Origin of the sequence: Roseateles toxinivorans (genome assembly GCF_004362525.1) — a bacterium.
Classification (GTDB): Bacteria; Pseudomonadota; Gammaproteobacteria; order Burkholderiales; family Burkholderiaceae_C; genus Paucibacter; species Paucibacter toxinivorans.
Window position 1 is genome coordinate 57,672 of sequence record NZ_SNXS01000009.1, and the last position, 57,131, is coordinate 114,802.

The 57,131-nt window shown below is 65.7% G+C and carries 52 protein-coding genes and 4 pseudogenes (2 of these 56 cut by a window edge); 34 read left to right on the plus strand and 22 right to left on the minus strand.

Going from position 1 to position 57,131, the window contains the following annotated elements; translation table 11 throughout:
- From DES47_RS23765 to DES47_RS23785, 5 genes are all read right to left on the minus strand, one after another.
- On the minus strand, positions 1-91 hold the 5' end (the start) of the coding sequence (locus tag DES47_RS23765; RefSeq protein WP_133703260.1) for a TolB family protein. 863 nt of this gene lie to the left of the window's left edge; only the first 91 of its 954 coding nucleotides appear in the window; the start codon lies at positions 89-91; its stop codon lies off the left edge, out of view.
- 446 nt (positions 92-537) lie between these two features.
- Positions 538-849, minus strand: coding sequence for a sigma factor-like helix-turn-helix DNA-binding protein (locus DES47_RS23770; RefSeq protein ID WP_133703261.1), 312 nt, complete (start codon positions 847-849; stop codon positions 538-540).
- A complete protein-coding gene (locus DES47_RS23775; RefSeq protein WP_133703262.1) occupies positions 800-1,192 on the minus strand; it encodes a hypothetical protein in 393 nt (130 codons plus the stop codon). The genes DES47_RS23770 and DES47_RS23775 overlap by 50 nt, the downstream gene beginning before the upstream one ends.
- Complete coding sequence (locus tag DES47_RS23780) at positions 1,189-1,614, minus strand: hypothetical protein (protein ID WP_133703263.1); 426 nt, start codon at positions 1,612-1,614, stop codon at positions 1,189-1,191. The genes DES47_RS23775 and DES47_RS23780 overlap by 4 nt, the downstream gene beginning before the upstream one ends.
- A gap of 119 nt (positions 1,615-1,733) precedes the next feature.
- On the minus strand, positions 1,734-4,439 hold the full coding sequence (locus DES47_RS23785; RefSeq protein WP_133703264.1) for a cation-transporting P-type ATPase: 2,706 nt from the start codon (positions 4,437-4,439) through the stop codon (positions 1,734-1,736).
- Between the two features lie 260 nt (positions 4,440-4,699).
- Between DES47_RS23785 and DES47_RS23790 the strand changes: the two genes are divergently transcribed.
- Complete coding sequence (locus tag DES47_RS23790) at positions 4,700-5,143, plus strand: universal stress protein (protein WP_133703265.1); 444 nt, start codon at positions 4,700-4,702, stop codon at positions 5,141-5,143.
- Positions 5,144-5,463: 320 nt separating this feature from the next.
- Here DES47_RS23790 and DES47_RS23795 read toward each other — a convergent pair whose 3' ends face one another.
- The 6 genes and pseudogenes from DES47_RS23795 to hpf all read right to left on the minus strand — a co-directional run bounded on the left by DES47_RS23795 (position 5,464) and on the right by hpf (position 9,903).
- On the minus strand, positions 5,464-6,357 hold the full coding sequence (locus tag DES47_RS23795) for a universal stress protein (protein ID WP_166652137.1): 894 nt from the start codon (positions 6,355-6,357) through the stop codon (positions 5,464-5,466).
- A 121-nt stretch (positions 6,358-6,478) separates the two neighbouring features.
- Positions 6,479-7,344, minus strand: a pseudogene (locus DES47_RS23800) (sodium-dependent bicarbonate transport family permease).
- A pseudogene (locus DES47_RS23805) lies at positions 7,341-7,799 on the minus strand (TerC family protein); the annotation flags it as partial. The pseudogenes DES47_RS23800 and DES47_RS23805, both read right to left, overlap by 4 nt.
- A gap of 254 nt (positions 7,800-8,053) precedes the next feature.
- A complete protein-coding gene (locus DES47_RS23810; protein WP_133703267.1) occupies positions 8,054-8,557 on the minus strand; it encodes a TerB family tellurite resistance protein in 504 nt (167 codons plus the stop codon).
- A 338-nt stretch (positions 8,558-8,895) separates the two neighbouring features.
- A complete protein-coding gene (locus tag DES47_RS23815) occupies positions 8,896-9,402 on the minus strand; it encodes a universal stress protein (RefSeq protein ID WP_133703268.1) in 507 nt (168 codons plus the stop codon).
- A 108-nt stretch (positions 9,403-9,510) separates the two neighbouring features.
- The gene (gene hpf, locus DES47_RS23820) at positions 9,511-9,903 is read right to left on the minus strand and encodes a ribosome hibernation-promoting factor, HPF/YfiA family (protein WP_133703269.1); all 393 of its coding nucleotides are present in this window, start codon (positions 9,901-9,903) and stop codon (positions 9,511-9,513) included.
- Positions 9,904-10,048: 145 nt separating this feature from the next.
- Here hpf and nhaR point away from each other — a divergent pair, with 145 nt between their 5' ends.
- Positions 10,049-10,975 carry a transcriptional activator NhaR gene (gene nhaR, locus DES47_RS23825; protein ID WP_133703270.1) on the plus strand — a complete coding sequence of 309 codons (927 nt, stop codon included), beginning with the start codon at positions 10,049-10,051 and terminating at the stop codon, positions 10,973-10,975.
- Between the two features lie 62 nt (positions 10,976-11,037).
- On the opposite strand, the gene DES47_RS23830 is transcribed toward nhaR, so the two are convergent.
- A complete protein-coding gene (locus tag DES47_RS23830; RefSeq protein WP_133703271.1) occupies positions 11,038-12,048 on the minus strand; it encodes a TerC family protein in 1,011 nt (336 codons plus the stop codon).
- 292 nt (positions 12,049-12,340) lie between these two features.
- Positions 12,341-12,682 carry an HPF/RaiA family ribosome-associated protein gene (locus tag DES47_RS23835; RefSeq protein WP_133703272.1) on the minus strand — a complete coding sequence of 114 codons (342 nt, stop codon included), beginning with the start codon at positions 12,680-12,682 and terminating at the stop codon, positions 12,341-12,343.
- Positions 12,683-12,867: 185 nt separating this feature from the next.
- Between DES47_RS23835 and DES47_RS23840 the strand changes: the two genes are divergently transcribed.
- From DES47_RS23840 to DES47_RS23850, 3 genes are all read left to right on the plus strand, one after another.
- Positions 12,868-13,215, plus strand: coding sequence for a DUF3616 domain-containing protein (locus DES47_RS23840; RefSeq protein WP_208115103.1), 348 nt, complete (start codon positions 12,868-12,870; stop codon positions 13,213-13,215).
- A gap of 213 nt (positions 13,216-13,428) precedes the next feature.
- Positions 13,429-13,611 (plus strand): hypothetical protein, encoded by a 183-nt coding sequence (locus DES47_RS23845; protein WP_133703273.1) that lies wholly within the window; start codon positions 13,429-13,431, stop codon positions 13,609-13,611.
- Positions 13,612-13,665: 54 nt separating this feature from the next.
- A complete protein-coding gene (locus DES47_RS23850) occupies positions 13,666-14,100 on the plus strand; it encodes a tellurite resistance TerB family protein (protein WP_133703274.1) in 435 nt (144 codons plus the stop codon).
- 21 nt (positions 14,101-14,121) lie between these two features.
- On the opposite strand, the gene DES47_RS23855 is transcribed toward DES47_RS23850, so the two are convergent.
- Positions 14,122-15,003, minus strand: coding sequence for a LysR family transcriptional regulator (locus DES47_RS23855; protein ID WP_133703275.1), 882 nt, complete (start codon positions 15,001-15,003; stop codon positions 14,122-14,124).
- A gap of 115 nt (positions 15,004-15,118) precedes the next feature.
- Between DES47_RS23855 and DES47_RS23860 the strand changes: the two genes are divergently transcribed.
- Entirely contained in the window at positions 15,119-15,538 is a 420-nt protein-coding gene (locus tag DES47_RS23860; protein WP_133703276.1) for a hypothetical protein, read from the plus strand.
- A 359-nt stretch (positions 15,539-15,897) separates the two neighbouring features.
- Here the strand turns inward: DES47_RS23860 and DES47_RS23865 are convergent.
- The 3 genes and pseudogenes from DES47_RS23865 to DES47_RS23875 form a co-directional block, all read right to left on the minus strand.
- A pseudogene (locus DES47_RS23865) lies at positions 15,898-16,221 on the minus strand (FAD-dependent oxidoreductase); the annotation flags it as partial.
- A 30-nt stretch (positions 16,222-16,251) separates the two neighbouring features.
- Positions 16,252-17,223, minus strand: coding sequence for a FecR family protein (locus DES47_RS23870; protein ID WP_166652138.1), 972 nt, complete (start codon positions 17,221-17,223; stop codon positions 16,252-16,254).
- Between the two features lie 8 nt (positions 17,224-17,231).
- Positions 17,232-17,810 (minus strand): RNA polymerase sigma factor, encoded by a 579-nt coding sequence (locus DES47_RS23875; RefSeq protein WP_243748440.1) that lies wholly within the window; start codon positions 17,808-17,810, stop codon positions 17,232-17,234.
- 171 nt (positions 17,811-17,981) lie between these two features.
- Between DES47_RS23875 and DES47_RS23880 the strand changes: the two genes are divergently transcribed.
- The 5 genes from DES47_RS23880 (at position 17,982) to DES47_RS23900 (ending at position 27,322) form a co-directional block, all read left to right on the plus strand.
- Positions 17,982-20,435 carry a TonB-dependent receptor gene (locus DES47_RS23880; RefSeq protein ID WP_243748441.1) on the plus strand — a complete coding sequence of 818 codons (2,454 nt, stop codon included), beginning with the start codon at positions 17,982-17,984 and terminating at the stop codon, positions 20,433-20,435.
- 83 nt (positions 20,436-20,518) lie between these two features.
- Complete coding sequence (locus DES47_RS23885) at positions 20,519-21,871, plus strand: MFS transporter (protein ID WP_166652139.1); 1,353 nt, start codon at positions 20,519-20,521, stop codon at positions 21,869-21,871.
- Positions 21,872-21,898: 27 nt separating this feature from the next.
- Positions 21,899-23,599 (plus strand): serine hydrolase domain-containing protein, encoded by a 1,701-nt coding sequence (locus DES47_RS23890; protein ID WP_133703279.1) that lies wholly within the window; start codon positions 21,899-21,901, stop codon positions 23,597-23,599.
- Positions 23,600-23,612: 13 nt separating this feature from the next.
- Positions 23,613-25,085, plus strand: a complete 1,473-nt coding sequence (locus DES47_RS23895) for a M81 family metallopeptidase (RefSeq protein WP_133703280.1) — start codon at positions 23,613-23,615, stop codon at positions 25,083-25,085.
- A gap of 146 nt (positions 25,086-25,231) precedes the next feature.
- Entirely contained in the window at positions 25,232-27,322 is a 2,091-nt protein-coding gene (locus tag DES47_RS23900) for a prolyl oligopeptidase family serine peptidase (protein ID WP_133703281.1), read from the plus strand.
- Between the two features lie 139 nt (positions 27,323-27,461).
- On the opposite strand, the gene DES47_RS23905 is transcribed toward DES47_RS23900, so the two are convergent.
- Positions 27,462-27,704: a hypothetical protein gene (locus tag DES47_RS23905; RefSeq protein WP_133703282.1), complete on the minus strand. Its 243-nt coding sequence runs from the start codon at positions 27,702-27,704 to the stop codon at positions 27,462-27,464.
- A gap of 45 nt (positions 27,705-27,749) precedes the next feature.
- On the opposite strand from DES47_RS23905, the gene DES47_RS23910 reads away from it, so the two are divergent.
- The 11 genes and pseudogenes from DES47_RS23910 to DES47_RS23960 all read left to right on the plus strand — a co-directional run.
- Positions 27,750-27,929: a hypothetical protein gene (locus DES47_RS23910; RefSeq protein WP_133703283.1), complete on the plus strand. Its 180-nt coding sequence runs from the start codon at positions 27,750-27,752 to the stop codon at positions 27,927-27,929.
- A 102-nt stretch (positions 27,930-28,031) separates the two neighbouring features.
- Positions 28,032-28,667, plus strand: a complete 636-nt coding sequence (locus DES47_RS23915; RefSeq protein ID WP_133703284.1) for an enolase C-terminal domain-like protein — start codon at positions 28,032-28,034, stop codon at positions 28,665-28,667.
- Between the two features lie 339 nt (positions 28,668-29,006).
- Positions 29,007-31,115 carry an oxidoreductase gene (locus tag DES47_RS23920; protein ID WP_133703285.1) on the plus strand — a complete coding sequence of 703 codons (2,109 nt, stop codon included), beginning with the start codon at positions 29,007-29,009 and terminating at the stop codon, positions 31,113-31,115.
- 17 nt (positions 31,116-31,132) lie between these two features.
- Positions 31,133-32,653 carry an L-piperidine-6-carboxylate dehydrogenase gene (gene amaB / locus DES47_RS23925; protein ID WP_133703328.1) on the plus strand — a complete coding sequence of 507 codons (1,521 nt, stop codon included), beginning with the start codon at positions 31,133-31,135 and terminating at the stop codon, positions 32,651-32,653.
- A 42-nt stretch (positions 32,654-32,695) separates the two neighbouring features.
- Positions 32,696-33,283, plus strand: a complete 588-nt coding sequence (locus tag DES47_RS23930) for a M17 family metallopeptidase (protein WP_208115104.1) — start codon at positions 32,696-32,698, stop codon at positions 33,281-33,283.
- 32 nt (positions 33,284-33,315) lie between these two features.
- Positions 33,316-34,266 carry a PDR/VanB family oxidoreductase gene (locus DES47_RS23935; protein WP_133703287.1) on the plus strand — a complete coding sequence of 317 codons (951 nt, stop codon included), beginning with the start codon at positions 33,316-33,318 and terminating at the stop codon, positions 34,264-34,266.
- Between the two features lie 95 nt (positions 34,267-34,361).
- Positions 34,362-36,635 (plus strand): TonB-dependent receptor, encoded by a 2,274-nt coding sequence (locus DES47_RS23940; protein WP_133703288.1) that lies wholly within the window; start codon positions 34,362-34,364, stop codon positions 36,633-36,635.
- A gap of 7 nt (positions 36,636-36,642) precedes the next feature.
- Complete coding sequence (locus DES47_RS23945; RefSeq protein ID WP_133703289.1) at positions 36,643-38,049, plus strand: MFS transporter; 1,407 nt, start codon at positions 36,643-36,645, stop codon at positions 38,047-38,049.
- Positions 38,050-38,117: 68 nt separating this feature from the next.
- Complete coding sequence (locus DES47_RS23950) at positions 38,118-38,699, plus strand: TetR/AcrR family transcriptional regulator (RefSeq protein ID WP_166652141.1); 582 nt, start codon at positions 38,118-38,120, stop codon at positions 38,697-38,699.
- Positions 38,700-38,786: 87 nt separating this feature from the next.
- On the plus strand, positions 38,787-40,100 hold the full coding sequence (locus tag DES47_RS23955) for a M14 family metallopeptidase (protein ID WP_133703291.1): 1,314 nt from the start codon (positions 38,787-38,789) through the stop codon (positions 40,098-40,100).
- Between the two features lie 82 nt (positions 40,101-40,182).
- Positions 40,183-40,623, plus strand: a pseudogene (locus DES47_RS23960) (2-oxoadipate dioxygenase/decarboxylase family protein); the annotation flags it as partial.
- A 28-nt stretch (positions 40,624-40,651) separates the two neighbouring features.
- On the opposite strand, the gene DES47_RS23965 reads toward DES47_RS23960, so the two are convergent.
- On the minus strand, positions 40,652-41,845 hold the full coding sequence (locus DES47_RS23965; RefSeq protein ID WP_243748442.1) for a tyrosine-type recombinase/integrase: 1,194 nt from the start codon (positions 41,843-41,845) through the stop codon (positions 40,652-40,654).
- A gap of 203 nt (positions 41,846-42,048) precedes the next feature.
- The gene (locus DES47_RS23970; RefSeq protein ID WP_133703293.1) at positions 42,049-42,960 is read right to left on the minus strand and encodes a YicC/YloC family endoribonuclease; all 912 of its coding nucleotides are present in this window, start codon (positions 42,958-42,960) and stop codon (positions 42,049-42,051) included.
- A gap of 28 nt (positions 42,961-42,988) precedes the next feature.
- On the opposite strand from DES47_RS23970, the gene DES47_RS23975 reads away from it, so the two are divergent.
- The 6 genes from DES47_RS23975 to DES47_RS24000 all read left to right on the plus strand — a co-directional run bounded on the left by DES47_RS23975 (position 42,989) and on the right by DES47_RS24000 (position 48,731).
- Positions 42,989-43,957: a serine/threonine protein kinase gene (locus DES47_RS23975; RefSeq protein WP_133703294.1), complete on the plus strand. Its 969-nt coding sequence runs from the start codon at positions 42,989-42,991 to the stop codon at positions 43,955-43,957.
- On the plus strand, positions 43,954-44,868 hold the full coding sequence (locus DES47_RS23980; RefSeq protein WP_133703295.1) for a PP2C family protein-serine/threonine phosphatase: 915 nt from the start codon (positions 43,954-43,956) through the stop codon (positions 44,866-44,868). The genes DES47_RS23975 and DES47_RS23980 overlap by 4 nt, the downstream gene beginning before the upstream one ends.
- A 12-nt stretch (positions 44,869-44,880) precedes the next feature.
- Positions 44,881-45,606: a ribonuclease PH gene (rph, locus tag DES47_RS23985; RefSeq protein WP_133703296.1), complete on the plus strand. Its 726-nt coding sequence runs from the start codon at positions 44,881-44,883 to the stop codon at positions 45,604-45,606.
- 3 nt (positions 45,607-45,609) lie between these two features.
- The gene (gene rdgB / locus DES47_RS23990; RefSeq protein WP_133703297.1) at positions 45,610-46,215 is read left to right on the plus strand and encodes an RdgB/HAM1 family non-canonical purine NTP pyrophosphatase; all 606 of its coding nucleotides are present in this window, start codon (positions 45,610-45,612) and stop codon (positions 46,213-46,215) included.
- Positions 46,216-46,282: 67 nt separating this feature from the next.
- Positions 46,283-47,455, plus strand: coding sequence for a radical SAM family heme chaperone HemW (hemW, locus tag DES47_RS23995; protein WP_133703330.1), 1,173 nt, complete (start codon positions 46,283-46,285; stop codon positions 47,453-47,455).
- A gap of 58 nt (positions 47,456-47,513) precedes the next feature.
- Entirely contained in the window at positions 47,514-48,731 is a 1,218-nt protein-coding gene (locus DES47_RS24000; protein WP_133703298.1) for an erythromycin esterase family protein, read from the plus strand.
- A 17-nt stretch (positions 48,732-48,748) separates the two neighbouring features.
- Here the strand turns inward: DES47_RS24000 and DES47_RS24005 are convergent, their stop codons facing one another.
- Complete coding sequence (locus DES47_RS24005) at positions 48,749-49,858, minus strand: aromatic ring-hydroxylating oxygenase subunit alpha (RefSeq protein WP_133703299.1); 1,110 nt, start codon at positions 49,856-49,858, stop codon at positions 48,749-48,751.
- A 479-nt stretch (positions 49,859-50,337) separates the two neighbouring features.
- On the opposite strand from DES47_RS24005, the gene DES47_RS24010 reads away from it, so the two are divergent.
- The 6 genes from DES47_RS24010 to ahpF all read left to right on the plus strand — a co-directional run bounded on the left by DES47_RS24010 (position 50,338) and on the right by ahpF (position 56,878).
- The gene (locus DES47_RS24010; RefSeq protein WP_133703300.1) at positions 50,338-50,580 is read left to right on the plus strand and encodes an exodeoxyribonuclease VII small subunit; all 243 of its coding nucleotides are present in this window, start codon (positions 50,338-50,340) and stop codon (positions 50,578-50,580) included.
- Between the two features lie 2 nt (positions 50,581-50,582).
- A complete protein-coding gene (locus tag DES47_RS24015; RefSeq protein WP_133703331.1) occupies positions 50,583-51,473 on the plus strand; it encodes a polyprenyl synthetase family protein in 891 nt (296 codons plus the stop codon).
- Between the two features lie 6 nt (positions 51,474-51,479).
- A complete protein-coding gene (gene dxs, locus DES47_RS24020; protein ID WP_133703301.1) occupies positions 51,480-53,402 on the plus strand; it encodes a 1-deoxy-D-xylulose-5-phosphate synthase in 1,923 nt (640 codons plus the stop codon).
- Positions 53,403-53,538: 136 nt separating this feature from the next.
- Positions 53,539-54,333, plus strand: a complete 795-nt coding sequence (folE2, locus tag DES47_RS24025; RefSeq protein WP_133703302.1) for a GTP cyclohydrolase FolE2 — start codon at positions 53,539-53,541, stop codon at positions 54,331-54,333.
- A gap of 174 nt (positions 54,334-54,507) precedes the next feature.
- Positions 54,508-55,071 (plus strand): alkyl hydroperoxide reductase subunit C, encoded by a 564-nt coding sequence (gene ahpC, locus DES47_RS24030; protein WP_133703303.1) that lies wholly within the window; start codon positions 54,508-54,510, stop codon positions 55,069-55,071.
- Positions 55,072-55,324: 253 nt separating this feature from the next.
- The gene (gene ahpF, locus DES47_RS24035; RefSeq protein ID WP_133703304.1) at positions 55,325-56,878 is read left to right on the plus strand and encodes an alkyl hydroperoxide reductase subunit F; all 1,554 of its coding nucleotides are present in this window, start codon (positions 55,325-55,327) and stop codon (positions 56,876-56,878) included.
- Here the strand turns inward: ahpF and rarD are convergent, their stop codons facing one another.
- Positions 56,879-57,131 carry the 3' end of an EamA family transporter RarD gene (gene rarD, locus DES47_RS24040; protein ID WP_133703305.1) on the minus strand. Its footprint extends 644 nt past the window's final position, so the window shows 253 of its 897 coding nt (coding positions 645-897); its start codon lies beyond the right edge, outside the window; the stop codon is at positions 56,879-56,881.

Sequence of the window (57,131 nt, forward strand, 5' to 3'; positions counted from 1 at the left end):
GCGGCGGCGGCGGCGATACGCTGCCATCCCCGCCGCCACCGCAGGCAGCCAAGCCCATCCCAAGGGCGCCGGCCATGAAGAACTTACGCATGGCGATGTTCCTGAAGTCATCGAATTGAAAGCGCGCAGGTTAGCGGTCAGAACCGCCATGAATCCTGGGTTTGCGACGAACTCCGCAAAACAGGGGGCCAACGCCGGTCAGCCTGGTCTGTCAATTTAGGTCCGAACCAGCGCTAGGACCGTTTCGGCTTCCGCGACCGCCTGTGGCGTTCGACGGTGAACACGCCAGTCGCCTAGGGCCAGTCAACACGAATTGTGATGCGATTTTTTTCCTGCGAAAGTGAGCGCATGGAGATCACAGCAGGCCTTCTGCTGCGGCTTGAGCACCAGGCAGGTCGAGCAACCGAAAAGATCGGCTCTTCGATAACCCCAGTTTGCTCAATAACATTCCACGTGTGATCGTGCGAAATACTTGTCGCTTGGGGGGGCACGCTGCCGATTCTCCTGACTGCCGTTCTGAATGGCGTCCGAGAAGTCCTACCCGGGCTTGAGCAATCCCTGCGCTGCGGCCCGTTTCGCCGAGGCTTTCCGAATCTGGCATTTCAGACGCGAATTGATCCGCTGGAACCTCGAATCCACGGAGGCTGCGGTCATGCCGGTGCGCTGGGAGATTTCCTTGGTGCTGAGACCCTGCCATTCCATGGTGAGCAGGTCGAGATCGCGCTGGTGGAGGTCTGCACCAATAGCCTGGTGGCTGGCGATGTCGTCGAAGACACCCGCATCCCGCATCGAGGCAGCATCAAGGACGATGTGATCGAAGGCGCCTTCCGCGTGCCGTGCGCGCCTCAATGAACTTCGCCATCTGGAGCAGCACCGTCTGCAGCGCTTTTTCAAACAGGTCATGGGCCACGGTGCGCATGTCATCCGTCAGCGAGCTGTGGAGCTTGCGTCCGACTTCGTCGGCGCGCGTCACGATCTGTTCGACGGTCTTGACCATGGCCTGGTTGCCAATCACCTTCAGGTGTTTCTCCACGTCCTCGGCCCGCGATTCGAACTTCACGCTGGCGCGCTCCAGGCCCTGGCTGGTCAGGTCCAGCGCCGAGATCAAGCCTTCCACCCGGTCGAACAGCTTCGCCGCATCGCCGGGCGCTTCGACCAGCAGCAGCTCGCGTGCACGGCCTGGCACCATCATGCCGAGCCCTTGCGCGGGGCGGCCCGGCCTGCCGGCGGGTCCGCCGTGGCCTTCCCTGCGAGCTTCAGCGCAGCGAAGCAGGCATCGAGCTCCTCCGTGACATGCTCGGCCAGCCGCTGGGTGGACAGCCGGTGGCCCAGGAGGAGTTTCTCGTGCGTGTCGATCGCCGCAGCGATGAGCGGCTCGTAGTTCGTCTGATCGGCCGCCAGGGCGGCGATCGTCGGCGGCGGGTCCATCTGGCGCAAGCGGCCATAGATGTCGTTGACGCGCAGGCTGCAGGCCGGCTCGATGGGACAGATCGGGTGTTGCTCCAGGAACGGGCACACCAGGTCGAAGGTGTCCTTGATCGAGGCGCCGAACTCGGCCATGTTGAAGCGCAGCTTGAGCCGGGCAGGGGGCACGCCCAGCTGCGACAGGTCCACCAGTGCGCCTTGTCATGCACCATCGCTGGGGGGCGCATCAGTTCGATGGCCAGCGAGCGGTCTACCTTAAGGGATACGGATACCAGGGGCAAGGTCATTCCTGGTCGGCCGCCTCCTGTTTACGGCTGAAGTCGTCGCATCAGCCACTTCTCGACTTCCAGCACGACCAGTACCGAGAACCCAACGGCGACGATCTCGATCACGGTGCTCACATCGTGTGCCCGCGTGTGAAACAAGGCCTGCATTGGCGGCGCATAGGTGAACGCGACCTGCAGCAGCACCATCGCAGCCACTGACACCAGCACGAGCGGGGTGCCCTTGACGCCTTGCCAAGTGAACGAACGCGCTTTCAGGTAGCGAACGCTGAACAGGTAGAAGATTTCCATCGCTACCAGCGTGTTGACGGCCACGGTGCGCGCCTCCTCCAGCGAAGCACCGCGCACGAGAGCGAGCTCGAACATGCCGAAGATGCCGGCCATGAACAGTAGCGAGACGAGGCCGATACGCCAGGCCACGAAGCTCGACAGGATCCGCTCGTTGGGCCGGCGCGGTGGGCGCCGCATGGTGTCGACCTCTGTGGGCTCGAACGCTAGCACCATGGCCAGCGCAATCGAACTGACCATGTTCACCCACAGGATCTGCGCCGGCAGGATTGGCAGTGCTACGCCCGCGAGCACGGCGACCAGCAACGACAGCGACTCTCCACCGTTGACTGGCAGGATAAAGGCCACCACCTTGCGCAGGTTGGTGTAGATGGTGCGTCCTTCTTCCACTGCACAGGCAATGGAGGCGAAGTTGTCGTCGGCCAGCACGATCGCGCCGGCCTGCTTCGCCGCCTCGGTGCCCTTGCGACCCATGGCCACACCCACATCCGCCTGCTTGAGCGCGGGTGCGTCATTGACTCCATCGCCGGTCATCGCGACGACATGCCCCTCGGCCTGCAGCGCTCGCACCAGGCGCAGCTTGTGTTCGGGGCTGGCGCGTGCGAAGACCGTTGCGCGCACCGCAAGCTCTCGCAGACGGGCGTCGTCACAGGCCTCGATCTCTGCTCCGGTGACGGCTGCCGTGCCGCCATCGGCGAGGCCCAGCTGGCCTGCGATCGCCGCGGCCGTCACCGCATGGTCCCCGGTGATCATCTTGACACCTATGCCGGCCTCGCGGCACTGTGCCACGGCCCGAACTGCCTCGTCGCGCGGCGGATCGATGATTCCCACCAGGCCCAACAGTGTCAGGCCGTGCTGCACGTCACAAGGAGCCAGTTGGGCATGTGCTAACGGCAGGTCCACCTGGGCGAGTGCCAGCACGCGGCGCCCGGCGCGCGCCTGCGCGTCAATCTGCGACTGCCAGTAGCCGGTGTCCAGCGCCTGCAGGTCGCCTTGCAAGTCGAGCTGCGCCGCGCACATCTGCAACAAACGCTCGGGCGCACCTTTGACATAGGCCACGTGGGCAGCGTCGTCGGCTGCGCGGTGCAAGGTGGCCATGTAGCGGGTTTCAGACTCGAAGGGCACGACATCCAGCCGCGGTCGCGACGCCCGCAAAGCCGCGGAGTCGACGCCGGCCTTCATCGCCAATGTGAGCAGCGCCCCTTCGGTCGGGTCGCCCGCCAACGTCCATTGCCCCTCGTGCTTCTGCAGGGCGGCGTCGTTACACAAGGCACCGGCCTGTGCGAGCTGGCGCGCGGCTGGGGACAGCAGCTCGCCGGCGGTCACCCCGCGCCAGGCGCCCTGCGGTGCGTAGCCGGCACCGTCGACCGTGAAGGTGTTGCCGGCCACGACGACCGCCTGTACGGTCATCTCGTTGCGTGTAAGCGTGCCGGTCTTGTCCGAGCAGATTACCGTAACCGAGCCCAGCGTCTCCACCGCCGGCAAACGGCGGACGACTGCATGGCGTGCCGCCATACGCTGCACGCCGATGGCCAGCGTGATGGTCATGATCGCCGGCAAGCCCTCGGGGATGGCTGCCACAGCCAGTCCCACCGCCGCCATGAACATGTCGGCCGCTGCATAGCCGCGCACCCAGGTCCCGAATGCGAACAGCGCGGCGGCCATTGCGAGGATGACCAGGGTCAGTACGCGGCCGAACGTGGCCATCTTGCGCAGCAAAGGGGTCGGGCCGGTCTCCACCGTTTCAAGGAGGTGGCCAATGCGGCCGATCTCGGTTCGCCCCCCGGTGGAGACGACGACGGCCCGGGCCTGACCCTGCGTTACCAGAGTGCCGGCGTAGGCCATGCCCAGACGGTCGCCGATCGCGACTTCGACGGCCACCGCCTCGACGCTCTTTTCCACCGGCACCGACTCGCCGGTCAGCGCGGCCTCGTCCACGCGCAGGTTGCGTGTGTCAAGCAATCGCACATCGGCCGGCAGGCGGTCGCCGGAGGCCAGCAGCACCACGTCGCCAGGCACGAGATCGGCGGCATCCACGTCGTGTTGGCGGCCATCTCGCAGCACCCGGGCACGCGGTGCGAGCAGGTGCCGGATGGCCAGCAGCGAGCGCTCTGCCTTGCCCTCCTGGATGAATCCGATCACGGCGTTCAGCAGCACCACGGCGACGATGACGCCGGCGTCGACCCACTGCGCCAGCAGCGCGGTGATGCCTGCGGCAGCGAGCAGCACGTAGATCAGCAGGTGGTGGAACTGGCGCGCGAAGCGCAGCAGTTTATGCGGCGGCTGTACCTCGGCGAGGCGATTCGGGCCATGTTGTGCGAGGCGGCCGCGCGCATCTTCCTCCGACAAGCCGCGCTGCGGGTCGGTCGCGACTTGTGCGACCACAGCCGCGGCGTCCAGTGCATGCCAGGTAGGTGTCGCAGAAACGTTCACTTCAGTCATCGAAAGGGCTCCGAACAAATCACAAGGGCTCACGACGACTCCCTCCGGGATGGGTACGGCGCCGCACAAGAGCATCCACAAATGCGACCGGGACTTTCGGGCTCAATATCTCCAACTACATCGTCCCGGGGGTGCCTCAGGTGGCTGTTGACCGGTGTCAAGTCTTGGTGCATATCGCGCCACACCGACGATGAGCGGGGCATGATGAGCGCGTTGCCCATTGCGACTCCCGCGAGGCACTTGCTCGGAGTACATCGACGATGAAGATCCTGCTTGCCATCGACGGCTCGCCGGCCGCACTGGAGGCGGCGAGGCACGGACTGCAGTTGGCGCGAGACGGCTTGCGCACCGGGTTCGTGCTCGCAACGGTGCAGGATCCTACCTACCTATACGAGATGGTGCTCGCTCCCAACGCCGAGGTGCTGGAACGCGTCAGCGGCGCGGTCGGCGCCCGCGCCCTTGCGGGAGCGGAGGAACTGTTCACGGCGGCCGGCGTGGCCTACGAGCGTGAAATAGGCTCCGGTGATCCGGCTACCACGCTGGTCGAAATCGCGCAGCGCTACGGTTGCACCGCCATCCTGATGGGCGCTCGCGGCATGGGCGCCCTGCGCGGGGTCCTACTGGGGTCGGTTTCGCAGGGAGTGCTGCAGAGAGCCGCAGTGCCGGTCATCATCGTCAAGCACGAACCCGAGACCGAGCAGTAAATGGTCGGCGTCTTCGGCAACGAGCGGGCACCGGTGTCGTGACACGCCGTAGGCAGTATCGTCGCCGGACGTCGCAAAGTCTGCCCATCCAGATGGTCAGACTACGCAGTGCACCACCGGCTATCGGTGACCGCTGAGCCAGATTTTGGATGCCATCAGCAATGACCGCCTCAGGATCGCTTGTTGGATCCAGTCTGCTCGCCAGCGACATAGGCCAGTTCGTGTTCGGCACAGGGCGGATCTCGGGCCGCCTGCTTCAGGCCACAGGGCCGCGCAGGCTTGCCGAAGCGATGCTGCGCACCACGCGGTGGCTGCAGCCGCTACTTCTCCCGCACGAGCAGCAGGGCTGTGCGGCAACGCGAAGCCACACGGGTGGCGACCGAGCCCATGACGGTGTGCCGGGAGGCACCGAAACCGATCGAACCCATCGCCAGCAGGTCCAGCCTGCTCTTCGTGGCCTGTGCGGCGATCGCATCGCTAGGCGCCTGCCCGACCAGGCGCATTTCGGTGGCCGTGATGCCGGCTCGGGCGAGCAGGTCGTGGGCCGGCTTGAACACGTTCTCGAATGCGGCTTTCTGCATGGCCTCGACCTGCTCCGGCTTGATGCCGGTTGGCACTTCGCGTTCGATCCAGCCTGGCACCGTGATCTTCGTCAGATCGGGAACGACGTGGATCAGCGTTACCAAGGGCGATGCGCCGAACAGGTCGCGGTGTTCGGCCACGAAGCGCGCGGCGGCGATACCGTAGGGGCTGCCGTCTAGCGCAATGCCGATCTTCAGCGAATCCCGCTTCGGAATCGCGGCCCCGCGCAAGATGAGTAACGGCTTGGTGCAAGCGACGGCCACTGTGCTCGCCACCGAGCCGAGCAGCAGTTTCTTCAATCCCGTGTCTCCGTGCGAGCCCATCACGATCAGGTCGGCCCTGTCGTTAGCGACGATCGACGCCAGGTCGTCCGCCACGGTACCGACGACGTACCGTGTCGTGGCATTCGCGCCTGCGCGCTTGAGCGCCGCTGCGGCAGCGTTCAACGCCTTCGCCGCTTCGGCCGCGTGGTAGGACTGGACCACATCCTTTCCTAACGCACGTGCCGCGCGCGCCGGCACCTTGCATTGGAGGTTGATCAGCGCAACCTCGGTCGGGTTCTTGAGCAGGGTGGTGCGCGACGCGACGAAGGCGACGGCCGCCTTGCTGTACTCACTGACATCGACGGGCATTAGGATACGCATAGGAACTCCTCGGGTCTGTTGAACGGAATGGAAAGGTCAGAATTTTTCGGGTCGCAACACCTCGACGTCGGCCAGAAACAGGACCATCGAATAGTTGTCGTAATGGCGCTCAATTCACCGCTTGCTGCGCGAGCCGGTGGTACAGCTGGACGCCCACCAGCAGGTTGAACGGGAGCGTGATGCCCAGTGCCGCACCGAGGGACAAGGCCGGATTGGCCTGAGGCACGGCCAACCGCATCGCCGCAGGCGCGGCAATGTAGGACGCGCTGGCGTACAGCGTGGCCAGCAGCGTCACGCCCCCGACGGAAAGGTCCAGCAGCATGCCCGTGGCCAAGCCCAGGCCGGCTGAGAACAGCGGCATGACGACGGCGAATGCGGCAGGAAGGGCCCGGCACGGCGCAATTCGTCGAAGCGACTCGCCATCACCAGGCCCATCTCGAGCAGGAAGAACGCGAGCACGCCCTTGAATAGGTCAAAGAACAGGCGGTCCAGCGGCGCGATGCCGCCGGGGCTGGCAAACCAGCCGATCGCCAGTCCGCCCAGCAGCAGCACGATGCTCTTGCCGGCGAACACGTCATGAAGCACCTTGCCCCAAGGTGTGCCAGTCTCGCCGCGGCGTGCCAGCAGCACGCCGATCACCAGAGCCGGGAACTCCAGCAGCACGAGCAGCACCGTCATGTAGCCTTCGGCCTCATGTCCGAGGCGGGCCAGGTAGGTCGTGCCGACCGCGAACGTGACCACACTCACCGACCCGTAGTGGCCGGCGATGGACCCGGCATCGGCGCGCGACACCCGAGCCGCCATCGATGCGGCGCGCAAAGACCCTTCCGAGCCGTCTACGGCGACAAGCCAGCGGCTTGGGCGACCAACGTGGTGGTCCGAATTCGTTCCCCAACTGGCGGCCACCAGCCGACCGTGTTCGTCACGTGCCGCTCGATCAGGAGCCGGGATCGAGGAAGGCGTTGTGATGGTCATGTTGCAGGGCTGTCCAGTTTGCGGGTGGAGAACTTGAGGTTGAGCAGGATGGAGACCAGGATCACCGAGCCGACGATGGCCAGAGACCACTGCACCGGCATATGGAACCAAGGCGCTATCAGCATCTTGCCGCCAATGAACACCAGGACCAATGCCAGGCCGTACTTGAGCAAGTCGAAGCGCTCGGCCATGTCAGAGAGCAGGAAGTACAGCGCCCTCAGCCCCATGATCGCGAAGATGTTGGACGTGAACACGATGAACGGGTCGGTGGTCACCGCGAAGATGGCCGGAATGCAGTCGACAGCGAACACCAGGTCGCTCGCCTCGATCAGCATCAGTACGAGGAACATTGGGGTGGCCCATCGCACGCCATCGACGCGCACGAAGAACTTCTCACCGTGAAAGGTCGACGCAATACGCATGTGGGCGCGCAGCCAGCGCATGAGCGGGCCGCGGCCTGCAGCGCATCAGCCGGTGTTCCCTCATGGAACAGGGTGGCCCGCGCAGGCAGACGGCGGACCTGCAGGCAGATTGCATGCTCCCGCGTTGAGGCGGTGCCGGGGGCACCCAGCAGGCCCAGCAGGTCGTGTGCAGTGCCGTGTTGGCCACATACCGGCGGTTGCGCCGGAACTGGCGCGGCGGGAACCCGCGTCAGCTCGGGCCGCAGATCGAGGATCGGCGTCATGGCGGGTTCTCGGATGAAGTGATCTCAGCGAAGGCGCAGCTTTTGCCCAGCTTCGGTGGCGGTGCCGCGCTGCCGTACCTGGAAGTCCGCGCCGCAGAGCATGGGTTCGAGGAGCGCTTGGTCGTCGGGATGCAGTCCCCACCGCTCGATCGCGGCCAGCAGAAGGATGGATTCGCCATCGTCGATCTGCCGGTCGGCCTGCACGACGGCCGAGCTCAGCCGCAGCACGAGACGACGCGTGGTGTCGTCGTCGACTTCGTCCAACATGCGATTCAGCAGCTCGCTGGGGATGCAGCCCTCATCGCCGCATCGGGCGGGACCCAGCAAGTCGGCGCACAGGTCGTGGATCACACCGTGCCACTGCTGGCGGGTGAGGCCGAGCCTTTCATGGGCCTGGAGCGCGTCGAGAGCTGCAGATTCCACTGCATCGATGCGGCCGTTGGCGATCAGCGCAAGCGCGACGATACGTGCCGCAGCCTCGGCACTGTTGCAGGGGTAGGAGCGGAGTTGCGGGTCGGGGGCGTTCATGGGAGGGCTCCGGTCAAAGGGGGCGCCAAGGAACGGCCAGCAGGCAGACGGAGGTCGCCAGCAGCAGCCATCCCCATACGAAGTGGCGGGTATCGAAACGCGCGCTTGATCAGGAATGGGTTCTCATGTGCGGTCTCCTGCAGAAAGGTTGCGCAAGAAGAGATCGAGTATTGATGGCCGGTGGCGCGGTATGCGGTGTGCCGGCGATAGCGGCGGGGCGTCAAATGGCCCCCCGCCTGTAGCACAGGCATTCACCGTGCCCGGTGAAGCAGCGCCACTTGAGCGTCGCGGTGACGGGAGGGGCGATGCCGGTCGCGAAGGGGCGTTGCAAGGTTCGTTCACGATCCGGCGACCCACAGAAGCGCCATGCCAGCACCCACGCCAGCCGGAATGCCGACGCGCTCCAGAGCGGCGGCCGGGGCGCTGCCGATCACCTCGACTGGCACCGAGCAGTGTTCGAGCAACTGAGCGGTGAGCGAGTTCTCAACCGCGCGCACGAGGGCGCTCTTGCGCGCCGTGCCGATGACGACTCGGTCGCAGTGCAGGCGGCGTGCCGCGACGGCGATACAGCGAGCCCTATCGCCCACTTCGGTGTGAATATGGTGGGGTACGCCGGCGGCTTCGAGCTGCTGCCGCGCCTCGCCAATCGCTTCTTCGGCACGCTCAAGGTGGAGGTCGGTGCGCAACTCCCGGCTGACGTGCCGTGCCACGTAGGCCGAGAAGGGCGGCTGTACATTGATCACGTGAACCATCAGCACGTCGCCACGGCGGAACGCGTCGATCGCGTGCCGGACCGCAAGGAGCGCGTTGGACGTCCCGTCGCAGGGCAGTAGAAGCGTGGCCATGGGGAGTTCTCCCGAGGGGATGGACAAAGGGCTGTCAGTCCTTGCTGCTGCCAAAGCCGAACGGCGCGAGCAGACTGATACACAGGTTGCAGATGGAGGTGTCTGTTCTCATGTGAAGTCTCCTTGGTGGTGGCCGGGTATCACGGGCTCGTGTCGGTTACGCGCCGGCCGTACAAAATGGCGCATCGCGCCGCGCACCGGATGGGCGCGGTCGAGGTGCTTGACGACCACCCGGCCAACGCGCTCGGCGGCGCGGTCGATGGCGGCGTACATGTCGACGCCGACGTCCTCGACCATTGCGACGCGTGCGTCGCGGAGGTGGACCTGAACGCGGCAGTACTTGTCCACCCCGCCGCGCGGCCCGTTCTCGTCGCCGACACGGACGGCCACCCGCTGGATGCGGTCACTGTGGCGAGTCAGTACGAAGCGCAGTCGGCGCCGAACGTGCTCGGCCAGCGCTGCCGTCACCGTGAATTCTTGACCGTGGATATCGACAATCACTTTGCACCTCTCGCTTCGCCGTGTGTGGCAATACGCTCAATTTAGGGCTTGGCGCTTCCCGTGAAAATCAGATTGTTTTGTTGAATTCGTCCGAATAAACCGGACAATTGTGGTTGCAATCATCGGACCTGAACGAACAGCGCATATGAACTACAAGCACCTTCACTACTTTCTGCAGGTGGCCAAAAGCGGTGGCGTACTGCGCGCCAGTGAACAGCTGCACCTGTCACCGCAGACCATCAGTGGGCAGATCCAACTCCTCGAAGAGGCGTTCGGGACCCCGCTTTTCGCCAAGAGCGGGCGCGGCCTGGTGCTGACCGAGGCCGGACGCATGGTTCTGGGCTACGCCGAGGACATTTTTTCGATCGGCGCCGAGCTCGAGGAGGCTGTGCGTGATCACCCGCGAAAGGAAAAACTGCTCGAGTTTCGCGTCGGCGTGGCCGATGCCGTACCGAAAACGATCGCCTGCCGGCTGATCGAGCCGGCCTCGCAGCTGCCAGAGCCCGTTCGCATCGTCTGCCGCGAATGGAAACTCGACACGCTGCTCGGTGAGTTGGCCCTGCACCGGCTCGACCTCGTGATCGCGGATGCCCCCATCCCCACAGGCCTCAGCGTGCGCGCCTTCAACCACCGGTTGGGCAGCTGCGGCGTCAGCTTCTTTGCGGCACCTGCGCTGCTGGACTCATGCAAGGGGCGCTTTCCGGCCTGCCTCGACGGCGCGCCGCTGCTGATGCCGGCCGAGGAATCGGCAGTCGGGCAGCGCCTACGATCCTGGTTGCAGGAACGGTCGCTGCACCCTCGGGTGGTCGGCGAGTGCGACGACAGTGCTCTCGCCAAGGAGTTTGGGCGGCGGGGGATGGGCATCTTCGTCGGCCCCACGGTGCTCGAACGCGACATCGAGAAGCAGTATGGCGTGCGTGCGCTCGGCGCCGCGCCCGAGGTCGTTGAAGAGTTCTTCGCGATCTCGATCGAGCGCCGCATCACGCACCCCTGCGTCACTGCGATCACCGAGGCGGCACGCAACGAACTGTTTGCGCCGCCCGCGCGGCGGCGCGCTAAGCGTGTCGCCTGAAGGCGTCGCGTCAGCACGCCGGTTCCGGCAGGATGCCCTTCGCAACAAGGGAGTCGGGAACTCTACGTCTGCTCGTCCTGCTTCTTCGCACCAAACGGATAGGCGCCGCCAGGTGTTCCCTTGGGCGGGATCTTGAGTGACAGGATCATCGTCACGGCAAGCGTAACCGCGGTGAAGCCGAGCGAGAAGACCACAGGAATCTTGTAGATGTCGATCAGCAGCATCTTTGCACCGATGAACACCAGGACGATCGCCAGACCATAGCTGAGCAGGTGAAAGCGCTCGTGCATGTTGGCGAGCAGGAAATACATCGCGCGCAAGCCCAGGATCGCAAACACGTTGGAGGTAAGCACGATGAACGGGTCGGTCGTGATCGCGAAGATCGCCGGGATCGAGTCGACCGCGAACACGATGTCGACGATACCGATGAGCAGAATCACCACGAGCAGCGGTGTGGCCATCTTGACGCCTCCCACCACGGTGAAGAACCTCTCGCCGTCGTAGTCCGGGGCAATCCTGAAGCGGCTACGGATCCACTTCAGAGCGGGGTTGTTGTCCAGGTCGGGCTCCTGGCCGGCCGCCCACCACATCTTGATGCCGGTGAACAGCAGGAAGGCACCGAACACATAGAGAATCCAGTGGAACTGCGCAATCAGCCAAGCGCCCACGAGGATCATCACCGCACGCAGCACCAGCGCGCCCAGGATGCCTATCATCAGCACGCGTTTCTGGAACTCGGCTGGCACCGCGAAGTAGGTGAACAACATCAGGAACACGAAGATGTTGTCGACTGCAAGCGCCTTCTCGATCAGGTAACCGGTCAGGAACTCCAGCGACTTGGCGTTGGCCAGCGTGCGGGCGGCCTCATCCTCGCCGGCGCCGCCGAGATACCACCACAGCCAGCCCATAAAGACGAAGGACACCCCGACCCAGACAATGGACCAGGTGGCGGCCTCGCGGGTGCTGACGCGGTGTGCCCCCTGCTTGCTCATCGCAAAGAAGTCGACCAGCAGCGCAACGAGCACGAACGCCGCGAACAAGGACCACATGAGTGGGGAACCGATGGATTGCATGACTGTCTTTGTAGTGAGTTGCTGTGAGCCGATCAGATTCGGTACGACTACCGAAACATCTTACTGTGCAAGCCCCAATGTTCGGCTGCGGCGAAGAGCGCGTTCGATTTGCCCAGCGCGACATCCGCGTCGCACTCAGCCAGTGCCACGCACAAAGGCAGCAGCTTGATGGGCTCGGGTCAGTCGAAGATGTTGCTCAGCCAGGATTTCTTGCGGCTGCCTTGCGGGCCTCGGCCGTGCTCGTGGTTGGGCGTCATGGAGTTCATGGTGTCGAGTCCTGTGTGGTTCGGGTTCAGCACTCGTGACCGATGAGGCGTTGGCGAATGCGGCGGGTGTCATTCCCCCGGCGCCACATGCGCATGAGGAACCGTGCGGCGCGTGCCAACGCGTTGTCCAGCGCGGTGCGCCAGTCATGGGATACGGAGGTGACGACAACCGATCCTGCGCCGTCGGTCCGGAGTTCCACCTGGCAGCGTTTGTCGACGCCGCCGCGCGGTCCGTTCACGTCCGACATACTCACCTCCGCGCTTGGCACGAGCCAGCCCAGACGCCGCAGCACGAAGCGCACGCGGCGCTCGGTCAGGTCGCGCAAATCGGTGGCTTGCGGATGGCGGGACTTGAAGAGCACTTGCATCACAGTTCTCCAACGGTTGAGGGACCAGCGGAATGTGGATCACCAACCCGTTCTGAGAAAGCAGGCTTTTCAGAACATGGACATCGGATAAACCTGAGCGCGGGGCGAAGGTTAGGCCGCACATTTCTGCGCTTCGCAATCGACGCCAGCACGCGTTGCAACGCGCAAGCCTGCTTGGCACCTCTTTGGAGAAGCTCCCCACACACAGGGCGGTCGAGGCCTTCGGTGACCACCTACGATTGGGGCCCCTGGATGACTCGCGGCACGCTGGTTCGCAAGCATCTCTGCAACTGACCGGCCCCTGCGTCAGAGATACGCACTTCTTCGGCGACGACCCCTATTCGGCCGGCCCGACTATGGTGCTGACCGGTGAGATTCGCGTCTTCAAGTGGCACGCCGCCCGACGCTCGGTGGCGGTCAACCGCGAACCAGTGCGCTTCGAGGAGGCATTGACCGAGTCGCTGCCGCACGGACGCGGCACCAACCGAGCCGAGGCGCTTTGTAACCTGCCGCCCGCATTGTCCGAAGGCTAGGCACGCTGGCTCGTCCTGTACGACGCGCCTGGCGACGATCGCAAGGACGGTGAGCACACCGTCTTTGGTGACCAGCAGCGCCCGGACTGAGATCGATCAAGGGGCGCTGTAACAGGTTCGTATTTTCCTGAGTTGAAGTCTCAAAAATGCCGCTTCTTCCGAAGTTGTGCCGGAGGCATATTCCAATCCATCGACACTCTCCGACCAACAGCCATGAAGCTCTCGTTGCCTTCCGCGTCCCTACTGCTTGCCCGGTTCGGGCAGAGCCTGCAGTCGCTGCAGGAGTTGCTCAAGAGGTGCGCGCCGCAGCAAGCGCCGCTGCTTGTGCCCATCCCGATCCGGGCCGACCGCCGCAAACGCGCGCTGGTCGGCCGGCATCCGTACCGGGGCGACTGAGCCTCGCCCCCGTGTTGTTCTCCGCAGACAGACTTACTTCATAGGAGCTTCATCGTGCGCAGCTACCCCCACAACAGCCCAGAAGCCGCCGCGCGCATCGTCGCGTTGGTCCTCATCTCCGACGGCCATGTGTGCAGTTCCGAGTTCGATATCCTCAAGCAGCTGGGCGCGGAGCGCGAACTCGGTCTGGAGCCCCAGCTCCTGCCGCACATCGTTCACACGTTGTGCGAAGAGCTGCTGGCTGGCGGCTACGCGACGGGTTCGCTGATGGACAACGTTGATGACAGAACGTTGGCGTCATTGATGGCCGAGATATCGGATCCGGCGCTGCAAAGGACCATCCTGCGTCTATCCTTGGCCGCAGCCCGAGCAGACGGTCACCTGGCCGACGGCGAGACCATGGTTGTGGAGGCGGCGCAGCACCACTGGAAACTTGTCGATGGGCGGGAGTCGAGTGCCGCGAAGTCGACGCGCCGCCAAGACGTGTGATTGGAGTCGCCCAGAAAGCAATCACGGGCGTGCCGCAGCAACCACCTGCGCCACGAGCGGATGATGCTGGCCGCGGCGCGAGCGGATGGCGTGAATCTCTTCCTTTACGCCATCGCTGCTACCGAGCAAACGAAGGCCGCGCATCAGGCCTAGGTCGTCTGCCCCGAGCCGGCTGACCGGGAACACGCCAAGCCCGCGGGCCGCAAACACGGCCAACAAAGCACTGTCTTCGAACTCGCCGACAATGCTCGGGCGCAGGCCCTGCATCTCGAACCATTGATCCAGCCTCGGGCGCAAGGCCGAATGTCCGGTCGGCAGTAACACCGGCACGTCGTTCAGACTTTGAGGGAACTTATCGCGCTCGGCCTTGCCGACCAGCCCGGCTGGTCCGTACCACTCGACTGGTGAATCGAGAAGTCGCTCGCTGGTGAGGCGCAGGTTAGGGTTGCGCGGTGCCGCCTGGCCGGCAAGCACCAGGTCGAGGTGATGGAGCGCCAATTCACTGAGTAGTTGTTCGAATTCTCCGTCGTGGCAGACGAGCCGAAGGTTGGGGGTGCTCAAGACGGGCACCAACAGCGCATGGGCCGCGAGCTTGGAGATCCCGTCTGAGAGCCCGACCGCTAGGCGCGCCACTTTGCCGCTGGCCGCTTGTCGCACCTCGTCGGGGATGACCTGGCCCAGCTGAAAAATCTCCTCGGCTCGCGCGAAGGCGGCTTGACCCGCCTCTGTGAGGGCCACGCCACGGCCCAAAGGCTTGAGCAGTTGGTGACCCAGCGACTTTTCCAGCTCGCGCACTTGCGCGCTAATTGTCTGCACCGCCATGTCCAGCCGTTCGGCAGCACGGGCGAAACCGCCTTCCTTGGTTACGACCCAGAAGTAGTGGAGATGGCGATAGTTCAGCATGTTCTCTCCAGTTCGGAAAAACCGAATCCTAAGTGAGAAATAACATGGTTTGCTCGAATCGTCTTGATGGCCACACTATCTGTCATCTCATCTCATCGCCATCGAAGTCCGCATCATGTTCTATGCCCTCACCTGGTTTGTCGTCGTTGCGCTTCTAGCCCTCTGGACCCTGCTCGCCTGGGCGTTGCATGCCGTTGCGATCTGGTCCGTCTTGAATGCCGGGGGGCTCGCCGGTGCCGCACCGGGCGTCGGCGGCATTCGATTGCCGGATTGGCTGGAGCCCTGGGTGCCGCCGGAGGTCGCGCAGTGGGTGAGTCAGGTTTTGGCGGGCCTGGCGCCGATGGTCGAGAACCTGTTGCAGGCTGCCCCCGCTCTGGCTGATGGCGTGACGATCGCCACGTGGGTGCTCTGGGGCCTCGGCAGCGTGCTGCTCGTGCTGCTAGGTATCGGGCTGCACCTGCTAGTCGCGCTGTGGCGTCGCCACAGCGGCAACGGATCAGGCCCCCATGCCGGCTCGTCGATTTCGACTGGCTGAGCGCGTCGACGGACGTGCGATAGATCTGCAACAGACCAATTTCCGGATACCTGCACGTACATTGCTTCCCCACAGCATCGACTCTGTTCCTGGACTTCTTGGCTGGGGGTCACTCTGGAGACGCACTGTCCTAGCATCTCGGGTGTCACCAGAGAGATGCCGCGTTGGGTGAGCTACAGGAGTGCACGATCCGTAGCCGTCTGGCCAACCTACCTTGAATTTGGCTGCTGATCCGGCAAGGATCATGTCCACGGGAAGGCGGACACGATGGCAAGCGACAAACCTGCAGTCTTGTTCACCCCTGCTGTATCCGTGCCGCATCCGGACCACATCCGAGCTGCGCCCGAGCTTCATCCAGGCCGCGGCAGGACTGCGACCCACCAATGGTGCAGCAGTTGAGGTGCTGCGGCCCATAGGCCATCAAGTTGATAGCGGATGTCGAGTCTGCGGCCCAGGGCTGCAGCTATCACCGTTGGCCAATCACGCCCAAAGGCATAGGGTTCTACCGCTTCGCGCTGGATAACACCCGAATTGCCGTACGAAGTTTCTCCGCCCGGAGCACGCCGGTCCACCAGAGTGACAGGATGGCCGCGCAAGCTCAATTCCAGTGCCGCGCAGGTGCCCACCATGCCCGCACCCAAAACCAACACTTTTTGCGCCACGCGATGAACGCGGCCTGGCATCATTGCGCGCATGCCAATGCGCCAAAGGCGCTAGGGTGCCGACGCGCTGCTGACACGGATTTCCTCCTCACTGACCTGTACCTGCAGCCCGAAGCCCACATGCAGCAGGCGTGCAAACGCCTCGGCATTGTTAGCGTCGAAGACCCCGCCGATGCCGATCTTGGCGGCGGCCGCGTCGCTGATGACGAGCTGCTTGCGGTTGTAGCGATTGAACTGGCTGGCCGCCTCGGCCAAGCTGACCTCGTCGAACACCAGCTTGCCCTGCAGCCAGCTGAGCGCGGCATTCAACTGCTGGCTGGTCTGCTTGCTGACCAGCACATTGCTGGCGTCGGCCACTGCGGTGTCGTCGCGCACCAGCACGGCGGGGCGGCTCTGCGCCGCCTGCACCTGCACGCGCCCCTCCAGCACAGCCACCCGCAGGTGCTCGCCCTCGCGCAGCAGCGAGAACTTGGTGCCCAGCACAGTGACGGTCTGGCGGCCGGCGTGGATCACGAAGGGGCGGCTGGCATCGTGGGCGATGTCGAAGAAGGCCTCGCCCTGCTCCAGCCAGACCTCGCGCTGCTTGGGGGTCACAGCGGTGCGCAGCTTGGTGGCGGTGTTGAGCGTCAGGCGCGAGCCATCGGTCAGCGCCACCGCCTCGCGCTGGCCGCGTGCGGTGGCGTAGCTCTGCGTGTCGGCGCCGCCCACCGGGGCGATGCCGACGTTCACGGCCACGAGCTCGAGCAGGCACAGCCCGGCCACTGTGCCGCCGATGGCGCGCCGCTGCTGTTTCCACCTGGGTGCAGGGCGTGCCCTGGCGAGGGGCGGGCTTGGCGCCGGCTGCAGCGCACGCAGTCGGTCGGCGCGGCGCCAGGCCTGATCCAGGCGCAGCCAGGCCACGCGGTGCGCGGTGGCGGCGTTGATCCAGGCCTCCAGCGCCGCCTGGCGCTCGGCTGGCCAGGCGCTGCCGGCACGGTCGCGCTCGGCGATCCAGTCGGCCGCACGGGCTTCTATTGATGTCAATACGCTGCTCATTGTGTGGTCCGTCCCCTGCGCTGCGAGGCCTGTGCTGCCGCGGCCTTCGCGTCGCTGCCCAGACCGGTGGCCTGCAAGGCCAGGGCCAGGGCGCGCACGCCCTTGGATACCTGCTTCTCTACCGTGTCTTCGCTGATGCCCATGCGCGCTGCCACCTCGCGTTGCGACAGACCCTCGACCTTGCGCAGCTCCACCACCTCGCGGCAGCGGGCCGGCAGCAGATCGAGTGCGCGCTGCAGCAGGCGCAGCTCGCTGCGCGCCGCCAGGTGGCGCTCTGGGCTGAGTTCATCGAGCGTGGGGGCGAGCGCATTCATGTCGGCAAAGGTCTCGATGTCGACGATCTGGGCGCGGCGTGCGCGGTCGATCAGCAGGTTGCGCGCGGTCGAGAGCACGAAGGCCTGCGCCGAATCGGGCTGGCCCTGGGCACAGCCATCGAAGACGCGCGCATACACCTCCTGGCGCAGGTCGGCGATCTCGTCGCCATCGCGCCAGTTGCGGCGCAGATAGCGTTCGAGCACGCCTTCCAGCGGCAGCACCTGGTCGACGAACCAGGCGCTCAGCTCATCTTGTGTCAACGGAACTCCTTGCTGCCTTCACGCCTTAGACGAAGCAGCCGTACGAATCCGGTAGGCCTCGGCAAAAGAACTATTTCTTCTCGGTGTATACCCGCGACGGCTAGCGGATTGTGCGTCCGGCTTCGTCTTGGTTTTGCAGAGGGCACTCACGCCATACTGACGAGGACGCACATGAAACCGATGACTCGCTTGAACCCCATGGCCGGCCTGGCGCTGAGCTGTGCGCCGCTGCTGGGCACCGCCGTGCAGGCGCAACCGCGCCCCTTCGACATCGCTGCCGGCGAGCTCAAGGCCGCCCTCGACGCCTATGCCGCGCAATCGGGCACGCAGCTGATCTACAAGCTGGAAGACGTGAAGGGCCGCAGCAGCAAGGGCCTCAGGCGCAGCGCCTCGGCCGAGGAGGCACTGCAGCAGCTGCTCGAGGGCACCTCGCTCGCGGTGCGGCGCGATGTCTCGGGTGCGGTGGTGATCTTCGCCGAACCCCCGCCCGTGCCCGAGAAGCGCGTGCAGGACGAAGTGAGCAACCTGGGCACCGTGGTGGTGAGCGCGAGCCGCCGCCGCGAGCCGGTGCGCGAGGTGCCGATGCAGGTGAATGTGATCGGCGGCGAGCAGCTCAACCGCAATGGCGCCACCAACCTGAGCGACTACCTGTCCAATGAGGCGGGTGTCGACGTCAAGAGCACCGGCGGCGCCGGCGTGGGATCGGTCAGCATCCGCGGCGTCAGCACCGGTGCGCAGACCATCGCCACCGTGGGTGTCTATGTCGACGATGTCGCGTTTGGCTCCAGCGGCCCCTTTGCCAACGGCGCGCAGATGGCACTGGACATGGGCTCGCTGGACCTGAACCACATCGAGGTGCTGCGCGGCCCGCAGGGCACGCTGTATGGCGCCGGCGCGATGGGCGGGCTGCTCAAGTACGTGACCAACGAGCCCGACACCTATGAGCTCAGTGGCAAGCTCAGCCTGGGCGCATCGGTGACGCGCGGCGGCGCGGCCAGCCATGCGCTCGGCGCGGTCGTGAACGTGCCGTTGAAGGAGGATGTGGCGGGCCTGCGCCTCTCGGCCTTTGGCGACAGCGTGGGCGGCAGCACCGACACCGTGGGCCTGGCCGGCCGCGCCAACAGCGATGGCGGCAACACCCGCGGTGCGCGCGCCTCCTTGCTGGTCACGCCGGGCAGCCGCCTGAAGCTGCGCTTCACGGCCACGAGCCAGAAGATCAAGCGTGAGGGTACGGATTTTGTCGACGTCGACCCCGCCAGCGGGCGCCCTGTCGAAGGCGAGCGCATGCGTCGCCTGCTGGTGGCCGAGCCCTACCAGGTCCAGGTCGACCTGCTCTCCGCCGATCTCGAATACGACTTCGGCTGGGCCCGCTTCAACTCGATCAGCTCCAGGCAGAAGCTCCGCTCCGAGGTGAATATCGACCTCAGCGCCGGCTATCTGCCGCTGCTGCAGAGCCTGGGCCTGAGCCTGGGCAGCACGCCGTTGAACACCGCGCTGGCGCTGGACAAGCGCACCCAGGAACTGCGCCTGACCTCCAAGGCCGACAAGCAGCTCGAATGGCTGGCCGGCCTCTATTACGACGAGGAGCGGAGCAACCAGCTTCAGCTCGTCAGCAGCAGCCTGCCCGATGGTTCGCCCGGCCCCCAGCTGGCAATCTTCGAGTTTCCGGCCGAGTACCGAGAGCTGGCGGCCTATGGTGACGTGACCTGGAAGTTCGCCAATGGCCTGGCGCTCACCGGTGGCCTGCGCGTGGCGCGCAACAAGCAACACTATGTGCAGCGCTCCGACGGGCTTTTGGTGGGCGGGGCACAGTCCGTCGATGCCAACTCCAGCGACACCAGCCGCACCTGGCTGCTGACGGCCCGCTATGCGCTGGACGCGCGCAGCGACCTCTATGCGCGCGCGGCCACCGGCTACCGGCCCGGCGGCCCGAACGCGGTGCTGCGCAGTGCCACCACCGGCGAGCCCTTGGCGCCGCCCACCTTCCAACCCGACACCCTCGCCAGCATCGAGGCCGGCTACAAGGCCGATCTGCTGGACAAGCGCCTGTCGCTCGAGGCGGCCGTGTATGACATCCAGTGGAAAGACCTGCAGCAGTACATGCCGGTCAACGGCGTGACAGTGATCGTGAATGCCGGCGCGGCCCATGTGCGCGGCGCCGAGCTGGCGGCCAGCTGGCGGCCCGATGCGCATTGGACCCTGGCCGGCAATGCCACTCTCATCGACGCCAAGCTCAGCGAGGACGCGCCCGGCCTCGGCGCCCCGGCGGGTGCGCGCCTGCCCACCAGCGCCCGTTTTGCCGCCACGCTCAGCGCCAGCTATGCCTTCGCCCTGGCCGGCTATCCCAGCTATGTGGGTCTGACCCAGCGCCATGTGGGCCAGCGCAATGCCGGCTTCGAAGGCAGCGCCGCCGTGCCGCTGTACCGCCTGCCGGCCTATGCAATCACCGATCTGCAGGCCGGCATCGACTTCAAGCGCGCCAGCCTGGCCCTGTTAGTGCGCAATCTGTTCGACAAGCGTGCCCAGCTCGCGTCCGAGAGCACGGCGCAGGCGCTAGGCGGCCCAGCCTGGGTCTCGCTGGGGCGGCCGCGCACGCTGGGTGCCACCTTGACCCTGCCCTTCTGAGGCCAGCACCGGCCACCGGCCGGCCGCCCTCTCTCCCAACCGGGCTCGACCTCATGCATAACTCATTGAATGGGTGCCATAGGATGGCGGCAGAGCCGCGCACGCCTGCCGGCCGCTGGGTTGGCGCCGCCCTCAGTTCCTATGGCCTGTTGGTGCTGATCGTGGCCACCGTGTTCGGTGGGCTGGATCGTCAGATCCTGGTGCTGCTGGCCGAGCCGATGCGCCAATCGCTGCAGCTCACCGACACCAAGCTGGGCCTGCTGCAAGGTGCTGGCATCACCTTGTTGGGGGGCGTGGCGGCGGTGCCGTTGGGCTGGCTGGCCGACCGCTATGGCCGGCGCAGCGTGCTGGCCGCCAGCGTGCTGGTGTGGGCGGTCGCCACGGCGGCCTTCGGCATGGCCACCGATTTTCCGGCGCTGCTACTCGCCGCGGCCGGCATGGGCATCGGCGAGGTGGGGCTCTCGCCCATTGTCTTCAGCCTGATCCCGGAGATCGTTTCACCGCGCCGCCGTGTGCTGGCCAACGGTGTGTACGCACTGGCGGCGATCTTCGGCACGGGCCTGGGCATCGCGCTGAGCGGCGCCATGGTGCACAGCCTCGATGCGCTGCGCCCGCTGCTGCCCGCCGCCCTGCAGGGGCTGGAGTCCTGGCGCCTGACCTTTCTGGCGGTGGCGCTGCAGGGGCCGCTGGTGGCGCTGGCGGTGCTGCTGATACGCCTGCATCCGCAGCGCGCCAGCAGCCAATCGGCCAGCACTGCGACCGCCCGGCCGGCGCTGCGCGACTATGCGCGCGCTCATCTGCGCTGCATGGTGGGGGTGTTCGGCGGCTCGGGCCTGGCCGGCCTGGGCCTGGCGGCCAGCGGCAACTGGCTGCCCGTCATTGCCACGCGCAGCTTCGGCGCTGACGCTGCTGCGGTGGGTCAGGGCATGGGGGCGGCCTATCTGCTCGGCACCGCGGCCGGCGCCGCGATGGGCGCGCTGGGCATGCGGCTGCTGGGGCAGCGCCTTGGCCTGGCGCTGCCGATGCGCGTCACCGCCATCGGCGCCGGCCTCGCGGCGCTGGCGGCCGGCCTGATGCCGCTGGCGCCCAACATGGGCACGCTCTACCTGCTGTTCGGCGTGCAGGTGATGGCGCTGATCGCTGGCAGCGTGCTCATGCCGACGTTGTTGCAGGACATGGCTCCGGTAGACCTGCGTTCGCGCCTGATCGCCATCGCCAGCGTGGTGTCGGTGCTGCTGGGCGCGCTCAGCCCGGTGCTGGTGGGCGCGCTGTCCGACCTCCTGAGCGCCACACCGCAAGGCTTGCTGATGGCGGTGACGCTGGTTGGCGCGCTCGCCTTCGCGCTGGCGGCGCTGCTGATGAAGTCGGCCGAGCAGGCAGTCGCCGCGACCGTGCAAAGCATTCATCCCCATCTGGTCCGGCAAGACCCGATTTGAACTACCCCCGCAAACTGGAGTTGTCCCATGAGTGAATCCACATCCGCAGCAGGCGTGAGCGGCAAGGCGTCCGAGGCCAAGGCCGGTGTCGCGGCCCTGGATGGCTTGTTCGAGCCTTTCAACCGCAGCGACGCGCCGGGCCTGGTCGTGGGCGTGGCCCAGCATGGCCGCACGCTCTACCGGCGTGGCTTCGGCCTGGCCAGTGTCGAACTCGGCGTGGCCAACACGGCCTGGACGCGCATGCGCATCGGCTCCACCAGCAAGCACTTCACCTGCCTGGCCGTGTTGCTGCTGGCCGAGGACGGCAAGCTCGATGTCGACGCCGGCGTGCGGCGCTACATCCCCGAGCTGCCGGTGCTGGCGGGCGAGCCGACCCTGCGCCAGCTGATGAGCCACACCAGTGGCTACCGCTGCTATGCAGATGTGGGCTTTCTGTCCGACGGCATGGCGTTTCAGCCCAAGGGCATGGCGCTTGCCATCCAGGTGCGCCAGACCGCAGTCAACTTCGCGCCCGGCGAGAAGATGATTTACTGCAACGGCGGCTACCAGTTGCTCTCGCTGGTGATCGAGCGCGTCAGCGGCATGCCCTTCGAGCAGTTCCTGCAGGCGCGCATCTTCACGCCGCTGGCGATGCAGGACACCGCCTCGGTGCCCAGCGACTTCGAGATCCATCGCGGCATGGCCACCCTGCACGAGGCGCTGCCGCCCGAGCAGGGCGGCGGCTGGCGGCGCGGCATCTTCAATACCGAGGAGGTGCGCGGCGATGGCGCGATGATCTCCACCATCGACGACATGCTGAGCTGGCTTGCGCATTTGCGCGCCCCGGCCAAGACGGTGGGCAGCGCGGCCAGTTGGCAGCAGATGGTGACGCCCGCCAGGCTCAACAGCGGTCTGCTGAATCCCTATGGACTGGGCCTGCTGGTGCATGCCTACCGCAGCGTGGAGGTCATCCACCATCCCGGTGGGGTGGTCGGCGGCCTCTGCCAGATGATCACCGTGCCGAGCCAGGCGCTGGACATCATCATCATGACCAACGGGGCCCCGGCCAACCCGATCGAGCTGGCTTACAAGATCATCGACACCATGCTGGGCGAGGCGCTGCTGGGCCCTGTGGATGTCAAGCCTGCCAGCGACAGCTTCAAGCCCCTGCTGGGCACGCGCTATCACGCCAGCGGCTCGGGCCTGGTGTTTGGCTTTGGCGAGGCGCCCGACGCACGCCTGGGCCTGAACTTTCTGGAGATGCCGCCGGTGGCGCTGAAGCAGCGCGGCGAGTTGTTGCAGATCGGCTTCGAGGACGCGACCGGGGGGGGGAGCCTGAGCCTGCCGCTCGCCGCACTGGCTGGCGTGGCCAACACGGGCGAGGCGCCTCCGGTGCTGGAGCTCAGCGAGGGCGGGCTGGCCGAGCGTTTCGAGCGCCTGCCGGCCACGCCGCCGGCGCTCGCCGAGGTGGCGCCTGCGCTGCTGGGCCGCTACCGCGCGCCCGATCTGGACGCCGAGGCGGTGGTCCGCCTCGAGGGCGAGAAGTTGCTGCTCGAGGTGTTTGGTGCCTACGGCCGCCACGCGCTGGAGCTGGAGGCGTTCGCGGCCGCGGTGTTCGGCTGGCGCGTCGGCGGCTCGCAAATGTATGGCGTGCTCAGCGCCGAGCCCGGCGCCGACGGCCGCATGGCGGCCTTCCGCATCAACACCATGCGTACCCGCCAGATGCGCTTCGAGCGCCTGGCCGATTGAAGGGAGCGTGCGCATGAAATTCTTTGTTGCCCAGCTCGCCACCGAGACCAACACCTTCGCCGCCGCCCCCACCGGCTGGGGGGGGTTCGAGGAATACGGCATCTACCGCGGCGACGCCAGCGTGAAGGCGCCCGCCGGCACCGGTGTCTTCATGCGTTTCATGCGCGACCTGCTGGAGGGCGATGGCCACCAGATGGTGGAGAGCCTGTGTGCCTTTGCCCAACCCCTGGGGCCCACGGTACGCGCCGTCTACGAGGACCTGCGCGAGCAGATCCTGGCCGATCTGCGGGCCGCCATGCCGGTGGATGCGGTGCAGCTGTTTCTGCATGGCGCCATGGTGGCGCAAGGCTATGACGATTGCGAGGGCGACCTGATGGCCAGGGTACGCGAGATCATCGGCCCCGACGTGCCCTTCGGTGTCGAGCTCGATCTGCACTGCCACTTCACCGAGCTGATGCGCTGCTCGGCCGACGTGATCATCGCCTTCAAGGAGTACCCCCATATTGACGGCGAGGCGCGGGCGCGCGAGCTCTACGGCATCCTCTTGCGCACCGCGCGGGGTGCGCTGCGGCCCACCACCGCGGTGTTCGACTGCAAGATGGTGGGCCTGTGGCACACCACGCGCGAGCCCATGATGGGCTTCGTCCAACGCATGCAGGCGCTGGAAGGGCGCGACGGCGTGCTGTCGATCTCGCTGGGCCATGGCTTCCCCTGGGGCGATGTGCCCGAGTCCGGCGCCAAGCTCTGGGTGGTGACCGACCACGACCCGGCCCGGGCCCAAGCCCTGGCCGAGCAGCTGGGCCGCGAGTTCTGGGCACTGCGCGCGCTCACCGGCGACAACGCGGTGCCGCTGGAGCAGGCGCTGGACCAGGCGCTGCAGCTGCAGGGCGGACCGGTGGTGATCGCCGACGTGGCCGACAACCCCGGCGGTGGCGCGCCGGGCGACAGCACCTTTGTGCTGCGGCGCCTGCTCGAGCGCGGCATCGGCCATGCCGTCATCGGCGCCTTCTGGGACCTCGGTGCGATCCAGATCTGCCGCAATGCCGGCGTGGGGGCAGCGGTCGCCCTGCGCGTGGGTGGCAAATGTGGCCCCAGCTCCGGCGACCCGGTGGACCTGCAGGTCACGGTGCGCGGCATCGCCGAGCAGCATTCGCAAAGCCTGCCGGGCGTGAGCGGGCGGTTTCCGATGGGCCTGAGCGTGTGGGTGGAGGCGGCCAACGATGTGCATCTGCTGCTGGCCTCGGTGCGCGACCAGGTGATGGGCACCGATGCCTTCACCGGCCTGGGCCTGAGCCTGGACGACAAGAAGCTCGTCGTCGTCAAGTCCACCCAGCATTTCCATGCCGACTTTGCACCCATCGCCAAGGCGGTGCTCTATGCCGCCACGCCGGGCGCCGTCATGCCCAGCTTCGCCACCATCCCGTTCAAGGCGCGCGATCTCAACTACTGGCCGCGCGTGGCCAATCCGCACGCAGCGGCGGCTTGAAGGGGCAGCCACCGCCATGCTGGTACTCAGAAAACCCTATCTGCTCTTTCTCGGCGACCTGAGCTCGCCGGTCGATGCCAAGACCGCCTTCGGGCTGTGACACGACCGCCGACCGGCGCCACCTGTTTGTACTACTCACAAAAATCATGACTTCTTCATTCGCACAAGACCACGCAGATGCTCTGCTGTGGCTGGAGCCTCCGTATTCCGAGCAGGCACTCCAATGGGCACAAAGGGCCACGCAGAACTCGATCAAGGTTCTGCAATCGTCGAAACGATACGCCGGCCTGCTTGCTGAGCTGACGCAAATCAACGCTAGCGCCGGGCAAGTTTCAGAGATCGCATTTGCGGGCCACCTGGCCGTCCGCCTGCACAAGACCGCCTCACATCCCAGGGGGTTGTTGCAGACCGCGACTCGCGCCAAGGAGGGCCTCGGCCGTTGGAAGACCGTGCTTGACGTCGGCGCCCTCGGCGCCAGTGAGGGCAAGGACTACAGCCTGTACTGGAGCAACGCGTCATGCCTGGCGCATCACTATGAGCGCTGCTTGTTGGACCTGCATGAAGCCGGCGGCGACGAGGCGGAGCTGCGGGAATTCGACTTGTCGACCGGCCGCTTTGTTGAGGGCGGCTTTGCGTTGGCCAGGTCGCGCTATACCGCGACCTGGGTGGATGCCGACACCTTGTTGGTGGGCCACACCCTGGGCGATGCGCCGAGGACCATGACCGGCCATCCCGCGCAAGCCTTGCTCTGGAAACGTGGCACGGCCCTCGAGAAGGCGCGGCCAGTGCTCAGCATTCCCGCGGGCAATGCCAAGTTCCAGGCCTTGCCTGCAGGGCATCATGGCCAGGCGGTGCTGGTTCAGGTCGTCGACTACACGACCTTCGTATTGCATCGTGTGATGGCCGACGGCAGCGTTCGCAAGCTCGAACTGCCCACAGCGCTGAAGTTCGGCTTTGCGGCCAATGCCCAACGTGTGTTCGCGATGCTGGGTTCGGCCGAGACGCTGAACGGCGAGCTTGTGCCTGCAGACAGCTTGATCGCCGCCCGGCTCGACGCTGGCCTCGGTGAGCAGTCATCCGTCGAGTTGGTCTACCGCGCCAAGCCCGGCGAGGTTGTGGACTCGGTTTTTGGCATTCATGTCAGCGACCAGTCGGTTGCTGTGCCCATGAGGTCCGGCCTGAGCCTCTGGGTCGATGTGGCCCGTCTGGAGAATGGCCGGTGGCAGAGCCGTCGGGTCGTCGAGCCGGTGCCCGGCGTGAGTTCTTCCGTGGTTGGGTCGGGGGGCGGCGTTGACGGCTTCGTGATTCTGAGCAGCGGCTTCCTGACGCCGCCCGTGCAGGAGTGGGTGCGTGGCGACGGGCAGCACACGGTGTTGGAGCGCCAGCCGGCCCAATTCGATGCTAGCGGCCTGCGCGTCGAACTGTGCAAGGCGAAGAGCCGTGACGGCCAGGTCGTGGAGTACTTCCGCGTAGGACCTAAACAGACCGCAGGCAAGCCCGTGCCTACGTTGATAACGGGCTATGGCGCCTTCGGAATTTCGATGGGTCCGGGCTACTTCACGACCGGGTTCTCAGGTGCTGCTTTCGGCGGAGCGACACTCAAGCTTTGGCTGGAGCGCGGCGGTGCCCTGGTGGTGCCGGCCATTCGCGGCGGCGGTGAATACGGTGCGGAGTGGCATCGATCCGCCATGCGAGAGAAGCGCCAAAACTCCTATGACGACTTCCATGCTGTCGCCGAGTCCCTGATTCAGGGCGGCTATACCGATCGGGCGCGACTTGGCGTGTTCGGAACGTCCAACGGCGGCCTGCTAGCAGCCGTTGCCGGCACACAGCGCCCCGAACTCTACGGGGCCATCGTCAGCGACGTGCCGTTGGCCGACATGCTTCGCTTTCCAGAGATGGGCGAGGGTCCCGCCTGGATCAACGAGTACGGTGACCCCAAGAACCCTTTGGATGCAGCCTGGCTGTCCCAGTACTCGCCGGTGCAGAACGTGCGCAAAGGCCAGGACTATCCGGCCTTTCTGGTGACCGTGGCGACCACCGACAACCGTGTCGGCCCGGGTCACGCACGCAAGCTGGCGAAGCGCCTGATGGACGTTGATGCCAAGGTGCTGTTCCTGGAGCCCGATGGTGGTGGTCACAGTGTCAGCGATTCACTGCAGCGGCCCGACATGATGGCGATGCGCGCGACCTTCTTCATTGACACACTCATGGGCCCGCTCCCCGCAGCGCGGTAGCACGTCATGTCCCAGTTCAAGTTGAATGTTGGCGCAGCTTGCTCGGTGCGTGAGCTCCATCGGCGTGCTGAGGCCCGCTCTGAGCTGATGGCCAGCAAGCAAGTGCTGAACACGCAGATGGTGCCGCATTGGATCGGCCTCAGTGACCATTTCTGGTGCGAACGCCAAGCGCCAAGTGGGCGTGAGTATCGGCTGGGCGACGCCAGACTGATCTGCGTGCTGGCTGCCTCACCAATGCGGCGATCCGCTGCGCCGGCATCAGCATCAATTCCTCTTTCATGAGCGCGCCGGCCTGGCAGGAGTACCGCGCCCGCCTGGCCGCCCCGGGCGACATCATCACCTTCAGCAGCACACCTTCATGACGCTCGAACTCCACATCCATACCTAAAGCCTGGCGCTCGCCGAGCCCTTTGAAATCTCGAGCGGCGTGCTGACCGAGATCCCAGTCATCGTGGCGAGCCTGAAGGACGCGCAGGGCCGCTGCGGCCGTGGCGAGGCCGCCGGCGTGTCATATGACGGGGAAACGCCAGCCAGCATGGCGGCGCAACTGCATGGCTTGCGCGCGCGCTTGCACGACGACGTGACGCCGGCCGATCTGATGGCATGACTGCCTGCCGGCGGCGCGCGCAATGCGCTTGATTGCGCGCTCTGGGATCTGCACGCCAAGCAAGCGGGCGCGCATGCCTGGGAGCTGGCCGGGCAAAGCCTGGTGGAACCGGTATCGACGGCCTACACCATCGGCCTGGGCAGCGAGGTCGATGTGCGCCGCAAGGCGCGCGCCGCCCGCCACATGCCGCTGCTGAAGATCAAGGCCGATGCCGAGCGGCATCTGGAGATGGTGCGCCTTTGCAAGGAGGAGCACCCCACCGCGCGCCTGGTGATCGATGCCAACCAGGCCTGGGACCGCAGCTTGCTGGAGAAGCTGCTGCCGGGGCTGCGCAGCTATGGCGTGGAGCTGATTGAACAGCCTGTGCCGCGCGGCGCGGACGCCCAGCTGGCGGGGCTGAGTTCGCCCATCCCGCTGGCCGCGGACGAAAGCTGCACTGATCGGAGTTCGCTGCACGGCCTGCAGGGCCTGTACCAGTACATCAGCACCAAACTCTACAAGTGCGGTGGCCTGAGTGAGGGGCTGGCGCTGGCCAAGGCGGCGCGGCAGCTGGGCTTCGGCCTGATGGTGGGCAATATGGGCGGCAGCTCGTTGGCGATGGCCCCGGCCTTCATCGTGGCCCAGCATTGCCGCTTTGTGGATCTGGACGGCCCGTTGCTGCTGGCAGCTGACCGGCATCCTGCGATGGCCTACATGGGAGCTCAACTTGGTGCACCGCCGCCGGCACTGTGGGGATAGTTCTTAGTCTGAACCCAAGCAACGCCCTTGAACGTTTCTGGGCGAAGACTGTTGAGCCCATCTTTGAGCCGAAGCCGCTGACGTTGCCGCCAGGATGGCCGTGATGGTCGAGAGACTGACTCGGACTGGTTTACTTCGGTAAACCGGGCGAGGCCAGGGCGGTTCATGGTGCGTGCGAAAGGGCGGGAAAGGAACGCCGGACTTCACGGGCTGAAGTGTCTTGTAGGCGTGGCCTGCGGACAGAGTGCGCTCCCTCGCGCAACTGCTGTTGACAAGCGGCGGGGCGGCCGTGATACTAAAATAAAACCGACCGATCGGTCCTTATGGAGATCCATTGACATGCGACCCCCTCAGCACGACATCCTCTTCGAGCCGGTGCAGATCGGCCCCGTGCGCACGAAAAATCGCTTCTATCAGGTCCCCCACTGCAACGGCATGGGCCATGCGCGGCCGCAGGCCCTGGCGGCAATGCGTGGCGTCAAGGCCGAAGGCGGATGGGGGGTGGTCTGTACCGAGGAGGTGGAGGTCAGCCCTCACTCGGAGATAGCGCCCTGGCTGGAGGGGAGGCTCTGGGACGATGCCGACATTCCGCCGCTGGCGTTGATGGCCGAGGCCTGCCATGCGCACGGGGCGCTGGCTGGCATCGAGCTGATGTTCAACGGGTATGCGACCCCGAACCGGTTCAGCCGCGAGATTCCCATGGCGCCGTCGCACCTGCCGGTACGGCTGGCCGACCCAATCCAGGCGCGGGCCATGAGCAAGGCGGACATCGCCGATGTGCGCCGCTGGCACCGGGCTGCGGCCTTGCGCGCCAAGCGCGCCGACTTCGACCTCGTGTACTGCTACGCCGGGCACGACCTCGCGCTGGCCATGCACTTCATTTCTCGCCGCACCAATCGCCGCAACGATGAATACGGCGGCAGCATCGAGAACCGCACGCGTTTCCTGCGGGAGCTGATCGAAGACACCAAGGATGCCGTGGGTGACCGCTGCGGCGTGGTGGTGCGCTTTGCAGTGGATCAACTTCTGGGGCCGCAAGGCATCACCGCCGAGGCCGAGGGTCGCGAAGTCATCGAGTGCCTGGCCGAGCTGCCCGACCTCTGGGATGTGAATCTCGCTGACTGGAGCAACGACAGCGTCACTGCCCGTTTCGCGGAGGAGGGGTTCCAGGAGAGGTACATCAGCTTCGTCAAGGGTCTGACCACCAAGCCGGTGGTCGGTGTCGGGCGGTATACCTCGCCCGATGCCATGGCGTCAGCTGTCCGCCGCGGTGTGATGGACCTGATTGGCGCCGCCCGCCCGTCGATCGCCGACCCCTACTTGCCCAGCAAGATTGAGCAAGGCCACAGCGATGACATCCGGGAGTGCATCGGCTGCAACATCTGCGTGACCGGTGACCAGGTCAGCGTGCCCCTGCGCTGTACCCAGAACCCGACCATGGGCGAGGAATGGCGCCGCGGCTGGCACCCAGAGCGCATTGCGCCGGCGCGGGGATCGGGCAAAGTCCTCGTGGTGGGCGCCGGACCCGCAGGCCTGGAGGCGGCGCGGGCGCTGGGCCAGCGTGGCTATCCGGTGGCGCTGGCCGATGCCAGCGACCAGCTGGGCGGCCGCATCCTGCACGAAGCCGCCTTGCCCGGCCTGGCCTCATGGAGGCGGGTCGTCGAATACCGCGAGCAGGCGCTTCAGCGCATGGCCAATGTCGACATTTATCGTCAGAGCCGCCTATCCGCCGACGACGTGCTGGCCTGGGGGGCCGGGCATGTGCTCCTGGCCACTGGCTCACGCTGGCGCCGCGATGGGCTTGGCCGCCAGCACCGCGTGCCGATCCCCGGGCTGGATGCCGCCGCTGCGCAGGTCTTCAGCCCGGATGATGTCCTGGCAGGCCGCATTCCGCCCTCGCCCGTCCTTATCTACGACGACGACCACTACGTGATGGCCGGGTTGCTGGCGGAGCTCCTGCACACACGTGGGTGCGAAGTCATCATCGCCACCCCGTCCACCGTGCTTGGCGAATGGACGGTGATGACCATGGAGCAGTCACGCGTGCAGGGCCAGCTCATCCGCTGGGGGGTGCCCATCCACACCACGCATGAGATCACGCGGGTCGACATGCCCGGCCACGCGCAGGGCCTACTGCGCATCTGCCTGAGCAGCGTCTATACGCCCACCGAGCTGCGGGTGGACTGCGCCAGCCTGCTGCTGGTGACGATGCGCGACCCCGAAGATGCGCTGCACTGTGCGCTTCAAGCGCGCCAGGCCGAGTGGGCAGGCGCCGGCATTCACGAGGTGCGCAACATCGGCGACAGCTTCGCTCCGGGCACCGTGGCCGCAGCCGTCTGGCAAGGGCACCGCGCGGCGCGCGAGCTTGAAGAAACCATCGAACCCGATGCCGTGCCCTTCAGGCGCGAATTCATCCAGATCAACCCGGCCGCGGCGAGCGGTGCATGAACCTCACGACCCCTACCATGTCCAGACCCGACCTCGTCGAATCATTGGCTCAGTTGGGCGTGCCTGGCGGCGCGCTGTCCGGCGGAACGCTCCAAGCCCGCTCACCCATCGACGGCGTGGTGGTCGGCGCCGTGCACGAAACAAGTGTCCCGCACGCGAGGGCGGCGGTGGATCGCGCGTACGCGGCGTTTCTCGTCTGGCGCAATGTGCCTGCGCCCCAGCGCGGCGAGCTGGTTCGCCTCCTGGGGGAGCGGTTGCGCCGCGAAAAATCGACCCTGGCCCGCCTCGTGTCCTCGGAGACCGGGAAGATCCTCAGCGAGGGCTTGGGCGAGGTGCAGGAGATGATCGACATCTGCGACTTCGCGGTCGGTCTGTCGCGTCAGTTGCATGGCCTCACCATCGCCAGCGAGCGGCCGGGCCACCGCATGATGGAGCAATGGCTGCCGCTGGGCGTGGTGGGCATCATCACGGCCTTTAATTTTCCGGTGGCTGTCTGGGCTTGGAACGCCGCCCTGGCGCTGGTTTGCGGCAACGCCTGTGTCTGGAAACCCTCGGAAAAGACGCCGCTGACCGCCTTGGCCCTTCAGGCGATCTTCGAGCGCACGCTGACGGTCTGCCGCGCGGCTGGCGGCGAGGTGCCCGATGACCTGTCGCAGCTGGTGATCGGCCAGGCCGACGTGGGGGAAGCGCTGGTGGATCATTCGCTCGTGGCGCTGGTCTCGGCCACGGGTAGCACGCGCATGGGCCGCATCGTGGGGCCCCGCGTGGCTCAGCGCTTTGGTCGCTGCATTCTGGAGCTTGGCGGCAACAATGCGGTGATCGTTGCGCCGAGTGCCGATCTCGACCTGGCGGTGCGGGGAACAGCCTTCGGCGCCTTCGGGACGGCCGGCCAGCGCTGCACGAGCACGCGGCGGGCCATCGTGCACGAAAGCATTCATGACGAATTCGTGGCCCGCCTGGAACGGGCGCGCGCGCGCCTGCCGATCGGTAGCCCGCTCGCCGCTGGCATCCTGGTGGGCCCCCTGATCGACCGCGCCGCATTCGACGCCATGCAGGCCGCCCTGGCCGAGGCGCGTGACCAAGGGGGGCAGGTGAGCGGCGGCGGGCGCGTGCTGGAAGACCGGTTCCCAGAGGCCTGGTATGCAGATCCGGCCCTCGTACGGATGCCCGCGCAGACTGCCGTGGTCTGCCAGGAAACGTTCGCGCCCATCCTGTATCTGCTGAAGTACCGCACGCTGGACGAGGCCATTGCCCTGCAGAACGCGGTTCCTCAGGGCTTGTCGTCGGCGATCTTCACCAATGACCTGCGGGAGGCCGAGCGCTTCGTGGCGGTGGCCGGCAGCGACTGCGGCATCGCCAACGTCAATCTCGGCACCTCCGGCGCCGAGATTGGCGGCGCCTTCGGCGGCGACAAGGACTCGGGCGGGGGCCGCGAAAGCGGCTCCGACGCGTGGAAGGCCTACATGCGCCGCAGCACCAACACGGTCAACTACTCCGGCACCCTGCCACTGGCGCAAGGGGTGAAGTTCGATCTTTGACCAACGACCCCACCGGGTCCGCAATTTATGACGGGCACACCCATGAGCGAACCAAATGACCACCGCGCCATCGGCCCTGCGGCCTACCGGCAGAACGAGGTGGTGAGGGCGGCCAACGGCACCGCGATAGAGATCGCGCACACCGATGCCGAGGGGCGCATAGTGCTGGCCGACACGTTGACGCTCGCCTCGCGCGACGCCCCGGCCTTGATACTCGACTACGCCACACTCACTGGGGCGTGCACCGCAGCGCTCAGTTCACGCATGAGCGGTGTCTTCACGAATCGCCCGCAGTGGGTGCCTGCGTTGATCCGGAGTGGCCAGGATTCGGGCGAGCGCGTCTGGCCGTTTCCCCTGCCGCTCGACTACGAGGAGGCGATCAAGAGCGAGGTTGCGGACATCCGGCAATGCGCGCTCGAAGCCGAGGCCGACCACATCCTGGCGGCGGTGTTCCTGCGCCGGTTTCTCGTGGGCGATCCAGCCTGGATCCACATCGACCTGTCCTCCGGCAAGCACAAGGGCGGGCTCGCCCATGTCCCGACGGATGTGACCGGCTTCGGCGTGCGTTACACACTCAATCTGCTACTGGACCAGCTGTTGCTCGACCAGCATTTGCCGGCATCGGCCTAGCGGAAGAAGGGGTCTCGTACATCATGACTACGATGGAACTGGTTGTCACCAGGACGACGCGGGAGGCGGAGGGTGTTCGCGGCTTCGATCTCCGGCGGGCCGATGCAACACCCCTGCCGGTGTTCACGGCCGGCGCCCACATCGACCTGCACCTTCCCAATGGCTTGACCCGCCAGTATTCGCTGCTGAATGACCCGCGGGAGCGCCACCGCTACTGCCTGGGCATCAGCTTGCCGGCGGACTCTCGCGGTGGATCGCGCTACCTGCATGAGCATGTGAAGGCGGGGGACCGCCTGACGGCCGGGCAACCGCGTTCACTCTTCGCCATCGATGCCGCCGCCGCAGAGCACGTCTTCATCGCTGGCGGCATCGGCATCACGCCGTTCATGAGCATGATCCGCTGGTGCGAGGCGCATGGCCAGCGCTGGCGCCTGCTGTATTGTGTCCGCTCGCGGGCCCGCGCGGCCTTCCTGTGGGACCTGGCGGCCTATCACGAGCGGGTGCTACTGTATGTCGATGAAGATGCCGGGGAGGGCCATCCAGACCTTCGTGGGTTTCTCTCGGACGCGCCTGCCGCAAGCCATGTCTACTGCTGCGGCCCCGCGCCGCAAATGCAGGCCGTTGCGGCCGCCGCCGCCGGGCTGGGCATCGACGCCGGCGCGGTGCACTTCGAACGCTTCAGCGCTGGCCAACTGGCGCCTACCGACGGGGGCGACAGGCCCTTTGACATCGTTCTCCAGCGCCACGGAGGCCACTTCACCGTGCCCCCGGGCGCGACCATTCTCGAAACGCTGGAGCGCAACGGCCTGTCGATGCCGTTCTCCTGCCGCGAGGGGCTGTGCCGGGCCTGCGAAGTGCCGATGCTGGCCGGAAAAGCGGACCACCGCGACTCTGTCCTGAGCCAGGCGGAGCGCAACGCCCACACGTCGATCATGCCCTGCATCTCGCGGGCGGTGTCCGGCGAGCTGGTGCTGGATATTTAGTCCCCGCACCGAGCAATCTCTGTTGACGGCAGTAGCCATCCACGTTAATCTTTAAAAAAACGGACCGATCGGTCTTTATTAACTGGAGACAGAACATGAGTTGGATTTGTGCAAACACACTAGGCAGCCATTGCCGGCTGCTGGGTCTTGTCGCCGCGTTGGCCTCGGCGGCTGGCCCCGTGGCCCTGGCCCAGGGTGCGGACCCTGCAGCCGGCGAGAAGCCCGCGGCTTCGCCCAATGCGGCGCAGAAGGACGCTACGGCGCTGGCGAGCGGAAAGTCCGAGGTGCTGGACACGGTGGTGATCACCTCCAACAAGCGACGGCAGTCGCGCGAAGAAGTCGCCGGAACCATCACCTCGCTGAGCGGCGCCAGCCTTGAGGCCGCCGGGATCAAGGATGCGGAGGGCGCGTTGCGCCTGGCGCCCGGCGTGCAGACGAACAAGGGCGATCCCGACCAGTCGCTGCCCACCATCCGCGGTGTTGGCACCGTCACCAACACCCAGGCGCTGGGCCTCCAGCAGTCCACCACAGGGATCTATGTAGATGACGTGCCCTTCACCGACCCTGTCGGCGTGACCGCGACGGAAGACCTGGCTCCCTTCGATCTGGAGAGCATCGACATCCTCCGTGGCCCCCAGGGCGCCTTGTATGGCTCATCGTCGCTCGGCGGCGCGATCCTCTACAAGCTCAACAAGCCCAACCTCAAGCGCCAGGAGTTCGCCTTGCAGGTCGATGTGGCGGGTGTGGCGGGTGGCGGCACCGATCGCTCGGCCTACGCGCTCTTCAACGCGCCGCTGTCGTCCGACGTTGCGGGCGTCCGGATCGTGGCCTTCGACCGCCGGGACAGCGGCTACATCGACAACCTGGGCACCGGGGAGTCGAAGGCGAACACCCTGCACCAGCGGGGGGGGCGCATCATCGGCCTGTTCAAACCCACGCCGGGCATCAAGGTCACGACGACCCTGCTGACGCAGGAAACCCAGATCGGCGACGGGTTCGCGGTTGCGCCGTCCGAACACGAGCGCAGCATTTCCACCCCGACACCGTCGACCCGCAAGGGCCGCTTCACTTTCGGCAACGTCCAGGTCGAGGCCGACCTCTCGGGCTACACCCTGACCAGCAGCACGGCCGTGCTCACCAAGAATGTGTGGGCACAACCGGACCTCTCTGCCGGGTGGGGTGACATCGGCACGGTCGAAGGCCTGGCCTTGCTGCCGCTGGTGAAAGGCACCAGCAAGGCTCACACCCACACCGTCTCCGAAGAACTGCGCATCGCCAGCCCCGCCAGCGCCCGCCTGAACTTCGTCGCCGGGCTCCTGTACCAACGCTACAAGGACTCCTTCGATGCGCGCATCACGGCACCCGGCGGGGCCGATCGTTGGGGCGCCGAGCTGATGCCCAATGACCTGGTGCTGGTGGAGAACGACCACAGCCTGATGACGGAAAGCGCGGTGTTCGCGGATGCGGAGTACCGCGTCACCCCGGCATTCAGCCTCGGCCTCGGCGGGCGCTTCTACCGCAACACGCAGCGGCAGTTCGCGAACTCCCAGACCTTGCCCGAGGTCTTTGGTGAGGCGCCCGAGTTCTTGGCCATCAGCTCGGATTCCGGCCTCACGCCCAAGATCAGCGCCAAGTACAAGTTCGAGAACGCGCTGTGGTACGCCTCGGCCGCGAAGGGCTATCGGTTCGGCGGGATCAACTACGGCTCCAACACCAGGTATCAGCCGGATTCCTTGTGGAGCTATGAGACCGGCCTGCGGGTGAGCCTGTCCAAGGAGCTCCGTTATGACGTGGCCGTCTACTGGGTCAAATGGAACGATGCCCAGGTCAACGCGCGGGTGGGCACGGGCGAGCTTTCCTACTATGGGATTGCCAATGTGGGCAAGGCCACCGTCAAAGGCATCGAAACCAATGTCGACTGGAACCCTGTGCAAAGCCTGGCCCTGAAACTCTCCGGCGCTTATGTGGATGCGCGCACGTCGAGCGAGTTCGAGTCGTCGAACGGCTTCCCCGTGCCCTCGGGAACGAGGCTGCCGGGCACGCCCCGCTTCCAGAGTTCGCTGACGGCGAATTGGAGCTTTGCCGGCCCCTTCGACAGCAGCGGGCGGCTGGGCTTGTCCCACAGCTTCATGGGCCGGCGCAAGACGAACATCGACGGGCCGGGCGAGCTGTCCAGCTACCAGCAGCTCGACACGCGCCTGGCCTTCGGGTGGGACAAGGTGGAACTCTCCCTCTACGTGAACAACCTGACCGACAGCCACGGGGCCAGCGGGGGATCGATCACGCAGACGCTGGGAGGCAACTTCTACGGCCAGTACTATCCGATCAAGCCGCGCACCGTCGGTCTGAGCTTGCGCTACGACCTCTGAAAGACGTATGGAAGGTCCTAGGAAATCCGATGCGGTCGCAGCCATCGCCGCGACCTGTGTCTTCACCGCGCTGGATGCGGCCATGTCCCCGGGCCAGGCGGATGTGCTCGCCACATTCCACTTGTCTATCGCGGAATACGGGTGGGCATCGGCGGTGCAGTTCCTGTCGGTGGCGATCCTCACGCCCGTAATCGCCAGGTTCGGCGACCTTTACGACAAGCGGGCCGTCACCGGCATTTCCATGGCGATCGCCTGCTTGGGGGCGCTGGTCATCGCGTGCGCACCCACTCAGTTTGCCTATGTCATCGGGCAGGCCCTGCTGGGCGCCTGGGTGGGCGGCTCCACCGTGGCCGTGGCGCTCATGGCGGAACTGCTGCCACCGAAGAAGCAGGCGAGCGGGCAGGGCCTGATCCAAGGCGCATCAGGCGTCTTCGCCGCGGCCGGGCTGCTGGGGGCCGGGCCGGTCATCGCCTCGCTCGGCACCAGCTCCCTGTTCTGGTTGCCAGTCGTGCTCGTGGGTCCCTGCGTGCTGTTTCTAGTTCGGGTCGGGCGCAGAGGGGAGGGTGTTGTGGCGCGGGCCGGCAGCCACCGGATGCTCGACCTGAAGGGGGCGGCCTTGCTGGCGCTGATGCTGACGCTCTTCTCAGGCAGCATGCAATTCGTCCTTGATGGCGGGTGGATCACGGCGCTCTCGATCGCCGGCCTAGCCGTGCTCGGCGCCGTTGTGCTGCCGAGGTGGATGCGGGCCGAGCGCGAGCATCCCGAGCCGCTGGTTGATGTGCAGCTGTTCTCGCGGTGGGACATCTCGTGCATCCACGTCATGGCGCTCCTGCTGGGCATTGCCAGCACTGCCATGTACGTGCTGTTCCCCATGCTGATTGGGGCCGCCAGCGCGGGCGGCGCGGGGTTTGGCTCGAGCGCCTCAGTGGTGGGCTGGTTGCTGCTGCCGACGGGCCTTGTCGGCTTCCTGCTGATTCCGGCCTACGGCGTCCTGGACCGGCACCTCAAGCCGAGCAGCGTGCTGGCACTCGGCTTCGGCATCCTGGCTATTGCCTTGTTGCTGCCGATCAGGTGCCACCAGGCGGTCTGGCAGCTGCTGGTGGCCACAACGCTGTTCGGCATCGGCATGTCGATCGCACTGACCCAGGGGGTGGCCGAGCTGATGCGACGCGTTCCCGAAGAGCGCGCCTCCAGCGCCAGCGGCACCTTCTTCATGGCCAAGACCCTGGGTGGCGCATTGGGCGCCCAGATCGCGGTGGCGGCCCTGGGCGCCAGCGCCGAGCAGTCCGCTCTGGCGGATCTCGGGCAACTGGCGCTCGCCTTGAGCCTGGCGGCGGCAGCCAGCGTGGCCGGCATGGCGCTGGCCCTCAGCATGGGACGCGCACCCTGGCGGCTGCGCGTGGCACGCAGCTGACAAGCCATAATATGTTTCCACGCCAGACCAGACCCACGAACACTATGCCCGCTCGCTCCGCCGTATACATGGAAGACATGCGAGAGCGTATTCTGGACGCGACCCTACGGTGCCTGGACCGCAGCGGCTTGGCCAATGCGTCCCTGAGCGAGATATGCCAGGAGGCCAAGATCAGCCGCGGCGCGCTCTACGTGCACTTTGCAAGCAAGAGCGAAATCCTGTGCTGCACGGTGGCGCGCGCCACCGAGAGGTGGTTGACGGTATCAACATTCCATGACGTTCCCACGCTGCGCGACTTTCTCGTCGCCGAATACGACCTTGGCGGCGTCGATCTGCAGCAGGGCATCTATGTCGAGATGGAGCTGCTGGCGGCGGCGCGGACCGACTTGGCGTTGCGGGAGGCCGTGCGGCAGTCCAGCGACGCGCGCGCGGACATGATCCGCGTCAGCATGGCGGGCCTCCAGGCGAAAGGGCATCTGCGGGCCGGGCTGTCGTCCGAGATCGCGGCGCACCTGGTGGGCTGCTTCCTCGATGGGATCTTCGTTCACGCCTTGGGCGACCGAGGTGACCGCAAAATGCACATCGCCGCCGTCAACACCCTGCTGGCGGGCCTGCTCACGCCCAAGGCCTTGAAAAGCCTGCCCCCCTGAGAAAGCCACCGTGCGGCGCTCAAGTCGCCGCGACGATGACCTTTTATTTGCCATAAATAACCAACCGGTCGGTTTTATTTGATAATCATGAACATTCAGTCCTTTCTTGATGGCGACCCGCGGGCCTTGAAAATACCGACCTTCGCGGAGATGCAGCGCAGGACAGACAGTCTCCGCACCCATGCTGGCGTGGCGGTGGAGCAGATCGGCACTGACCGCTTCGGAACGCCGATCGAGATGATCTCCATCGGCGAGGGCGCGACCTCTATCCTGGTAGTCGGCGCCCCCCATCCCAACGAGCCGATCGGCTGCATCGCCATCGAGTGGCTGATCGCGCAACTGTGCGATGACAGCGGGATGCGCCTCGACCCTGGGCTCCGCTGGCACTTCATCAAGTCGATCGAGCCCTATGCGCTGAAGCAGAACGAAGGGTGGTTCTCGCAGCGGGACCTGCCCGCGTATCTCCATCACTTCTACCGCCCCGCGCTCGCGCAGCAGGCCGAGTACACCTTTCCTTCGAAGGTGTGGCAGCCGCCGCATCATCGAAGCACTGTCGAGAACCTCGCCTACCAACGCGCCTTGCAGCTGGCGCGCCCGGACCTGCTGGTGAGCCTGCACAACGCCGAAAACGCGGGGGCCTTCTACTATCTCTCGCGCGAGGACATGGGCCTGGCCTCGGCCTTGTCGCGGCAGGCGCAAGCGCGCGGCCTGGCCCTGAACACCTGCGGCGAAGGCCTGTTCGGAGCCAAGGACACTCAGTTGGCACCGGGGGTGTTCTTCTACCCGTACTCGCAGCCGGGCCCCAGGGAGGCGTGGCCGATGGCGGGCGTCTCCGTCGGCGACTACCTCGCGGAGAACGGCCACTCCACGCTGGTGCTGGTGCCTGAAGTGCCATGTCTGGCGGATGTGGCGCTGGCACCCGGCGCCTCAATGGATGAAGACCTCCTGATCGCCAGCCTGGCCATCGATCGCGGCATCGTGGAGTCCCTAACGGCGGTGGTCAGCGCCATCGCTGAGGATGCGAGTCCCCTGGAGGCACTTTATGCGGAGGCGATCCAGGACAGCATGATCGCGGCCTTTGAACTGCCTTGGTTGGAGATGCTGAAAGGCCAGACCGGGCCCCAGGAATACCGGGCCCAGTTGCTCGGCTGCAGGATCCTCGGGCTGCGCCCGCTGGCGGGCATCAGGCGCCTGGCTGCCATGCGGGCGGCGCGGCCAGGGAGCCCGGCGCTGCTGAAGCTGGCAGCCACCGCGCACTTGGTGGCGGAGAACCACCTAGCCGCGGCAGTGGCCGAGCCTGCGCTGCGCTACGGCCTGCGGCCGGTGTCACTGCAGCTCGTGGTCTCCAATCATCTGGACGCCATCTTCACCGCGGTGGCCCGTGTCAGAGGTCACGTCTGATCGCTTTCAAGGCGCCATCACAGTTACGCCGCTTACCCCTCCTGTAGCCGTTCCGGCGGTGTTGTCCCTTGCATCGCTTGTCATGAGCACCTCTGGTTTCGTCTCTCCCCATGAAATCCGCACCCGCTTTTCGGCAGCGATGTCGGAGATGTACCGGCAGGAAGTGCCCCAATACGGCACGCTGGTTGACCTGGTGGCGGATATGAACGCGCGGACCCTCGGCTGCGATGGCCTGCGGCCACAGGAGGCCAGGCCGGCTTCCGAGCGGCGGATAGACCTAGAGCGGCACGGGGCCATCCGCCTGGGAACGGCGGCCGAGTTGGCCGTGGTGCGGCGCATTTTTGCCGTGATGGGCATGCTGCCGGTGGGTTATTACGACCTTTCGGTGGCGGGCGTGCCCGTGCACGCCACGGCGTTCAGGCCCGTCGGCGAAGAGGCGCTGGAGAAGAGCCCGTTCCGTGTCTTCACCTCCCTGCTCAGGCTGGAGCTCATCGAAGACGAACAACTCCCAGAGAGGGCGGCCGTGACTGAGACCTGACCAGCAACTCAGTTCATTTCGACAGTGCCATCCTGCGCTCAGTAAAGTAGTCATGAAGATCATAAATGCCTTGTGTACCGGCCAGCTTGTGACTCAGCACCCGTTCGGCGATGTGCCAGTCGATGCCCATCCCTGCCAAATGCGTCCGCGCCGTCCGCCTCATGTGATGGACGGTGAAGTGCTTAACACCAGGCATCGGAAGACGTTTCAAGGCCAAGTTGAGCCTGTCTGGACTGATGTGACCAAAGCGGTTGCTTCGCGCCACTCCGTTGCGAACGCGAATCTGCAGCCTGGAGGGAAACAGGTAAGGGCTCCCGGCTGCGAACACTCGCAATTCGTGAAGCCAGGTGATCACTGCAGGACAAAGAGGAATCTGAATCGTTTGCTCGGTCTTGGTCCTGGACTGGTGCAGCGACCACACACTACGCTCAAGATCAAAGTCACTCCACTTGGCGCCGAGGAGTTCCATTTTGCGAACGCACAGTGCCAGCAGCAGCAGGACTGCAAGTTCGCGTTGCCTGCTGAACGAATCGGTCGCCGGCATTGCGTCCAACAGCGCGCCGAGTTCGTCTCGTGACAACCAGCGTTTGCGAGGGGACTCGCTACCGCCAGCGTCCGAGAGATCAAAACCTGCCACCGGATTGCCTTCAATCCATCTGCGTTTTGCCGCGAAGTGGAACATGCGAAACAGGTAGCGCAGGGCCTCGTTGGCGACGGTCGGCGCACCGGCGGCAACGATACGAGCCAGGACGAGGTCAATGTGCGCGGGCCGAACTTCGGAGATCGGCAGCTTGCCGATGGTCGGCTTGATGTAGTTCCGTATCACCCGCTCGACCACGCCAGGGTGTTTGAGCCTGTTGGCGATATGGCGCTCGTACCACGCTTGAGCTAGACCTGAAACATTGTGCTGTTCGAGAATCGCCAGTTTCTCGACTTGCTTCTGGACGGCAACGTCGATGCCGTGCTGGACGAGCAAGCGCTTCTGCCGGGCAAGTTCGCGCGCCGCCTTGAGGGTCAGGTCTGGATACCGTCCCAGCGTCAGCTCCCTTTGCAGGCCTGCAACGCGATATCGCAGCACCCAGGACGCTTTGCCCAGCGCTGCGCTGCGTGGGCTCGATACGAAGGTGAGTCCATCACCGACCCCGCGAGTGGTTGCGCCTGAAGCACGCGAGGCTAGAAGCTTCTTGTCAGTTACACGGTCTGTCATAGCAATCTCCAGCAGATCACGAGGGCGTGTGTAGCTTTTTGTGTAACAAGCCGCGGAGCGGCCTGAATTGGAATTTCCCACACAAATAACCACATACAAAGCGCGCGCTTTGCCTGGATTGCCTGAAATCGCCTGGGACTAAGAAACAGCTCTAAGTCATTGATTGTATTATGGTTTTTCGTCTTCTTGAGGCGCTATGAACCCTATTCAATGTTTTGCACCTGCTCGCGCAGCTGCTCGATCGCGACCTTCATCTCGACCGATATATTCGTCAACTCCAGTGCCGCGGCCTTGGAGCCCAGGGTGTTGGCCTCGCGCAGCAGCTCCTGAATCAGGAAGTCCAGCCGCTTGCCGACCTCGCCGCCGACCTTCAGCAGGCGGGCGATTTCGTCCAGATGCGAGCGCAGCCGCGCCACTTCCTCGGCCACATCGATGCGTATCGCATAGGCGGCGGCCTCGTTCAGCGCGCGCTCCTGCAGCGCCTCGCGGGGGATGGTCTGGGCCGCACCGGTGGCCTCCAACGCTTCCTGCCAGCGCTCCAGAAAGCGCTGCTGCTGGCGCTGCACCACGGCAGGCACCAGCGGCTCGGCCTGGGCCGCCAGCTCGCGCAGGCGGTTGACCCGCTCCATCAAGATGGTGACCAGCTTGTCGCCTTCGCGGGCGCGGGCCTCGGCGAGACCTGCGATGCAGCGCTTGGTGGCATCTAGCGTCGCCTCGTCCAGCCGCTCGCTGCCGGTGCCGCCCTTGCACCACTGCAGGACCTCGTGCACGCTCAGGGATTGCGCCTTGGGCAGCCAGCTCTGCACCGAACTCTCCAGCCTTGAGAGGCGGTTGAGCTGATCGGGCTGCGGCTGGGGCCAGGCCGAATCGGTCTCGCGCTGGGTGTTGATGCGCAGCTCGATCTTGCCGCGCCGGAACTTGGCCGTGATCAGATCGCGCAGCGCGGGTTCCAGCGAGCGCAGATCGTCGGGCAGGCGAAAGCCCAGATCCAGGAATCGGCCGTTGACCGAGCGCAGCTCGACGGTGACGGTGGCTGAGGCGGCAGCGGCTGCTTCGCCGCCCTCGGAAGGGCGGGAGGAGGCGCTGGCGTAGCCGGTCATGCTGTAAACTGCCATGTAGCTTTCGGACGAGCAAAACCCGATTATGTCAAAGCCGAAACCGGCACCCTTGCCTGCGGGGACCGTCGTTGGGGGATATCAGATTGTCAAGCGACTGGCAGCAGGCGGATTTGGCGTGGTGTATCTCGCCGAAGACCCTGAGCACCGGCTCGTGGCCCTGAAGGAATATCTGCCGTCTTCACTGGCAGAACGCTCCCCAGGAGAACTGACCCCCCGCGTCAAACCCGAGAAACAGCCCCTGTATCGACTCGGGTTGAAAAGTTTCTTTGAGGAAGGCCGTTCGCTGGCGCAGATCTCGCATCCCAGCGTCGTCTCGGTGCTGAACTTCCTGCGCGAGAACGAAACCGTCTACATGGTGATGAACTATCTGCAGGGCGACACCCTGCAGGACTTCATCGTCACCGCGCGCGAATTGAAGCGTGACAAAGTGTTTCGCGAATCGACGATTCGCAGCCTCTTCGACGAGATCCTGCGCGGCCTGCGCATCGTCCACCAGCACAAGATGCTGCACCTGGACATCAAGCCGGCCAATATCTTCATCACCAATGACAACAAGGCCGTGCTGCTGGACTTCGGCGCCGCCCGCGAGGTGCTGAGCAAGGAAGGCAACTTCATCCGCCCGATGTACACGCCCGGCTTTGCCGCGCCCGAGATGTACCGGCGCGATGGCACGCTTGGCCCCTGGACCGACATCTACGCCATCGGCGCCTGCATCTACGCCTGCATGCAGGGTTATCCGCCGAACGATGCGCCACAGCGCATCGAGAAGGACCGCATCGCGCTGAGCCTGTCGCGCCTGCGCAATATCTACTCCGACAACCTGATCGAGGTCACCGAGTGGTGCATGTCGCTGGACCCGCTGGCCCGGCCGCAGTCGGTGTTTGCCTTGCAAAAGGAGTTGGCCCGCGAGACCGAGCGCCGCTACACCAAGCTGAGCTTCAGCGAGCGTTTGAAGCTGCAGCTTGAGAATCTGAAGACCGGGGCCAAGCCATGAGGTTCAGCGTCTTTCAGGTCAGCCGGCGCGGCGGCCGCGAGAAGAACGAGGACCGCATGGGCTATAGCTACACGCGGGACGCCGGCCTGTTCGCGCTGGCCGACGGCATGGGCGGCCACCCCGAGGGCGAGGTCGCGGCCCAGCTGGCGCTGCAGACCATGTCCGGCATGTTCCAGCGCGAGGCCACACCGGCCCTGGCCGACCCGGCCAAGTTCCTGCAGGAGGGCATTCTGGCCGGCCATCTTCAGTTGCTGGCCTATGCCGCCTCCAAGGGCATGACAGACACGCCGCGCACCACGCTGGTGGCCTGCATCCTGCAGGGCAATGCCGCCTACTGGGCACATTGCGGCGACTCGCGGCTGTACCTGGTGCGCGGCGACAAGCTGATCGCCCGTACCCGCGACCACTCGTACAGCGAGCTGCAGGAGGCCCTGGGCCGCAGCCCGGCCGCCGGCGAGCATTTCAACCGCAATGTGCTGTTCACCTGCCTGGGCAGCCCCGGCAAACCGATGGTGGACACCACCGGCCCGATGCTGCTGCAGGATGGTGACCGTCTGCTGCTGTGTTCTGACGGCCTCTGGGGCACCGTCAGCGATGAGGTCATCACCGAGCAACTGGTCAAGCTGCCGATTGCCGACGCGGTGCCCGAGCTGGTCGAGCGGGCTTTGCGCAACGGCGGTCCGCGCTGCGACAATGTCACCGTGCTGGCCGTCGAATGGGAGGCCGGCGAGGACGTGACTCTGGGTATCTCGACCCAGTCGCTCAGCGACGACGAGTTCGCCTCCACCATCCAGGCCGCAGCGGCCAGTGACGAAGAAGACAACCCCGAACTCGACGAGGCCGAGATTGAACGCTCGGTCCGCGAAATCAACGAGGCCATCGTACGGCGCTCGTCCAAGAAAACCCCCTGAAGGATTGCTCTCATGACTTTTGTCCGCACGGACGCACGTGGCGCAGATGCTCTGCGCCCGGTACGCTTGACACGCCACTACACCAAACATGCCGAGGGCTCGGTGCTGGTGGAGTTCGGTCACACCAAGGTTTTGTGCAACGCCTCCGTTGAAGAACGCGTGCCGCCGCACAAGCGCGGCAGCGGCGAGGGCTGGGTCACGGCCGAGTACGGCATGCTGCCCCGCGCCACCCACACGCGCAGCGACCGCGAAGCCGCCAAGGGCAAGCAGAGCGGCCGCACGCAGGAGATCCAGCGCCTGATCGGCCGCTCGATGCGCTGCGTGTTCGATCTCAAGCTGCTCGGTGAACGCACGATACAGCTGGACTGCGATGTGCTGCAGGCCGATGGCGGCACGCGCACGGCGGCGATCACCGGCGCCTACGTGGCCGCCCACGATGCGGTCAGCTGGCTGCTGGCCCAGGGCAAGATCAGCCAGTCGCCGCTGAAGGATGCGGTGGCCGCGATCTCGGTGGGCATGCTCAAGGGCACGCCGCTGCTGGACCTGGAATACATCGAAGACTCGGCCTGCGACACCGATATGAATGTGGTGATGACCGGCTCCGGCGGCTTTGTTGAGCTGCAGGGCACGGCCGAGGGCGAGGCCTTCACCCGCGCGCAGATGGATGCGCTGGTCGGCCTGGCCGAGAAGGGCATCCGCGATCTGCTGGCCTTGCAGCGCCAGGCCTTGGGACTCTGAGCGATGAGGCTTGTTCTTGCGTCGAACAACGCCAAGAAGCTGGCCGAGTTGCAGGTGCTGTTCACGCCGCTGGGGATGGACCTGGTCACGCAGGGCTCGCTGGGCATTGCCGAGGCCCAGGAGCCCTTCCACACCTTCGTCGAGAACGCGCTGGTCAAGGCCCGGCATGCTGCACATGAGAGCGCGTCGGCAGCGATCGCCGATGACTCGGGCTTGAGCGTCGAAGCGCTGGGTGGCGCGCCGGGTGTGCTGTCGGCGCGCTATGCGACCTTGTTCGATCGCCCCAAGAGCGACGCCGACAACAACGCCGTGCTGCTGGAGCAGATGCAGGGCAAGTCGGACCGCGCCGCGCGTTTCGTCTGTGCGCTGGTCGCCGTGCGCTCCGCCGATGACCCGGAACCCTTGATCGCGATGGGGCGCTGGCAGGGCCAGCTGTTGACCACGCTGCAAGGCGCGGGCGGTTTCGGCTACGACCCCTTGCTGTTCATCCCTTCACTGAATGCCAGTGTGGCGCAGCTCAGCGCCGAGCAGAAGAATGCCTTGAGCCACAGGGCTTTGGCTTCGGTTGATCTGCTCAAGCAGATGCGCGAGGTCTGGCATCTTGGCTGAGGAACGGCCCATCGCTTTGCCGGTGTCGCCACAGGGCGCGGACCTGGCTCAGCGTCTGGTGCAGCTGATGCGCCCGGGCACTCTGAGCCTGCAGGCGCTGCCGCCGCTGTCGCTGTACGTGCACCTGCCCTGGTGCCTGAAGAAATGCCCCTACTGCGACTTCAACTCCCATGAGTGGAGGAAAGACGGCGAGCTGCCCACCGAAACCTATCTCGACGCCTTGCGCAGTGACCTGGAGGCGGCACTGCCGCTGATCTGGGGCCGGCGTGTCGTCAGCATCTTCATCGGCGGCGGCACGCCCAGCCTGTTCCCGCCGGCGGCGATCGAGCGCCTGCTGGCCGACATCCGCGCCCGCGTGCAGCTCGAACCCGGCTGCGAGATCACGCTTGAAGCGAATCCGGGCACCTTCGAGAAGGACCGCTTCCGCGGTTTTCGCGAGGCCGGCGTCACACGGCTCTCGATAGGCGTGCAGAGCTTTGACGATGCCAAGCTGGCGGCGCTGGGCCGCGTGCACAACGCGGAGCAGGCGCAGGCCGCCGTCGAGGAGGCCGCCCAGGCCTTCGAGACTTTCAATATCGACCTGATGTATGCGCTGCCGGGCCAGAGCATCGCCGAGCTCGATCAGGATCTGAGCCGTGCGCTGGCCTTCAAGCCGCCGCATCTGTCGGTCTATCACCTGACGATAGAGCCGAACACGATGTTCGCGCTGAACCCGCCGGTGGTGCCCGATGACGATCTGGCCTCGGACATGCTGGACCTGATCACCGCCCGCACCGGCGCCTTGGGCATGGAACGCTACGAGGTCTCGGCCTATGCCCGGCCCGGCCACCGCTGCGCGCACAACCTGAACTACTGGCAGTTCGGCGACTATCTGGGCATAGGCGCCGGCGCCCACAGCAAGCTGAGCTTTGCCCACCGCATCCTGCGCCAGGTGCGCTGGCGCGAGCCGGCGGCTTTCATGAGCCATGCGGCCCAGGGCAACGCGGTGTCCAATGAGAACGAGGTCAAGCGCAGCGAGCTGCCCTTCGAGTACATGCTCAACGCACTGCGCCTGCGCGACGGCGTGGAGCTGCTGCGCTTCTCCGAGCGCACCGGCCTGCCGCTGAGCAGCATCAAGGCCGGCCTGGAGCAGGGGCGCGAGCGGGGCCTGCTGGAGCCGGATCCGGCACTGCTGCGACCGACCGCCCGCGGCTTCGATTTCCTCAGCGATCTGCAAGCCCTTTTTCTGCCTAAGTCCTAAGCCTTTCTTAATCTGCCCCCCGCTAAGCTCTCCGGCCCTACAGGCATGAGGTCGAGTGATGACAAATGGATTCAAGTGGGCAGCCTGTCTGCTGTTGGTATCGGCACAGGCGGCAATGGCGACTGGTGACGGGGCCGTTGACTGGGTGGCCAGGCATGCGGCCCCGATGCCGGCACGCGCGGCGGCCGACCTCAGCGATGCCCAGTTGCAGGCCTTTGGCGATGCGGTCGGCCCGGCGCGGGTGGTGGCCCTGGGCGAGCAGACCCATGGCGGACGCGAGGAGTTCGAGCTGCGCCTGCGGCTGCTGCGCTATCTGCACGAGAAGAAGGGCTTCGATGTGTTGCTGCTGGAAAGCGGTGTGTTCGACGTCGCGCTGCTGCAGCAGGCCATGCAGCGTGGCGAGAAGCTCGATGTGCTGGCCCCCGGCAATGTGTTCTATATGTACTCGAAGAGCGATGCCGGTCGCGGCCTGCTTCGCTATCTGGACCAGCGCCAGGCCGGCCCCCGACCACTGCTGCTCTCGGGCATCGACAGCCAGCTCAGCGGCGGGCTGAGTCAGCGTGAGCTGCTGCCGCGGCTGAAGACCTGGGTGTCCAATGGAGAGGCCGATTGGCCGCTGTTCGAGCGTCTGGCCGCTGCGCTGTTCGCGCTCGATCGGCGTGCGCCGCCGGCCGCCGAGCAGCAGCGTTTCGATGCGCTGGCGGCCCGTCTGCGCGCGAAACTGTGCGATGCCGGCGCTGGCGACGGCCTGCTGTGCCGCAGCCTGGCCAGCCTGCAGGCCCAGGCGGCTACCCTGTGGCGCGGCGACTACCAGCGCGACCATGCGATGGCCGAGAACATGCTGTGGCAGTTGGAACAGCTCTACCCGGGCAAGAAGGTGGTGGTCTGGGGTCACATCATCCACCTCGCCCGCGGCGTGAAAATGGACGAGCAGCACCGCTTTGCCGGCGACATCCTCGGCGAGAAACTGGGCCGCGACTACTACGTGCTGAACACGACGGCGCTGCAGGGCAGCTTCCTCGAGTTTGCCTCCGGGCAGGTGCAGCCCGTGCCGCCGGCCTATCCGCGCAGTCTGGAATCTGCGCTGGCCCAGAGCCCGGCCGATTTCATCTTCCTGAACGCGCCGCGGCCCATGCAAGCCGGCGTCGCCGGCCTGCCGGCACGCTCGATGGAGTTCGGCTACGGCCTGCCCGCCGGCTCGGCCTCGGGCCTCGGCGGGCACTGGGACGGCGTGTTCTACATCCGCGAGATGCGGCCGGTGACGATGGAGCGCTGAGCGGGTGGGCGCTGAATTCAGCGCACCATCGCCTTGCGGTACCACTGATGGAAGTGGCGCATGCCATCTTCCATCGGGCTCTGGTAGGGGCCTGATTCGTCGTCGCCGCGCTCGAACAGTGCCTTGCGGCCCAGGTCCATGCGCTCTGCGATCTCGTCGTCCTCGATGCAGGTCTCCATATAGGCGGCCTGCTCGGCCTCGATGAAGTCGCGCTCGAAGGCGGCGATCTCTTCGGGGTAGTAGAACTCGACCAGGTTCAGCGTCTTCTGCGGGCCCTTGGGTATCAGGGTCGAGACCACCAGCACATGGGGGTACCACTCGACCATGATGTGCGGGTAATAGGTCAGCCAGATCGCGCCATGCTTCGGAGTCTGGCCCTGGCTGTACTGCAGCACCTGCTCATGCCACTTGGCATAGGTGGCCGAGCCCGGCTTGGCCAGCGCGTTGTGCACACCCACCGTCTGCACCGAATGGTGGCGGCCGAATTCCCAGGCCAGATCGTCACAGCTGACGAAGTGGCCCAGGCCGGGGTGGAAGGGCGCAACGTGATAGTCCTCCAGGTAGACCTCGATGAAGGTCTTCCAGTTGTAGTTGCACTCGTGCACATGGACCTTGTCCAGCACATAGCCGGTGAAGTCGAGTTCGGCGCGAGGCCCCAAGTTGGCGAGGTCGGCGGCAATGTCCCTGCCGTTGTCCTCAAACAACATTCCGTTCCATTCTCGCAATCGGTAACGATTGAGATGCAAGCAGGGATCCTCGGCGAAGTGCGGCGCGCCGACCAGCTCGCCCTGCAGGTCATAGGTCCAGCGGTGGATGGGGCAGACGATATTGCTCTTGGTGTTGCCGCGGCCGCGCAGCATCAGCGCCTGGCGATGGCGGCAGACATTCGATAGCAGCTCTATGCCCTGGGGCGTGCGCACCAAAGCGCGGCCCTCGCCCTCCTGGGGAAGGGCGTAGTAGTCGCCTATCTCGGGCACGGCCAGCGTGTGGCCGAGATAACGGGGCCCGTGCTGAAAGATCAGCTCCTGCTCTCTGCGGAACAGGCCCTCATCGAAATAGCTGGATACGGATAGTTGAGTGCTGCGGCTGCGCTCAAGAGCCTCAAACGCGATGCTCAGGTCGGACATGATCCAAGAGGGTCTCCAAAAACCAATGTCAACCGCCCACGCCCTCGGGACGGGTGGGTTTGTCGGGGCACCGGCACCGTGCCGGCAAGAAAAAACAATGCGCGGCAGTTGCCGCGCGAGGGCGGGATTGTACCCAGCCCCCATTTTTCGGGTTGGGAAAGCGCAATCGCGCTGAAATCGGCGGAGCGAGCCGACGGTCGGAACCCCGACTGTTCGCTCTGCGGTTGGCATCCGTCTTGATGCGTGGGAAAATATCCCACAAACTATTGCGGGAGTGAAAAATGCCTCGTGAACACCCGGACCGGATCGCTTGCGCGGGCCCGGCTTCGTCGACGCAGCAGGGATGGCCCCTAGGGTATGTACTGCTCTGTTTGCCCGGATGGGTCTTCGTCTCCATGCTTGCAAACCACCTTGCGCGCGTCACGTCTGGCCCGGAGTGCAGAGTGCACCCGATTACAATGGAAGTTTCGCCCGTTGAAATGACCAAGACCTCTACCACCACACAGAAGCGTGCTGCGCCCGCGAGCTATGAAGAGGCGCTGGCCGAACTGGAGCGCCTGGTGGCCAGCATGGAGGCCGGCCAGCTGCCGCTGGACCAGTTGCTGGGCAGCTATCAACGAGGCGCGGAATTGCTGGGCTACTGCCGCTCGCGGCTGCAGGCCGTGGAGAGCCAGGTCAAGCTGCTGGAAGACGGGGAGCTCAAGGTGTGGGAGGGATCATGAATATGCGGACCGCAGAGTTCGAGACGTGGGTGAGCAGGACCCTGCAGCAGGTCGAGGAGGCATTGGAGCGGTGGGTGCCCAGTGATGCACCGGCCGGTCTGGGCGAGGCCATGCGCTACGCCGTGCTGGGAGGTGGCAAGCGCCTGCGCCCGCTGCTGGTGATGGCCACCTGCGAGGCCGTTGGCGGCCAGCCCGAGGCGGCGTTGCGCGCGGCCTGCGCGGTGGAGCTGATCCATGCCTACTCGCTGGTGCATGACGACATGCCCTGCATGGACGATGACGTGCTGCGCCGCGGCAAGCCCACCGTCCATGTGCAGTTCGGCGAAGCCCAGGCCATGCTGGCCGGTGACGCGATGCAGGCCCTGGCCTTCGAGGTGCTGACGCCCGAGGGCGAGCAGGTGCCTCCTGCGCTGCAGGCCCGCCTGTGTTCGTTGTTGGCCCGCTCGGCTGGTCACGCCGGCATGGCCGGTGGCCAGGCCATAGACCTGGCCAGCGTCGGTCATCCCTTGGACGAGCCTTCGCTGCGCGATATGCACCGCCGCAAGACCGGCCTGCTGCTGCAGGCCAGTGTGCTGATGGGGGCGGCCTGCGGCAACACCAGCCCCGCTACCTGGGCCGCGCTGGCCGACTACGGTTCGGCCATCGGCCTGGCCTTCCAGGTGGTGGACGATATTCTTGATGTGACCCAGGACTCCGAGGTGCTGGGCAAGACCGCCGGCAAGGATCAGGACGCCAACAAGCCGACCTTCGTCAGCGTGCTGGGTCTGGACGCTGCGCGCCGCCATGCCGAGGAACTGCGCGACCATGCCCACCGGGCCCTGGCCGCCAGCGGCCTGAGCAATGCCGCGCGGCTGAGCATGCTGGCCGACAAGGTCGTTGAACGGGACAGCTGACACGACATGAAATATTCGCTTCTGAACACCATCAACAGCCCGGCGGATCTGCGCCGCCTGCCGCGCCATGAGTTGCAACGGCTGGCCGATGAGCTGCGCGCCTTCGTGCTGGAGAGCGTGTCCAAGACCGGTGGCCACCTGTCATCGAACCTGGGCACGGTGGAGCTGACGATCGCGCTGCACTATGTGTTCAACACGCCCGAGGACCGTCTGGTCTGGGATGTGGGCCACCAGACCTATCCGCACAAGGTGCTGACCGGCCGCCGCGACCGCATGGGCACCCTGCGCCAGCTGGGCGGCATCGGCGGCTTCCCGCGCCGAGACGAGAGCGAGTACGACACCTTCGGCACCGCCCACTCCAGCACCTCGATCTCGGCCGCGCACGGCATGGCCATGGCGGCCAAGATCAAGGGCGAGGACCGCAAGGCGGTGGCCATCATCGGCGACGGGGCGATGACCGCAGGCATGGCCTTCGAGGCTCTGAACAACGCCGGCGTGGCCAACGCCGGCATGCTGGGCGACATGCTGGTGGTGCTGAACGACAACGATATGTCGATCTCGCCGCCGGTGGGTGCGCTGAACAAATACCTTGCCCGCCTGATGAGCGGCAAGTTCTACGCCACCGCGCGCGAAGGCGCCAAGCAAGTGCTGAAGAATGCGCCGCCGCTGTTCGAGCTGGCACGGCGCTTCGAGGAGCATGCCAAGGGCATGGTCGTGCCGGGCACGATCTTCGAGGAGTTCGGCTTCAACTATGTCGGGCCCATCGACGGCCATGACCTCGACTCGCTGATCCCGACGCTTGAGAACCTGCGTGACCTGAAAGGCCCGCAGTTCCTGCATGTGGTGACCAAGAAGGGCTTTGGTTACAAGCTGGCCGAGGCCGATCCGGTCAAGTACCACGCCGCCTCGGGCAAGTTCAATCCGGCCGAGGGCTTTGCCAAGGCCACCGGCCCGGCCAAGCCGGCCTTCATGCATGTGTTCGGCCAGTGGCTGTGCGATATGGCCGAGAAGGACAAGCGTCTGGTCGGCATCACGCCGGCGATGCGCGAGGGCTCGGGCATGGTCGAGTTCCACAAGCGCTTCCCGACCCGTTACCACGACGTCGGCATTGCCGAGCAGCATGCGGTGACCTTTGCCGCCGGCATGGCCTGTGAGGGCATGAAGCCGGTGGTGGCGATCTACTCGACCTTTCTGCAGCGTGGCTATGACCAGCTGATCCATGACGTGGCAATCCAGAACCTGCCGGTGCTGTTTGCGCTGGACCGCTCGGGCCTGGTCGGTGGCGATGGCGCCACCCATGCCGGGGCCTATGACCTAGCCTATCTGCGCTGCATTCCGAATATGAGCGTGCTGGCTCCGGCCGACGAGAACGAGTGCCGCCAGTCGCTGTACACCGCCTTCCTGCAGGACAGCCCGACCGCCGTGCGCTACCCGCGTGGCACCGGCGTCGGCGTCGAGATCCAGACCGAGATGACGGCCCTGCCCTGGGGCAAGGGCGAGATCCGCCGCGAGTCGGGCATTGCCCAGGGCCGTGGTGCGCAGCGCATCGCCATCCTGGCCTTTGGCACCCTGCTGTACCCGGCCCTGAAGGCGGCCGAGCAACTCGACGCGACGGTGGCCAATATGCGCTTCGTCAAGCCGCTGGACGATGAGCTGGTGGCCGAGCTGGCGCGCACGCACGATGCGCTGGTGACGGTGGAAGAGGGCTGCGTGATGGGTGGCGCCGGCAGCGCTGTGCTGGAGTCGCTGCAGAAGTCGGGCCTGAACCTGCCGGTGCTGCAGCTGGGCCTGCCGGACGAATTCGTCGAGCACGGCGATCCGGCCAAGCAGCTGGCGGGCTGTGGCCTGGATGCGGCCGGCATCGAGCAATCGATACTGCAGCGCTTCGGCTCCCGTCCGACCCTGGTGCGGCCCGCCGCCAGCAGCTGAGTTCCCTGCCCGGGCCGTTGACGGCTCGGTGATAACCCTCGGGCAGCAGGGCGCTGCGTTTGCTGTCATTCTTGCCACCATCGACCTACCCTTTGTCCGGGTCCGCCCCCGGCGCCGCTCAGCGGCGAAGCGAACCATGAACCAAATCACCGATCTGCTGCACATCCCCGACACCCAGAGCGAGCGCGACGAGCGCCATCTGGTCATCCAGCGCGTGGGCATCAAGGACGTACGCTATCCGATGCAGATCCGCGTCGCCGGCAAGTCGCAGCCGACCGTAGGCCAGTGGACCCTGGATGTGGCCCTGCCGGCGGAGAAGAAGGGCACGCATATGTCGCGCCTGATCGCCTGGCTGGACTCGCTGAATCGCCCGCTTGATGCCGCCACCCTGAAGACCGAGCTGGCGCTGATGCTGGACAAGCTGCATGCCAGCGAGGGCCGTATCGAGGCCCGCTTCCCGTTCTTCATCCGCAAGCGCGCGCCGGTGTCCGGGGTCGAGAGCCTGCTCGACTACCAGGGTGCCTGGATCGCCGAAACCCGCGGTGGCCGCACCGCCATCTGGGCCGAGGTGGCCGTGCCGGTGAAGAGCCTATGCCCCTGCTCCAAGGAAATCTCCGACTACGGCGCGCACAACCAGCGCTCGCTGGTGACCGTCAAGGTCGAGCTGATCGGTGAAGAAATCCCCTGGAATCAGCTGGTGCGCTTCGCCGAGGAAAGCGCCTCCAGCGAAATCTGGCCGCTGCTGAAGCGCCCGGACGAGAAGTGGGTCACCGAGCGGGCCTACGAGAACCCCAAGTTCGTCGAGGACCTGGTGCGTGATGTCGCGCTGCGCCTGAATGCCGATGCCCGCATCGGCCGTTACAACGTGGATGTGGAGAACTTCGAGTCCATCCACAATCACAGCGCTTACGCCCACATCGAACGCAACTGAGTTGCCGGCACGCAGCTGCCGGCGTTCTGTCGGCAGCCTGAAACATCTGCCTGAGAGACTTGACCACCCCAGTCGATAGCCAAGCCCAATCACATCGATTTGATTAATCAAAACTAACGATAACGTGTTTTCGATATAGTTCATCCATCCCTTCAACACCAACGGAAGTTCTCAATGTCCCTGATCAATACCCAAGTCCAGCCCTTCAAGACCGAAGCCTTCCACAACGGCAAGTTCATCACCGTCACCGAGGAGTCCCTCAAGGGCAAGTGGTCCGTGCTGATCTTCATGCCGGCAGCCTTCACCTTCAACTGCCCGACCGAAGTCGAGGACGCGGCCGACCACTACGCCGAGTTCCAGAAGGCCGAGACCGAGGTCTACATCGTCACCACCGATACGCATTTCGCGCACAAGGTCTGGCACGAAACTTCGCCGGCCGTCAGCAAGGCCCGCTTCCCCCTGGTCGGCGACCCGACGCACCAGCTGACCAACGCCTTCGGCGTGCACATCCCCGAAGAAGGCCTGGCCCTGCGCGGCACCTTCGTGATCAACCCTGAAGGCATCATCAAGACGGCCGAAGTGCACTCGAACGAGATCGCCCGCGACGTCAAGGAAACCCTGCGCAAGCTCAAGGCTGCCCAGTACACCGCCAAGAACCCTGGCCAGGTCTGCCCTGCCAAGTGGAACGAAGGCGCCAAGACCATCGCTCCGTCGCTGGACCTGGTCGGTAAGATCTAAAGAGATGACCCACCCCCGGAGCGCCTGCGGCGCTCCCCCTCAAGGGGGCCGAAGCCGGACACAAACAGTCCTGAGGACCGTTTGTGCCTGCCGAGGGCCAGGGCCTCTGGTCCTGGCGAGCCCAGTGGCCCGGCAAAGCCGGTTCCACGGGCTCCGCTCGGTAAATACCTCCGAGCCGCACTGAAAGCGTCCTGATCTGCGTGGGCGCTTTCAGAGTGGCTTATCCCGCCACGCCTGATCAAGGAGCCCCACCATGTTGGACGACACCCTCAAATCCCAGCTCAAGTCCTATCTCGAGCGCGTCACCCTCCCGTTCGAGATCACCGCCTCGCTGGACGATGGCGACAGCGCCCGTGAGATGCTGGCCCTGCTGCAGGACATCGCCGTGATGTCCGACAAGATCACGTTGAAGACCGACGGCCATGATGCCCGCAGGCCCTCGTTCAGCTTGCAACGTACCGGCACGAACCAGAGCCTGCGCTTTGCCGCCATTCCGCTGGGCCATGAGTTCACCTCGCTGGTGCTGGCCCTGCTGTGGACCGGCGGCCACCCGCCCAAGGCTGAGGCGGATGTCATCGAGCAGATCAAGGCGCTCGATGGCGACTACGCTTTCGAGGTCTATATGAGCCTGACCTGCCACAACTGCCCGGACGTTGTGCAGGCGCTGAGCCTGATGTCGGTGCTCAACCCCAAGGTCAAGACCGTCATCGTCGACGGCGCGCTGTATCAGGCCGAGGTGAACGAGCGCGAGATCATGGCCGTGCCCAGCGTCTATCTGAACGGCCAACCCTTCGGTTCGGGCCGCATGACAGTGGAAGAGATCGTCGCCAAGCTCGATACCGGTGCCGGCACCAAGGACGCAGCCAAGCTGTCGGCCAAGGAAGCCTTCGACGTGCTGGTTGTCGGTGGTGGCCCCGCCGGCGCCGCAGCTGCGGTCTACGCGGCACGCAAGGGCATACGCACGGGCATCGCCGCCGAGCGTTTCGGCGGTCAGGTCAATGACACCTTGGCAATCGAGAACTACATCTCCGTGCTGGAGACCGACGGGCCGAAGTTCGCCACGAGCCTGGAAGCCCATGTGAAAGCCTATGGCGTGGACGTGATGAATCTGCAGCGCGGCGACAAGCTGATCCCGGCCGCCGCGCCGGGCGGCCTGATCGAGGTGCAACTGGCCAATGGCGGTTCGCTCAAGAGCAAGACCGTGATCCTGTCCACCGGTGCGCGCTGGAGGAATGTCAATGTGCCCGGCGAGCAGCAGTACAAGAACAAGGGCGTGGCCTATTGCCCGCACTGCGACGGGCCGCTCTTCAAGGGCAAGCGGGTGGCAGTGATCGGCGGCGGCAACTCGGGCGTCGAGGCGGCCATCGATCTGGCCGGCATCGTTACCCATGTGACCCTGATCGAGTTCGGCGACGCGCTGCGTGCCGACGCCGTGCTGGTGACGAAGCTCAAGAGTCTGGCCAACGTCACCATCCACACCAACGCTCAGACCACCGAGCTGACCGGCGACGGCACCAAGCTGAACGGCCTGACGTACACCGATCGGATCAGCGGCGAATCACGTCATATCGAGCTGGAAGGTGTGTTCGTGCAGATCGGCCTGGTGCCCAACACCGAATGGCTGAAGGGCGTGGTCGAGCTGAGCAAGCACGGCGAGATCATCGTCGATGCACGGGGCCAGACCTCGGTGCCGGGCGTGTTTGCTGCCGGTGATGCGACGACCGTGCCCTTCAAGCAGATCATCATCGCCGCCGGCGATGGCGCGAAGGCTGCCCTGGGCGCCTTTGACCACCTGATGCGCAACTGATCAGGCGGGCAGCGGCGCCGGGCGCCAGCGGGTCCACAGGCTCTCGAGGCTGTAGACCGCCAGCGCCAGCCAGATCAACGCAAAGCCGATCAGGCGCGCCGGCTGAAAGGGCTCGTGAAAGATCCAGACGCCGAGGCCGAACTGCAGGGTTGGGGCAATGTATTGCAACAGGCCGAGCGTCGTCATCGGGATGCGCCTGGCTCCCGAGGCGAAAAGCAGCAGCGTCACTGCGGTCAGCGGGCCGGCCAGCAGC

Coding starts and splice junctions, on each gene's coding strand:
- DES47_RS23775 (WP_133703262.1), bottom strand. CDS start 1,192: ATGATGGTGCCAGGCCGTGCACGCGAGCTGCTGCTGGTCGAAGCGCCC.
- DES47_RS23785 (WP_133703264.1), bottom strand. CDS start 4,439: ATGACTGAAGTGAACGTTTCTGCGACACCTACCTGGCATGCACTGGAC.
- DES47_RS23790 (WP_133703265.1), top strand. CDS start 4,700: ATGAAGATCCTGCTTGCCATCGACGGCTCGCCGGCCGCACTGGAGGCG.
- DES47_RS23795 (WP_166652137.1), bottom strand. CDS start 6,357: ATGCCCGTCGATGTCAGTGAGTACAGCAAGGCGGCCGTCGCCTTCGTC.
- DES47_RS23810 (WP_133703267.1), bottom strand. CDS start 8,557: ATGAACGCCCCCGACCCGCAACTCCGCTCCTACCCCTGCAACAGTGCC.
- DES47_RS23815 (WP_133703268.1), bottom strand. CDS start 9,402: ATGGCCACGCTTCTACTGCCCTGCGACGGGACGTCCAACGCGCTCCTT.
- nhaR (WP_133703270.1), top strand. CDS start 10,049: ATGAACTACAAGCACCTTCACTACTTTCTGCAGGTGGCCAAAAGCGGT.
- DES47_RS23830 (WP_133703271.1), bottom strand. CDS start 12,048: ATGCAATCCATCGGTTCCCCACTCATGTGGTCCTTGTTCGCGGCGTTC.
- DES47_RS23835 (WP_133703272.1), bottom strand. CDS start 12,682: ATGCAAGTGCTCTTCAAGTCCCGCCATCCGCAAGCCACCGATTTGCGC.
- DES47_RS23845 (WP_133703273.1), top strand. CDS start 13,429: ATGAAGCTCTCGTTGCCTTCCGCGTCCCTACTGCTTGCCCGGTTCGGG.
- DES47_RS23855 (WP_133703275.1), bottom strand. CDS start 15,003: ATGCTGAACTATCGCCATCTCCACTACTTCTGGGTCGTAACCAAGGAA.
- DES47_RS23860 (WP_133703276.1), top strand. CDS start 15,119: ATGTTCTATGCCCTCACCTGGTTTGTCGTCGTTGCGCTTCTAGCCCTC.
- DES47_RS23880 (WP_243748441.1), top strand. CDS start 17,982: ATGAAACCGATGACTCGCTTGAACCCCATGGCCGGCCTGGCGCTGAGC.
- DES47_RS23885 (WP_166652139.1), top strand. CDS start 20,519: ATGGCGGCAGAGCCGCGCACGCCTGCCGGCCGCTGGGTTGGCGCCGCC.
- DES47_RS23890 (WP_133703279.1), top strand. CDS start 21,899: ATGAGTGAATCCACATCCGCAGCAGGCGTGAGCGGCAAGGCGTCCGAG.
- DES47_RS23895 (WP_133703280.1), top strand. CDS start 23,613: ATGAAATTCTTTGTTGCCCAGCTCGCCACCGAGACCAACACCTTCGCC.
- DES47_RS23900 (WP_133703281.1), top strand. CDS start 25,232: ATGACTTCTTCATTCGCACAAGACCACGCAGATGCTCTGCTGTGGCTG.
- DES47_RS23905 (WP_133703282.1), bottom strand. CDS start 27,704: ATGGATGTGGAGTTCGAGCGTCATGAAGGTGTGCTGCTGAAGGTGATG.
- DES47_RS23920 (WP_133703285.1), top strand. CDS start 29,007: ATGCGACCCCCTCAGCACGACATCCTCTTCGAGCCGGTGCAGATCGGC.
- amaB (WP_133703328.1), top strand. CDS start 31,133: ATGTCCAGACCCGACCTCGTCGAATCATTGGCTCAGTTGGGCGTGCCT.
- DES47_RS23930 (WP_208115104.1), top strand. CDS start 32,696: ATGAGCGAACCAAATGACCACCGCGCCATCGGCCCTGCGGCCTACCGG.
- DES47_RS23935 (WP_133703287.1), top strand. CDS start 33,316: ATGGAACTGGTTGTCACCAGGACGACGCGGGAGGCGGAGGGTGTTCGC.
- DES47_RS23940 (WP_133703288.1), top strand. CDS start 34,362: ATGAGTTGGATTTGTGCAAACACACTAGGCAGCCATTGCCGGCTGCTG.
- DES47_RS23945 (WP_133703289.1), top strand. CDS start 36,643: ATGGAAGGTCCTAGGAAATCCGATGCGGTCGCAGCCATCGCCGCGACC.
- DES47_RS23950 (WP_166652141.1), top strand. CDS start 38,118: ATGGAAGACATGCGAGAGCGTATTCTGGACGCGACCCTACGGTGCCTG.
- DES47_RS23955 (WP_133703291.1), top strand. CDS start 38,787: ATGAACATTCAGTCCTTTCTTGATGGCGACCCGCGGGCCTTGAAAATA.
- DES47_RS23965 (WP_243748442.1), bottom strand. CDS start 41,845: ATGACAGACCGTGTAACTGACAAGAAGCTTCTAGCCTCGCGTGCTTCA.
- DES47_RS23970 (WP_133703293.1), bottom strand. CDS start 42,960: ATGGCAGTTTACAGCATGACCGGCTACGCCAGCGCCTCCTCCCGCCCT.
- DES47_RS23975 (WP_133703294.1), top strand. CDS start 42,989: ATGTCAAAGCCGAAACCGGCACCCTTGCCTGCGGGGACCGTCGTTGGG.
- DES47_RS23980 (WP_133703295.1), top strand. CDS start 43,954: ATGAGGTTCAGCGTCTTTCAGGTCAGCCGGCGCGGCGGCCGCGAGAAG.
- rph (WP_133703296.1), top strand. CDS start 44,881: ATGACTTTTGTCCGCACGGACGCACGTGGCGCAGATGCTCTGCGCCCG.
- rdgB (WP_133703297.1), top strand. CDS start 45,610: ATGAGGCTTGTTCTTGCGTCGAACAACGCCAAGAAGCTGGCCGAGTTG.
- hemW (WP_133703330.1), top strand. CDS start 46,283: ATGCGCCCGGGCACTCTGAGCCTGCAGGCGCTGCCGCCGCTGTCGCTG.
- DES47_RS24000 (WP_133703298.1), top strand. CDS start 47,514: ATGACAAATGGATTCAAGTGGGCAGCCTGTCTGCTGTTGGTATCGGCA.
- DES47_RS24005 (WP_133703299.1), bottom strand. CDS start 49,858: ATGTCCGACCTGAGCATCGCGTTTGAGGCTCTTGAGCGCAGCCGCAGC.
- DES47_RS24010 (WP_133703300.1), top strand. CDS start 50,338: ATGACCAAGACCTCTACCACCACACAGAAGCGTGCTGCGCCCGCGAGC.
- DES47_RS24015 (WP_133703331.1), top strand. CDS start 50,583: ATGCGGACCGCAGAGTTCGAGACGTGGGTGAGCAGGACCCTGCAGCAG.
- dxs (WP_133703301.1), top strand. CDS start 51,480: ATGAAATATTCGCTTCTGAACACCATCAACAGCCCGGCGGATCTGCGC.
- folE2 (WP_133703302.1), top strand. CDS start 53,539: ATGAACCAAATCACCGATCTGCTGCACATCCCCGACACCCAGAGCGAG.
- ahpC (WP_133703303.1), top strand. CDS start 54,508: ATGTCCCTGATCAATACCCAAGTCCAGCCCTTCAAGACCGAAGCCTTC.
- ahpF (WP_133703304.1), top strand. CDS start 55,325: ATGTTGGACGACACCCTCAAATCCCAGCTCAAGTCCTATCTCGAGCGC.